A 57671-nucleotide genomic window follows, 5' to 3' on the forward strand; every position below is an offset into this window, starting at 1 on the left:
CGCTAAGCTCCTAACCGTCACCAGCTAAGCCACCGCGTTGCAACGACCCCTCGAATCCGCCCAGTTCGCGTTAACAGGGGGCCCCTGCTTCCGCGCGGAAGGGCGGTCACCAGCCGCGCAGGAAGCGCAGGCCGAGCAGGATGGCGACCACGGCGGGACCGACCAGCAGTGTGATCGCCTGGAGTCGGTACGGCATCCGGTGCCGGGTCAGCTCGACCGCGTTGCCCAGCACGATCGCGCCGGCCAGCATCAGGAACGCACCCCACCAGCCGGCGGGCGGCTCGACCAGGTCCACCCGGACCAGTTGCAGGGTCAACCCGACCAGCGCGCCGGTCAGCGCCAGCAGGGCCACCGCCCGGTGCAGGCCCCGGGCGAGCGGGTGGGCCGCCCGCCACTGGTAGGTGCCGGCCACCGCCAGGCACGGCAGCACGACCAGCGCCGGCCAGCCGCGACCCATCACGCCGAACATCAGCAGCGCGCCCACGGCGAAGACCAGCGTGCCGACGCAGGCGATCACGTAGCCGACGAACGCCCGGCCGCCGCCGCGGGCCAGCAGCGGCCCGCCGCTGGCCGCGATCAGCGCGCCCGGGATCAGGATGAAACCGGCCCACCAGTGGAACCGACCGCTGCCCTGGGCGGCGGTGGCGACCGTGGCACAGGCCAGCCCGGCCACGGCCAGGCTGGTCAGCCAGGGCCGGCTGCTGCGCGAGTACCGCTCAGCCAAGGATGCCTGCTCCGCTTCGACGCTCACACCCACCAGCCTGGCCAACGCCGCCCCGTCCGGTCCATCCGGCCAGCCCTACCGCCGACCGGCGGCTGGCCGGAACGACCGGCCACGCTCCGGCCCGGTTCGGCACCGCGCGCACGGTGTCAGCTCGTCTCGCCGGCCACGCTGAACGAGCGCAGGCGGTCGACGGCCAGCACGGTGAAACCGACGCTGACCAGCGCGGTCATCACCGCCGCCACGGGCACCGAGACGGTGGTCTCGAGCAGCCCGGTGGGGGCGATCCGATCGGCGAGGGCGATCACGTACTGCTGGATGGAGAGCACCTTGGTGCCGCTGACGAAGTTGCCCAGCAGCCCCTCCCAGATCAGCACGTAGACCAGGCCGAGCAGCACCGGCCGCCGGGTGAGCAGGCTGAGCGCCAGGAACAGCGCCGAGTACGCCAGCGCGCCGAGTGCCGCGGCGGCGGCCAGCGCCAGGCCGAGGCGTACCGAATCGGCCAGTACGCCCGCGACGTAGATCGGCACCGCGACGGTGCCCGCGCTGACCCCGGCGGCCACGGCGAGTTTCGGCAGGACGATCTGCCAGCGCGGCAGCGGCTTGGTCAGGATGTGCACCACCGTGCCGTCGTCGATCTCGGCGCCGAGCACCCCGGTGCCGACGATCAGCGCGACCACCGGCAGCACCACGGCCAGCCCGAGGCCGACCAGCACCGGCGGGCCCCACTGACCCGGGTCGACCCCGAGCGAGCGGCAGAGCACGGCCAGCCCGAGCAGCACCATCGGCAGCGGCAGCAGCAGCAGGAACCGGCGCCGGCCGAACAGCCCACGCGCGGTGATCCAGGTAATGGTCGACATGTCAGGCCTCCACCAGGTAGGAGAAGACGCTCTCCAGGGACTCGTCGGACGGCACCAGCTGCCGCACCCGGATACCCCGGGACAGCGCGATGCGGGGCAGCGCCCGGGTGAAGGCGCCGTAGTCGCCGGCGCGCACGGTCAGCCCGGTGCGGTCCAGCTCGACACCGCTCACCGACGGCTCGGCGATCAGCGCCACCGCCAGCCCACGGTCGTCGGTGGAACGCACCGCGAAGACGTGCGGGCGGTTGGTCATCAGCCGGCGAATGGTCCGGAAGTCGCCGGAGGCGGCCAGCCGGCCGGCCACCATCACCTGCACCGTGCCGGAGACCTGCTCGACCTCCTCCAGGATGTGCGAGCTGAACAGGATGGTGCGGCCGTCGTCGCCGAGGGAGTGCAGCAGCTGCATCATGTGCAGCCGCTGGCGCGGGTCCATTCCGTTGAACGGCTCGTCGAGCAGCAGCACCTGCGGGTCGTGCACCAGTGCGGCGGCCACCCGGGCGCGCTGTCGCATGCCCTTGGAGTACGTGCCGATGCGGCGGTCCTGCGCGTCGGCCAGCTCCACCAGGTCGATGGCCCGCCGGGTCGCCGCCGCCGGGTCGGCCAGCCGGTGCAGCTTGGCACTGGCCAGCACGAACTCGTACGCGGTGAGGAAGCCCTGCACCGCCTCGCGTTCGCTGACCAGTCCCAGTCGCCGGTAGACGTCCGGGTTGCGCCAGGTCGGCGCGTCGTCGAGGATCACCGTGCCGCGCGACGGGGCGAGGAACCCGGCCATCATGTGCAGCAGCGTGGTCTTGCCGGCGCCGTTCGGGCCGAGCAGCCCCGTCACGCCCGGCCCCAGGGCCATGCTGATGTCGTTGACAGCGACCACGTTGCCGTACCACCGGGACACTCCGGTCAGGTTCAGCGTGCTCATCAGGAGGCGACCTTCCGGTAGCGGGCCAGCAGGAGGGTGGTCGCGCCGGCGACCAACAGCACCGCGGCCAGGGCGTAGACCGGGCCGAAGCCGCCGATCATCATCTCGCCCGGATCGCCCTCGACCAGCAGGTCGCCGAGCGTCCAGATGCCGACCCCCTGCACCAGCGTGGACGGCGAGGCCAGCCCGGCCAGCTCGTTCGCGGTCTGCGACGGCAGGATGCTCAGCACCCCGACGATCGGGGTGGTCATCAGGAAGACCGCCACCACCCCACCGGCGGCGAAGGCGCGCTTGCCGGTCAGCGAGGCGACCAGCAACCCGATGGAGGCGAAGACCACCGCCCAGAGCCCCGCGTAGAGCAGCCCGGGCAGCAGGTCGAGCAGCTCGTTCCACACCCCGCGCATGCCCTGCTTGGTGGTGAAGGCGGCACCCAGGAACATCAGCAACTGCGGTCCGCCGAGCAGCAGCCAGAGCGCGGTGACCAGCGCCAGCAGCTTGGCCAGCGCGTAGTCAGCGCGCGGCAGCGGCCGGGAGAAGTACAGCGGCAGCACCCCGCTGCGCAGGTCGCGCGAGACCAGCTCGGGTGCGGCCACCGCCACGAAGAAGATGACCAGCCAGCTCATCGAGTCGGCGAACTGGGCGTACGTGGCGACCGGCTCGCCGATCTGGCTGCGTATCGCCGCGAGGGCGACGGCGACAAGGGTGACGATGCCGACCACCAGCCAGGGGAAGATCTTCGCCTTGGCGCTGCGGCCGAAGCCGAACACGGTGCGCAGCGCGTGCAGGTACAGCGCCCCGAAGACGTGCCGGCGGCCCAGCCGGGGGCCGGTGTAGCGCTGGTAGCCGATGTCGTGGATGACACCGGCCGGGGCGGGGCGCGCCGCGGTGGCGGACGACTCAGGCATGGGAGAGCTCCCTCGTGGCGAAGAGTTCGGCCACCCGGTGCCGGCGCTGGTCGAGCCGGTGCAGCGGCAGATCCAGCTCGGCGACGGCGCCGAGGATCAGGTCGTAGGTGCCGTCGTCGGCGAGCGGGACCAGCAGCAACCGGCCGTCCCGGGCCACCGGCAGGTTGAGCGCGGCCAGCCGGGCGGCCAGTTCCTCGGTGCCCTCGCTGACCTCGACGGCGAGCACGTCGGTGGCCGAGGTCATGGCGTCGATGCGGTCGGCGCGCAGCAGCCGACCGCCGTCGATGGCGACCAGCGTGTCGCAGATCCGCTCCACCTCGCCGAGCAGGTGCGAGCAGACCAGCACGGAGATGCCGAACTCGGTGCCGATCCGGTGCACCAGCGCGAGCATTGCGTCCCGGCCCGCCGGGTCGAGGCCGTTTGTTGGTTCGTCCAGCAGGAGCAGGTCGGGGTCGTGCACCAGGGCCTGGGCCAGCTTGACCCGCTGCTTCATGCCGGTGGAGTAGCCGCCGACCGGGCGGTAGCGCTCCTCGTAGAGGCCGACGTGCCGCAGCGCCTCGGAGGCCCGCTCCCGGGCCGCCGTGCGGGGCAGGCCGCTGATCCGGCCGAGGTGGGTGACCAGCTCGGCGGCGGACAGGTCCGGCGGGAGGCAGTCGTGTTCGGGCATGTAGCCGACGCGGGCGCGGACCGCGGCCGGGTCGGTGGTCGGGTCGAGGCCGAGCACGGAGACCTGCCCGCTGGTCGGCGTGAGCAGGCCGAGCAGGATCTTGATCAGCGTGGACTTGCCGGCGCCGTTCGCGCCCACCAGGCCGATGATCCCGGGCTCGACGGCGACGGTCAGGTCAGCCAGCGCGGTGACCCGACCTCCGTACGTCTTGGTGAGCGACTGGGTCGCGATCAGTGTCACGCGCTCAGCGTAGGGAGTCGGCGCCCCGTGTGGACACCGGCGCGCCCCCGGCGCTCCCCTGATCCTTGCCGCGCCGACCCCCTAGGGTCCGCTCCGGGTCGGTCCGCTGAACCGGGGCCGTCGGTCGTGGAGTGGCGCCCTCGACCGATTGGCGGTCGACTGCGAAACTGTGTGCCGATCAGCGAGTGGGGGGTGTGGATGAGCAACGGCTGGGTGCTGCCCGACGAGGCGCTCCGGGACGCACCGGCGTATACGCCGCGTCCAGGCGAGCTCGCCGATCTGGAGCTGTTGCTGACCGGCGCGTACGCCCCGCTGACCGGCTTCATGACACGCGCCGACCTGGTCTCGGTGAGCCGGCGCGGCCAACTGGCCGACGGCACCTCGTGGCAGGTCCCGGTGACCCTTCAGCTGCCGGCCGCGCTGGCCCAGGGCTTCGACCCGCGCGACCCGGCGCGGCGCGCCCTGGTGCTCACCGACGGCGAGGGCGCTCCGGCGGCAGCCCTGGACGTGGCCGACACGTGGCCGGTCCGGGACGGGGTGGCCGGGGTGGGCGGCCGGGTCCGGCGGCTCGGCGACGGCGGGCACGGGCCGTTCCAACGGCTGCGTCGCAGCCCGGAGGAGGTGCGCGCGCTGCTGCCGCCCGGCCGGGTGCTCGGGGTGATCGCCGACCGGCCGCTGCACCGGCCGCAGCTCGCTCAGATCGCCCACGCCGCCCGCACCCTGGCGGCGCACCTGCTGGTCATGATCCCGGTGGGCGAGGGCGGCGTCGGCGGGCTGCCGCCGGAGGCGCTGGTGCGCAGCATCTTCGCCGCCCGGGACCGGATGCCGCCGGCCACCCTGGTCGCGGTGCCGCTGTCGCACCGGCGGGACGAGATCAACGACGCCCTCCTGCGGGCGCGGGTCTCCGCGGCGTACGGGGTCACCCACCTGCTCTCCACCGGGGAGATGCTCTCCGGCGCGGGGCTGCGGGTGCTGGTGCCGCGCGAGCTGGCGTACGACAACCGCGACGGGCAGTGGCGCTGGCGGGAGGACATCCCGCCGCGTAACCGCCGCCTGGCGCTGAGCCAGGCCGAGATCGACGACCTGCTGGACCGGGGCTTCCCGCTGCCGGAGTGGCACACCCCGCCGGCGGTGGCCCGGGAGCTGGCCCGGGTCCGGCCGCCGCGCCGGCACCGTGGCCTGGTGGTCTTCCTGACCGGCCTCTCCGGTTCCGGCAAGTCGACCATCGCCCGGGGGCTGGCGGACGCGCTACGGGAGCAGGGCGACCGGACGATCACCCTGCTCGACGGAGACGTGGTGCGTCGGGAACTCTCCGCCGGGCTGGGCTTCAGCAAGGCCGACCGTGACCTCAACGTCCGGCGGATCGGCTGGGTGGCCGCCGAGATCGCCCGGCACCACGGGGTGGGGATCTGCTGCCCGATCGCTCCGTACGCGACGGCCCGCGCGACCGCCCGGGAGATGGCCCTCGCGGCCGGGGCGGGCTTCCTGCTGGTGCACGTGGCCACCCCGCTGGAGGTCTGTGAGCGGCGGGACCGCAAGGGCCTGTACGCGCGGGCCCGGGCCGGGCTGCTGACCGGCATGACCGGCATCGACGACCCGTACGAGGAGCCGACCGACGCCGATCTGGTGGTGGACACCAGCGACCTGACGGTGGAGGAGGCGGTGCAGTCCGTCCTGCACCACCTGACCGAGACCGGCTGGGTGGAGCCGAAGCTCCAGTCCTGAGTCGTCGCCGTACCCCGTTCCTTCCGCCGCTGCCGGCTACGCGCTAGTGTTCATCTTTGTTGGAACACGTTTGACCGCGTGAGAGTTCGTGGACGCCCGGGGAGGTACGGCGATGCTGGCCCAGCAGCGGCAGGCGGCCATCCTGGAACGCGTCCGGGTGCACGGCGGGGTCCGGGTCACCGAGCTGGCCGCAGAGTTCGGCGTCTCCGACATGACCATCCGGCGCGACCTCGACGCCCTGAACGAGCGCGGCCTGCTGGCCAAGGTGCACGGGGGCGCGACGCCGGCCGGGACGGGCTCCACCGACGAACCCGGCTTCCGCGCCAAGTCGGTGCGCCAACTGGCCGAGAAGGCCGCCATCGCGGACCGGGCGGCGCAGCTGGTCCGGCCGGGCGCGGCGGTCGCGCTCTCCGCCGGCACCACCACCGCCGAGCTGGCCCGTCGGCTGGTGGACGTACCCGGTCTGACCGTGGTGACCAACTCGCTGCCGGTGGCCGAGATCCTGCACGCCGGGGGCCGGCCGGACCAGACGGTGGTGCTCACCGGCGGGGTCCGGACGCCGTCGGACGCGCTGGTCGGCCCGCTGGCCGTCGGCGCCGTCCGCGCGCTGCACCTGGACCTGCTCTTCCTCGGCGTCCACGGGATCAGCGAACGGGCCGGTTTCACCACCCCCAACCTGATGGAGGCGGAGACCGACCGGGCGCTGGTGGCGGCGGCGGACCGGCTGGTGGTGCTGGCCGACCACAGCAAGTGGGACACGGTGGGCATCTCCTCGATCGTCGAGCTGGCCGCGGCGCACGTACTGGTCACCGACGACCGGTTGCCACCTGCCGCGCGCCGGGTACTCGGCGAACACGTGGGCGAATTGATCATGGTGAAGGCGACGGGGGCGGGCCGCACGACGGGCACGCCGACGAGTGAGGGGACGGCGCAGTGAAGCGCACCGCGATCGAACTGGCCGACGGCCGGGAGCTGATCTACTTCGACGAGCGGGACGACGCCGTCCGCGACCAGCCGGACCGGCGGGACCTGCCGCCGCCGCCACCGGCGTCCCAGCTGCGCTACGACCCGCTGACCGACGAGTGGGTGGCGGTCGCCGTGCACCGGCAGACCCGCACCTTCCTGCCGCCGGCGAACGAGTGCCCGCTCGACCCGTCGGAGGGCGACCGGCTGACCGAGATCCCCGCTCCCGACTACGACGTGGTGGTGTTCGAGAACCGGTTCCCGTCGCTCAGCGGGCGGGTGGCCGACGAGCCCGGGGAGATCACCCCGTTCACCCCGGTCCGGCCCGGTCTCGGCCGCTGTGAAGTGGTCTGCTTCACCTCCGACCACAACGCCTCCTTCGCGAGCCTTCCCCCGCGCCGGGTCCGCACGGTGCTGGACGCGCTCGCCGACCGGACCGAGGTGCTCGGTGAGCTGCCCGGCGTGGAGCAGGTGTTCTGCTTCGAGAACCGGGGCGTGGAGATCGGCGTCACGCTGCACCACCCGCACGGCCAGATCTACGCGTACCCCTTCGTGACGCCGCGGACCCGGGCCCTGCTCGCCGCGGCCCGCCGGCACGCCGAGCGGACCGGCGGGGGCAACCTGTACGCGGACGTGCTGGCCGCCGAGCGCGCCACCGGCGACCGGGTGGTGACCGCGAACGAGCACTGGACGGCATTCGTGCCGGCGGCGGCCCGCTGGCCGTTCGAGGTGCACGTGGCGCCGCACCGGGTGGTTCCCGACATCCCGGCGCTCACTGACGCCGAGCGGGACGCCTTCGGGCCGCTCTACCTGGACGTCCTGCGTCGCTTCGACGGGCTGTTCGACATGCCCATGCCCTACATCGCCGCCTGGCACCAGGCGCCGGTGCGGATCGACCGCGAGCTGGGCCACCTGCACCTGCAGGTGTTCAGCATCCGGCGGGCCAAGGACAAGCTGAAGTACCTGGCCGGCTCGGAATCCGGGATGGGCGTCTTCATCAACGACATCTCCCCGGAGCGGGCCGCCGAACTGCTGCGCGCCGCCTGAGCGGGCCTGCCGTCTCCCGGGCCGACGTCGAGCCCGGAACAGGGCGCGGGGGGCCCGGGACAGGGCCCCCCGCAGGGAAGGGACGGCTGGCGGTGCACGACACAGCCGGGAAGGCTGGCTGAGCGGCACGCACGCCGCGAGGCGACCACGGTCACCTCGGTGGACGCGACTGGCATCTCGTCCACCCTGGTCAACGAGGCGCGCCGGGCCGGGTGACGCCGGCGGCGTGTCGACGCCGGACACGCCGGAGCCCGCCGGGATCGCCGGCGGGCTCCAGTGTTACGCGGTCGGGATCAGGCGGCGAGCCTGCGCGCCAGGTTCTCGTCGAGCGCGTTCATGAACTCGTCGGTGGTCAGCCACGGGGCGTCCCGCGAGATGAGCAGCGAGAGGTCCTTGGTCATCTGGCCGCCCTCGACGGTGTCGACGATGACCTGCTCCAGGGTGTTGGCGAACTCGGTGACCGCCGGGGTGCCGTCCAGCTTGCCCCGGTGGGCCAGGCCCCGGGTCCAGGCGTAGATCGACGCGATCGGGTTGGTCGAGGTCTTCTCACCCTTCTGCCACTGCCGGTAGTGCCGGGTGACAGTGCCGTGCGCGGCCTCCGCCTCGACGGTGCGGCCGTCCGGGGAGAGCAGCACCGAGGTCATCAGGCCGAGCGAGCCGAAGCCCTGCGCGACGGTGTCGGACTGCACGTCACCGTCGTAGTTCTTGCAGGCCCAGACGTAGCCGCCCTCCCACTTGAGCGCGGCGGCGACCATGTCGTCGATCAGCCGGTGCTCGTAGGTGATGCCGGCGGCGTCGAACTCGGCCTTGAACTCGTTCTCGAACACCTCGGCGAAGATGTCCTTGAACCGGCCGTCGTACGCCTTGAGGATGGTGTTCTTGGTGGACAGGTAGACCGGGTAGTTGCGGTCCAGCCCGTACCGGAACGAGGCCCGGGCGAAGTCCCGGATCGACTCGTCGTAGTTGTACATGCCCATGGCGATGCCGCCGCCGGGGAAGTTGGCGACCTCCATCTCCATCGGGGCACCGCCGTCGGCCGGGGTGTAGGTGATGGTCACCGTGCCCGGGCCGGGGACGACGAAGTCGGTGGCCTTGTACTGGTCACCGTGGGCGTGCCGGCCGATGATGATCGGCTTGGTCCAGCCGGGGACCAGCCGCGGCACGTTGGACATGATGATCGGCTCGCGGAAGACGACGCCGCCGAGGATGTTGCGGATGGTGCCGTTCGGCGACCGCCACATCTTCTTCAGGCCGAACTCCTCGACCCGGGCCTCGTCCGGGGTGATGGTCGCGCACTTGACGCCGACGCCGTGCTCCTTGATGGCGTTGGCGGCGTCGACGGTGACCTGGTCGTCGGTCTCGTCGCGGTGCTGGATCGACAGGTCGTAGTAGTGCAGGTCGACGTCGAGGTAGGGCAGGATCAGCTGCTCCCGGATCTGCTTCCAGATGATCCGGGTCATCTCGTCGCCGTCGAGCTCCACGACCGGGTTGTTTACCTTGATCTTCGCCATCGGCCGGCGCTCCTCTCGGGGGACACGTGCTCAAGCAGTACGAGCGTACTGGAAACTGGCCGGCAGCCCTCAGCCGGCCTCGGTCGACCGGCGGAACAGGGCTGCACGGCACAGCAGTTCCCTGGCATCATCGCCCGATGCCACTGAGCCGCACCTTCGGGTCTATCACGGTGACCGCTCTGACCGACGGCGAGGGGCCCTTCTTCCAGCCCAGGGCGGAGGCGTTCCCGGAGGCCAGCGCCGCGCACTGGCGGGAAGCCGACCGGCGGGACCCGGCGAGCGTCACCGCCGACGGGCGGTGGTGGCTGCCGTTTCGCAGCTTCGCCCTGCGGTCCGGTGACGGGCCGGTCACCCTGGTCGACGCCAGCATCGGCCCGGCCGACTCCCCGGCCGCGAGCTGGGCGCCGGTGCCCGGCCGGCTGCCGACCGAGCTGGCCGCCGCCGGCATCGACCCGGCCGACGTGCACACCGTCGTGCTCACCCACCTGCACAGCGACCACATCGGCTGGGCGGTCACCGGCACCCCGGGCCGGCCCTACTTCCCCAACGCGAGCTACCTCGTGCAGCGGGCCGAGCTGGACGCGATGGAGACGATCAACCCGGGGCTGCCGGCGGGCCTGGTCGCGCCGTTGCGCGCCGCCGGCCAGCTCCGGGTGGTCGACGGCGAGACGACCCTCTACCCCGGGGTACGACTGCTGCCCACCCCCGGGCACACCGCCGGCCACCAGTCGGTGCTGCTGGAGGCGGCCGACGAGCGCCTGCTGCTCACCGGCGACCTGCTGGTGCACGCCGTCCAACTGGTCGACCCCGAGCTGGCGTACGCCCACGAGGAGGACCCGGAAACGGCCCGCAAGTCCCGGACGGCCCTGCTCCGCACCCTGGCGGCCACCGGCCCCACCCTGCTGGCCACTCCCCACCTGGGCACCCCCTTCACCCCCCTCTGAACCCCCATCCCACGCCCGTGATCACCGGATGCCGGGGTGCCGGGGTGGGGGTGGGTGGGACAGCGGAGGGGCGGGCCGGCGGTTGCCGGCCCGCCCCTCCGGCGGTGGTTCTCAGCTCACATGCTGGCGATGTCGGCCTGCTTGGCGCGGACGGCCTCGGCGGCCTCCTTGAGGCTGGCCAGCTCATCGGCGTCGAGGTCGGTCTCGACGACCCGCTTCACGCCCTCGGCGCCGATCTGGGCCTCGACGCCCAGGTAGACGCCCGCGATGCCGTACTCGCCGTCGACCCAGGCGCAGACGGGCATGACATCGCCGGAGTCCTCGGCGACGGCCTTGGCCATCCGGGCGGCGGCGGCGGACGGGGCGTAGTACGCCGAACCGGTCTTGAGCAGGGCGACCACCTCGGCGCCACCGTTGCGGGTCTTGACGACCAGCTCCTCGATCTGCTCAGCCGGCATCGCCTCGCGCAGCGGCTTGCCGTTGACCGTGCTCTTCGACGGCACCGGCACCATGGTGTCGCCGTGCGAGCCCAGGGTCAGCGTCTTCACCGACGCGACCGGCACCTGCAGCGCCTCGGCGACGAAGTTGGTGAACCGGGCGGTGTCCAGCATGCCGGCCTGGCCGAGTACCCGGTTCTTGGGGAACTGGGTGGCGATCTGGGCCAGCGCGGTCATCTCGTCCAGCGGGTTGGAGACCACGATGACGACGGCGTTGGGGGCGTACTTGGCGACGTTCTCGGCGACCTGCCGCACGATCTTGGCGTTGGTCTCCAGCAGGTCCATCCGGCTCATGCCCGGCTTGCGCGGCAGGCCTGCGGTGATCACCACGACGTCCGAGCCCTCGATGGCCTCGTAGCCCTCGCCGTTCGGGCCGGTGGTCACACCGACGACCTTGGTCTCGAAGCCCTCGATGGGCCGCGACTGGTTGAGGTCCAGGGCGAGACCAGCGGGCTTGCCCTCCACGATGTCGGTGATCACGACGGTGTCGAAGACGTCGTACTCGGCCAGGCGCTGTGCGGTGGTGGAGCCGTAGAAGCCGGCCCCGACGACAGTGACCTTCTTACCCATGGTCGTCCCACTCCCTGATACCAGTCGGTTTTCCGGACCGTATCAGTCATCCTGGCACCGATCAGGCCAGGGGCGGACGGTTACGGCCTCGTCGCGTCAGGAAGGGCCCCTTCACATGCACCAGGCGTTAACAAGGTGCCCTTGCTTACACCTCAGCCGCGCTCGGCGCGCTCGACCACGTTGGTGAGCAGCATCGCCCGCGTCATCGGGCCCACGCCGCCGGGCATCGGGACCAGCCCACCGGCCGTCTCGATCACGCCGGGGTCGACGTCGCCGGTGTAGCGGCCCTTGCCGTCCGGGCCGATCACCCGGGTGATGCCCACGTCGACGACGACCGCACCGGGCCTGATCATGTCGGCGGTGAGCAGGCCGGGCACGCCGGCCGCGACGATCACGATGTCCGCGGCGCGGGTGTGCGACGCCAGGTCGAGCGTGCCGGTGTGGCAGAGGGTCACGGTGGCGTTCTCGCTGCGCCGGGTGAGCAGCAGGCCGAGGGGACGACCGACGGTGTTGCCCCGGCCGACGACGGCGACGGTGGCTCCCCGCAGCGCCACGTCGTGGCGGCGCAGCAGCTCCACGATGCCGCGCGGGGTGCAGGGCAGCGGACCCTCGTAGCCGAGGACGAGGCGACCCAGGTTGACCGGGTGCAGGCCGTCGGCGTCCTTGTCCGGGTCGATCAGCTCCAGCACCCGCTGGGTGTCCAGGTGGGCCGGCAGCGGCAGCTGGACGATGTAGCCGTGGCACGCCGGGTCGGCGTTCAGCTCGGCCAGCACGTCGTCGACCTGCTGCTGGGTGGCGTCGGCCGGCAGCTCCCGGCGGATCGAGGCGATGCCCACCTCGGCGCAGTCCCGGTGCTTGCCGTTGACGTACGCCTGCGAACCCGGGTCCGCCCCGACCAGGACCGTGCCCAGCCCGGGGGTGATGCCGCGTTCCGCCAGTGCCTTGACCCGGATCCGCAGCTCGTCCTTGATCTCCGCCGCGGTTGCCTTGCCGTCCAGAAGCGTCGCCGTCACACCTCAGATCGTCTCACGGCCGCCGCCCGCCGTTCGGACGACCTCACTCCGACCTCGCGGCGGCACCCGGCTCATACCTCCGCCGGTAACGATGTGTGACGTGTCGTTAGTCACTCTCCGTGACAATCTGTGGAATCGGTCACCGGCCAGCCGGGCAGCGGGTCGACATCGGGCACGAAGGCGGCAGGCCGGCACGGGAGGCGCCAGGTGGGATCAAACGGCGCCGGCACCGCCCAAACATCCGGGACAAAACCCCACGTCAAACAGGTTTGAACCGGCTCGCCCTAGCAGAGCGCGGGAGGCCGGGCAAGGGTGGGCTCCCCGGACCGTTACGCACCCGCAACCGGCTCGTTGCCGAAGGACGCTCGACCGACCTACCGTTACCGATCGTTGCGCAGCGTCACCCAACGTCGGGCCTGACTGCGCAGCGTGAGGAGATGAGGAGGCTCAATGCGAGTTCGTAGGCTCGCCGCCTGGACCGCCCTCCCGCTCGCGGTGACCCTGGGCCTCGCGGCCTGCGGCAGCGGCGGCGGTAGCGGCTCCGGCAGCAGCGACCCCAACGCGGCGGTCAGCATCCAGATCGCGGAGCCGCAGCACCTGGTTCCGACCAACACCACCGAGACGTCGGGTGCGCAGGTGCTCGCCGGCCTGTTCAGCCCGCTCGTCGACTACGACGCGCAGAACAAGCCGTACGAGGTGGCAGCCCAGTCGGTGACGTCGTCGGACAACAAGGTCTGGACGATCAAGCTGAAGGACGGCTTCACCTTCCACAACGGTGAGAAGGTCACGTCCGAGGACTACATCAACGCGTGGAACTACGGCGCGTACGCCCCCAACGGCCAGGGCGGCAGCTTCTTCTTCGAGAAGATCGCCGGCTACCAGGACCTGCAGGGCGAGAAGCCGAAGGCCAAGACGATGTCCGGGCTGAAGAAGGTCGACGACTCCACCTTCACCGTGACGCTGTCCGAGCCGTACATCGACTTCAAGACGATGCTCGGCTACAACGCGTTCTACCCGCTGCCGGACGCCGCCTTCTCCGCCCCGGGCGTGCTGAAGGACTCGTACGAGCAGGCGCCGATCGGTCAGGGCCCCTTCAAGATGAAGGGCAACTGGCAGCACGACGCCAAGATCGAGGTCGAGCGGTACGACGCGTACCCGGGCGACAAGCCCAAGGTGAAGGGCGTCGAGTTCCGGGTCTACCAGCAGCTCACCGCGGCCTACGCGGACGTGCTGGCGGACAACCTGGACGTGCTGCCGACCCTCCCCACCGAGAACCTGAGCACCGCGCCGACCGACCTCGGTGACCGGTACCAGACCAGCCCGATGTCGTCGTTCCAGTTCCTGGCCTTCCCGACCTTCCAGAAGGAGTTCAGCAACCCGGACGTGCGCAAGGCCATCTCGATGGCGATCGACCGGGACGAGATCACCAAGTCGATCTTCAAGGGTTCGCAGCAGCCGGCCCGCTCGTTCGTCTCGCCGGTGCTGCCGGGCTACCGGGAGAACACCGCGGGCGCGGCCGGGGAGTTCAACCCGACCGAGGCCAAGAAGCTCTACCAGGCCGCCGGCGGCCCGTCGAAGATCATCATCTCCTACAACGGCGACGGTGGTCACAAGGACTGGGTCGACGCGACCGCCAACCAGCTGAAGGCCAACCTGGGTGTCGAGGTGGTGGGCTCGGCCGAGCCGAAGTTCGCCGACCTGCTGACCAAGGTCGAGAAGAAGCAGCCGGTCGGCATGTTCCGGCTGGGCTGGGTCATGGACTACCCGTCCATGGAGGACTACCTCGGCCCGGTGTACAGCACCAACGGCTCGTCGAACTACTACGGCTACAGCAACCCGCAGTTCGACAAGCTGGTCAAGGAGGGTTCCGCCGCCAAGACGCAGGACGAGGCGATCGCCAAGTACCAGCAGGCGGAGGACATCCTGGCCAAGGACATGCCGGTGATCCCGCTCCGCTTCGGCGAGAACGTGTACGGCCACTCGTCCAAGGTCAAGAACGTCGAGATGGACCTGTTCCAGCGGGTCAACCTCGTCAAGATCGAAGCGGCCAGCTGAGCTGACCATGGTGCGGGCCATCCGGGCGGCGACGCCCGGATGGCCCGGACCGCGCTAGCTGAGGCCGGGCGCACGCCCGGCGTCAGTGGTGCCGGCCTCCCCCGGGCCGGACGGACATTTCCGGTACGACCAGAGATGCCGTCCTGCGACCCTTTCGCATATTTCCGGAGAGACTGCTAAGCATGTTCCGCTACATCTTGCGGCGCCTACTGCAGATGGTCCTCGCATTCTTCGGGACCACCCTGATCGTCTACGCGCTGATGTTCGCCGGCCAGGGCGACCCCATCCAGGCCCTCGCGGGCGAGCGACCGGTGACGGCTGCCCAGCGGGCATACCTGACCGAGAAGTACCACCTGGACGCCACCGGCGTCGGTGGTTTCTTCTACCGCTACTTCGACTACGCCAAGAGCCTGCTCCAGGGCGACCTGGGCCAGTCGCTGACCGGTCGCCAGATCGGCGACATCCTCCAGGCGGCCTGGCCGGTGACCCTGAAGCTCGCGCTCATCGCGCTCGCCGTGGCGATCCTCGTCGGGGTCACCGCCGGGGTGATCGCCGGCATCCGGCGGGCCAGCATCTTCGACAACTCGACCCTGGTGCTGACCCTGCTGGTGCTGGGCATCCCGACCATCGTGCTGGCGCCGCTCGCGCAGTACTTCCTGGGCGTCAAGTGGCAGCTCTTCCCGCCCACCGCCGGCTCCGAGCCGACGTTCTACGCGCTGCTGCTGCCGGGGATCGTGCTCGGCTCGCTGTCGCTGGCCACCGCGCTGCGGCTGACCCGTACCTCGGTGGCGGAGAACCTGCGCTCGGACTACGTCCGGACCGCCCGTTCCAAGGGCCTGGTCAAGCGTCGGATCGTCAGCGTCCACGTGCTGCGTAACTCGCTTATCCCGGTGGTCACCTTCCTCGGTGTCGAGCTGGGCAACCTGATGAGCGGCGCGATCATCACCGAAGGCGTCTTCAACATCCCCGGTGTGGGCTTCAACCTCTTCCGCGGCATCCGCACCGAGGACGGCCCGCTGGTGGTGGGCATCGTCAGCGTGCTCGTCGTGGTCTACCTGGTCTCGAACCTGGTGGTGGACGTCCTGTACGCCGTACTCGACCCGAGGATCCGTTATGAGTGATTTTGAGACGGTGGCGGCGACCGAGAACCAGGCCGCCCGCCGGGGCCCCTCCGGCGAGCCCGGCGCACCCAACCAGATCGGCGTGGCGCACAAGCCGCGCAGCCTGGCCGGGGACGCCTGGCGCGACCTGCGCCGCAACCCGATCTTCTGGATCTCGCTGGCGCTGGTGGTCGTCTTCACCCTGATGGCGGCCCTGCCCGGCGTCTTCACCGCCAACGACCCGCGCGACTGCCTGCTCTCCCGGCAGCACGCCGGGCCGTCCGGTGGGGCCATTTTCGGGTACGACTTCCAGGGCTGCGACACGTACTCCCGAGCGGTCTACGGCACCCGCGCCTCGCTGTTGGTCGGCGCGCTCTCCGCGCTGGGCACCGGGCTCATCGCGCTGGTGGTGGGCATGCTGGCCGGCTACTTCGGCCGCTGGGTCGACGCCGTGCTCTCCCGCGTGATCGACGTGGTGCTCGGCATCCCGCTGCTGCTGGCCGCGATCGTGCTGCTCAAGCGCGTCAGCAGCGACAGCCCGACCGCCCGGATCTTCGCGGTGATCTTCGTGCTGGCCATCCTCGGCTGGACCACGGCCGCCCGCGTGGTGCGTTCCTCCGTGATCACCGCGAAGGAGCAGGACTACGTAGCCGCGGCCCGGATGCTCGGCGCCAACCACGGCCGGATCATGTGGCGGCACATCCTGCCCAACTCGCTGGCCCCGGCCATCGTGGTGCTGACCATCGCGCTCGGCTCGTTCATCGCCGCCGAGGCGACGCTCTCCTTCCTGGGCATCGGCCTCAAGGCGCCGACGATCTCGTGGGGTCAGGACATCGACACCGGCCGCATCCACATGCGGGAGTCGGCGACGCCGCTGATCGTCCCGTCGACCTTCCTCGCGCTCACCGTGCTGGCGTTCATCATGCTCGGCGACGCGATCCGTGACGCCTTCGACCCGAAGCTCCGGTGAGGACCTCATGACGCACTCCATCGTCCAACCCACACCGGCCTCCCCGACGCCCGAGGGCGGTCACCTGCTCGAGGTACGCGACCTGCACGTCGAGTTCCGCACCCACGAGGGCGTGGCCCGGGTGATCAACGGCGTCTCGTACCACCTGGACGCCGGCGAGACGCTGGCCGTGCTCGGCGAGTCCGGCTCGGGCAAGTCCGTCACCGCGCAGGCGATCATGGGCATCCTGGACACCCCGCCCGCGGTCATCCGCTCCGGCCAGATCCTCTACCAGGGTCAGGACCTGCTCACCCGCTCCGAGGAGCAGCGCCGGCAGGTCCGCGGCCAGGAGATCGCGATGATCTTCCAGGACGCGCTCTCCGCGCTGAACCCGGTCTTCCCGGTGGGCTGGCAGATCGGCGAGACGCTGCGCATGCGCGCCGGGATGTCGCGGGGCGACGCCCGCCGCCGAGCCATCGAGCTGATGGACCTGGTCAAGATCCCGGGCGCCGCGAAGCGCATCGGCGACTACCCGCACCAGTTCTCCGGCGGTATGCGGCAGCGCGTCATGATCGCCATGGCGCTCGCCCTGAACCCGAAGGTGCTGATCGCCGACGAGCCCACCACGGCGCTGGACGTCACCGTGCAGGCCCAGATCATGGACCTGCTGGCCGACCTGCGCCGGGACCTGAACATGGCGATGATCCTGATCACCCACGACCTCGGCGTGGTCGCCGGCGTCGCGGACCGGATCGCGGTCATGTACGCCGGCCGGATCGTCGAGCACGCCGACGTGCGCTCGCTGTACAAGGCGCCGGCGCACCCGTACACCAAGGGGTTGCTCGAGTCGATCCCGCGCATGGACGTCCGCGGCCAGCAACTGTCGACGATCAAGGGGTTGCCGCCGAACCTGATGCGGATCCCGTCCGGCTGTCCGTTCCACCCCCGGTGCCCGTACGTGCAGCAGGTCTGCGTGGACGTGGTGCCGCACGACCTGGTCCTCGGCGACGGCCGGACCAGCGCATGCCACTTCGCGCAGGAGGTTCGTGATGACAGCGCCCGCTAGCTCCACCAAGGTCCGCGGCGAGACCATCCTCTCCGTCGACAACGTGGTCAAGCACTTCCCGATCAGCCAGGGCGTGCTGTTCCAGCGGCAGGTCGGCGCGGTCAAGGCCGTCGACGGGGTCAGCTTCGAGCTGCGCCGGGGCGAGACCCTCGGCATCGTCGGCGAGTCCGGCTGCGGCAAGTCGACCCTCGCCCGGCTGCTCATGCGGCTGGAGACGCCCACCTCCGGGCGGGCGACCCTGGAGGGCAAGGACCTGTTCAAGTCCTCCGGTTCCGAGCTGCGCCGGCTGCGACGCAACATGCAGATGGTGATGCAGGACCCGTACACCTCGCTCAACCCGCGGATGACGGTCGGCGACATCATCGGCGAGCCGTTCGAGATCCACCCCGACGCGGCGCCGAAGGGCAGCAAGCAGAAGCGGGTGCGGGAGCTGCTGGACCTGGTGGGGCTCAACCCCGAGCACATCAACCGCTACCCGCACCAGTTCTCCGGCGGTCAGCGGCAGCGCATCGGCATCGCCCGGGCGCTGGCCCTGAATCCCGAGATCATCGTCTGCGACGAGCCCGTCTCCGCGCTGGACGTCTCCATCCAGGCTCAGGTGATCAACCTGCTGGAGCAGCTCCAGGACGAGCTCGGGCTGTCGTACATCTTCATCGCCCACGACCTGTCGGTGGTTCGGCACATCGCGGACCGGGTCGCGGTCATGTACCTCGGCCGGATCGTCGAGATCGGCACCGAGGACGAGATCTACGAGCGGGCCACCCACCCGTACACCCAGGCACTGCTCTCCGCCGTGCCGGTGCCGGACCCGGAGGCCCGCGACCAGCGCAACATGATCCGGCTGGTCGGGGACGTCCCGAGCCCGGCAGACCCGCCGTCGGGCTGCCACTTCCGGACCCGGTGCTGGAAGGCGCAGGACATCTGCGCCACCCAGGACCCGCCGGCCGTGCCGCGCGCCGCCGACCCGCACCCGTCGGCCTGCCACTTCGCCGAGCTGCGCCCCGCCGCCCCCACCCTCTGACCCACCCCGGGCCCCATCGGGCCCGCGCCGTCGATCATGAAGTTGTTGTCCCGACACGCCGAGGCGGCGGGCAACAACTTCATGATCGATGCAACGGGTGGCGCCGGAATCAGTGGAAGAAGTGGCGGGTGCCGGTGAGGTACATGGTCACGCCGGCCTCCTTGCAGGCGGCGATGACCTCCTCGTCACGGATCGAGCCGCCGGGCTGCACGATCGCGCGGACGCCGGCGTCGATGAGGATCTTCGGGCCGTCGGCGAACGGGAAGAACGCGTCCGAGGCGCAGACCGCCCCGCGGGCCCGCTCGGCGCCGGCCCGGTCGACCGCCAGGCGCGCCGAGTCCACCCGGTTGACCTGGCCCATGCCCACGCCGACGGTGGCACCGTCCCGGGCCAGCAGGATCGCGTTGCTCTTCACCGAGCGGACCGCGCGCCAGGCGAACGCCAGATCGCGCAGCAGTTCCTCGTCCGCCGCCTCGCCGGTCGCCAGCCGCCAGCTCGCCGGGTCGTCGCCGGGTGCGTCCACCCGGTCCGCGACCTGGGTCAGCACGCCACCGGTCACCGGCCGCAACTCCACCAACGCCGGCGTCCAGGCCGGCGCCCGCAGCAGCCGGATGTTCTTCTTGCCCCGCAGCACCTCCGCCGCGCCCTCGTCGAAACCGGGCGCGACCACCACCTCGGTGAAGATGTCGGCCACCTGCCGGGCCAGCTCGACCGAGACCGGCCGGTTGACCGCGATCACCCCGCCGTACGCCGACACCGGGTCGCAGGCGTGCGCCTTGCGGTGCGCCTCGGCCACGTCGGCGCCGACCGCGATGCCGCATGGGTTGGCGTGCTTGATGATCGCCACCGCCGGCTGGTCGGCGAAGTCGTTGGCGGCCTGCCAGGCGGCGTCCGCGTCGACGTAGTTGTTGTAGGACATCTCCTTGCCGTGCAGCTGCTCGGCCTGGGCCAGCCCGGCCGGGGCGTCCGGGTCGGTGTAGAGCGCGGCCGGCTGGTGCGGGTTCTCGCCGTAGCGCAGCACGGTCGACTTGCGCAGCGCCAACCCGGCGAACTGCGGCCACCAGTCGTCGGCCGGCGCCAGCTCCTGAGCGCACCACCGGGCGACGGCCACGTCGTACTCGGCGATGTCGGCGAACGCCCGGGCGGCCAGCGCGCGACGCTGGGCGAGGGTGAACCCGCCCTCGTCGAGGGCGGCCAGCAGCGCCGGGTAGCCGGCCGGGTCGGTGAGCACGGCGACCGAGGCGTGGTTCTTGGCCGCGGCCCGGACCATCGCCGGACCGCCGATGTCGATCTGCTCCACGCACTCCTCGACGCCGGCGCCGGAGGCGACGGTGGCCTGGAACGGGTAGAGGTTGGAGACCAGCAGGTCGAACGCGGCCACGCCCAGCTCGTCGAGCTGCGCGACGTGGGTGTCCTTGCGCAGGTCGGCGAGGAGGCCGGCGTGCACCTTCGGGTGCAGCGTCTTCACGCGGCCGTCGAGCACCTCGGGGAAGCCGGTCACCGTCTCCACCGGCGTCACCGGCACGCCCGCGCCGGCGATGGTGGCCGCCGTGCTGCCGGTGGACACGATCTCCACGCCGGCCGCGTGCAGGGCCTGGGCCAGCTCGACCAGCCCGGTCTTGTCGTAGACGCTGACCAGCGCCCGCCTGATCGGGCGGCGCTCGTCCTGAGTGGAACTCACGGAACCGTGACCTTCCTTCCGGTGATGGTCCAGCCTTCGCGGACCAGGCGGCCGACCTGCTCGACGAGCTGGCGCCGCTCGGCTTCCTTGATGCGCTCGGTGAGCGTCTCGACGTCGTCGTCGTCCAGCACCGGCACCGCGACCTGGGCCACGATCGGGCCGGTGTCCATGCCGGCGTCGACGAAGAAGAGGGTGGCCCCGGTGAGCTTCACGCCGTAGGCGAGCGCGTCACGCGGACCGTGGATGCCGGGAAACGCCGGCAGCAGCGTGTTGTGGGTGTTCAGGTAGCGGTCGCCGAAGGCGGCCAGGAAGTGCGGGCCGACCAGCTTCAGGAACCCGGCGGAGATGACCAGGTCGGGCTGGTGCTTCGCGACGTGCGCGGTGAGCGCCCGGTCCCACTCCTCCCGGGTCTCGTGGTCTCCGACCCGCTCGACGAAGGTCGGTACCCCGGCCGCCGCGGCCCGGTCCAGGCCCGCGATGCCGTCGCGGTCCGCGCCCACCGCGACCACCCGGGCGCCGTACGCGGGGTCGGCGGCCGCGTCGAGCAGGGCCTGAAGGTTGCTCCCGGAGCCGGAGACGAGGACGACGATGCGGGCGACGGACGCGGGCTCGGTCACCGGGCCACCCTATCGGGCAGGTCAGGACGTCCATCGTCTGGGCGGCGCGCCGTTTCTCGACAGCCGGACGGGCATCGACCCGGTACGCTGCCGGTCGCTCGGGCTCGGCACCGTCCGGCCCGCACCCCGGTCAATGAACCGGCACGCCAGTCGTGTCGTTGGAATGAGGAGCACCCCCATGCAGCCCGGTTACCACCCCCAGCAGCCGCCGCAGATCAACAACAACATGACGATGTCCATCGTGGCCATCTTCCTCTTCTGGCCGTTGGCCATTCCGGCCATCATCAACGCCTCGAAGGTCAACCCGCTGCTGCAGCAGGGCGACTACGCGGGCGCCCAGGCGGCCGCCACCGAGTCGCGGAAGTGGTCGAAGTGGGCACTGATCATCGGTATCGCGTGGTATGTCATCGTGCTGCTGTGCTGCGCGTTGGGCGGTCTGGGCGCGATCATGAGTGACAGCAGCAGCAGCTAACTGACGGAACCAGTCCAAGGAGCCTTCTCGCATGCAGCCCGGTAACCCCGGTCAGGACCCGTACGGCCAGCAGCCCAATCAGGACCCGACCGCCCCGCAGCCGCCGCACGACCCGTACGCCCCGCCGCCGGCCGCCCCGTACGGCCAGCAGCCCACCTCCGGCCAGCCGTACGGCCAGCCGCAGGACCCGTACGCGGCCCCGCAGAACCCGTACGGCCAGCAGCCCACCTCGGGTCAGCCGTACGGCCAGCAGCAGCCGTACCAGGATCCGTACGGCCAGCAGCAGCAGCCGTACGGCGGTGCGCCGACGTACCCGAACGCCGGCTACCCGCAGCAGCAGGGGCAGAACAACACGCTCGGCCTGGTGTCGATGATCCTCGGCATCGCGTCGATCCCGCTGGTCTGCTGCTTCTTCCTGGGCATCCCGGTCGGCATCGCCGCGGTGGTCACCGGTTGGCTGGGCCGGCAGAAGGCCGCCCAGGGGCAGGCCAGCAACGCCGGTCAGGCCAAGGCCGGCCTGATCTGCGGCGCAGTCGCCGTCGTGCTGGGCATCCTGCTGATCATCCTCAACATCGCCGCGAACGTCAGCCTGCCGACCGAGCCCTGACGCCAAGCGATCGACGGGGCGTTCCGGATCCTTCCGGGGCGCCCCGCGTCGTGTCCGGTCCGCACGGCGTCGTGTCCGCCGCTCCGGCGCGGATCGGTCCCGAGGGCCGGCGGGCTACGCGGGGGCCCGGGTGAGTACCCGGGTCGCGGCGGCGCCCAGCAGCGCCCCGGCCGCGACGACGGCGGTCGTCACCAGCCCCACCTGCCAGGCCACCGGCCCGACCTCGGCCAGCCGGCCACCGCCGAGCGGCCCGCCGGAGATCGCGGCCGCCGCGCCGAGCAGCACCCCGGCCACCGGGCCGGCCGCCGCCGCCGAGGCGAGCAGCAGACCCCAGCGCGGCACCGCGCGCTCCTGGGCGGCGAGCCGGACCAGCCGACGGGTGAGCAGCCAGCCGGCGACCATCCCGACCAGCACCGGGATGGCGAGCAGCCCGGCGCCGAGGCCGTCCATCGGGCCGCGCGGCAGGCCGGCGAGCAACGGTACGGCCGGCAGCGCGCCGACCGAGACCTCGCTGGTGCGTACCGCGGTGTCGGTGCCGACGGCGAACCCGGGCCCGAGCAGGTAGCTGGTCGACCAGATCGCGGCGTTCGGCGCGTAGGCGAGGCTGACCAGGGTGATCCCGGCCTGCCCGGCCACCCCGGTGCGGTACGCCCCGATCATGTCGGCCGCGTCCCCACCCCCGGTCGCGACCGCGAGGCCCGCCGCGCCGGCGCCCGCGCCGAGCAGCAGCAGCCCGGCCACCAGGCCGGTGTGCACGCCGTCGCGCAGGGCCGGCGGGATCCGGGTGGCGAGCAGCTCCGTGACGGCGGTGATCCGGGCGGCGCCGACCAGCGCGCCGAGCGCACCGACCACGGCGCACGTCGCCGCCGCCCGCAGCGGGGACACGTCCGCGCCACCGGTGCCGACCAGCAGCGCGGCGAACGCGCCGAGCAGCGCGTACCCGACACCGACCGCGCCGGCGGCGGTCAGCGCCCGGCGCGGTGACCGGGTGCCGCGGGCGCCGATCGCGCGGCTGACGTGCACGCCGGCGCGGGTCAGTCGCCAGAGCGCGAGCACGGTGAGCGCCAGCGGGACGAGCCCGAACGGGCCGGCCTCGGTGCGCAGCGGGACTCCGTGCCCGAGCAGCCAGCCGGCCAGCGCGGTGCGCAGGGTGCCGGTCAGCGTGGCAGGGCCTTCGCCGAGCTGGACCAGGCCGAGCACCACGGCGACCGGCAGGTACGAGGTGAGCGCCGCCCAGCCGGCGGCCACCCCGGCGGCGACGGCCAGCGGTGCCCGCCCGCGCGGCGACCCACCGTCGCGGGGGGCGGGCACCCGCCGTCGCGGCGCGGCGCGGTCGACCGGCCGTTCGTCGGCGCTGAGACCGCCGGAACGGCTGGGATGGTCAGGGGTGACGGGGGACATCCGCTCTACTCTGGCATGCCGCGCGGGCAGCGGCAGTCCGATAACCCCGGGGAACTGCGGCGAGTTCGCCGATCCCCGGTCCGGGCGGCCCGGTCCGGTCTAGCCTCGGCCCAGGAGACGACCGTCGCCACCGCCGGCGTCGGGACCGGGGTCGCGGCCCGGGCCGGCCCGCCGCCGCCCACCATCGCCCGGAGGAAGCCGTGAGCACTCCGTACCCGCCGCCGTATCCGGCGCCCCCGCCACCACCACGGGTGGGCGCGGACCGCACCACGCTCTGGGGTGTGCTGGGCATCGTGCTCGGTCTGATCTGCTGCGGCGTGCTGGGCATCATCTTCGGATACCTGTCCATCCGCGACGCCCGGCGCAACGGCAGGTCGCCGGTGCTCGGCTACCTGGCCGTCGCCTTCGGGGTGATCAACATCATCGGTGGCGCCATCCTCAACGCCACCGGCAACTACCCGTTCTGGAACAACGACTGATCCGGACGGAGCGTCAGCCACCGCCGGTACCGCAGGCCGGGCGCCCACCGACCATCCCGTCGCTGACGAGGGTGGAACGCCCGCGGCCGGGCGCACCAGGCGCGCGCTTCTCCCGCTCGAAGGCCGGCAGGGCGGGCGTGGTCGGCGTGGAGCCGTTCCAGCCTCAGCACGGCCGACAGCCCACGGAGTGGGCCGCGTACGCACGAGGGGGTCGACCAGTTCGGTCGACCCCCTCGGGTGAGCTTCGCTCAGCGCGCGGACATGATCTCCCGCATCAGCTTGGCGGTCTCGGTCGGCGTCTTGCCGACCTTGACCCCGACCGCCTCCAGCGCCGCCTGCTTCGCCTCGGCCGTGCCGGCCGAGCCGGAGATGATCGCACCGGCGTGACCCATGGTCTTGCCGGGCGGCGCGGTGAAGCCGGCGATGTAGCCGACCACCGGCTTGGTGACGTTGGCCTTGATGAACTCGGCGGCCCGCTCCTCGGCGTCGCCGCCGATCTCGCCGATCATCACGATGGCGTCGGTCTCCGGGTCGGCCTCGAACGCCTTGAGGGCGTCGATGTGGGTGGTGCCGATGATCGGGTCACCACCGATGCCGACGCAGGTCGAGAAGCCGATGTCGCGCAGCTCGTACATCATCTGGTAGGTCAGCGTGCCGCTCTTGCTGACCAGGCCGATCCGGCCGGAGCCGGTGATGTCGGCCGGGATGATGCCGGCGTTGGAGGCGCCCGGCGAGGCGATGCCCGGGCAGTTGGGCCCGATGATCCGGGTGCGCTCGCCCTGCGCCAGGTTGTACGCCCAGAACGCGGCGGTGTCGTGCACCGGCACGCCCTCGGTGATCACCACGGCCAGCGGGATCGCGGCGTCGATCGCCTCGACCACGGCGCCCTTGGTGAACTGCGGCGGCACGAAGATGACCGTGACGTCGGCCCCGGTCTCCTTCATGGCGTCCGCGACGGAGGCGAAGACCGGCAGCTCGGTGCCGTCGAAGTCGACCTTCTGACCCGCCTTGCGCGGGTTGACGCCGCCCACCACGTTGGTGCCGGCGGCCAGCATCCGCCGGGTGTGCTTGGAACCCTCGGAGCCGGTCATCCCCTGAACGATGACCTTCGAGTCCTTGGTCAGCCAGATAGCCATGATCAGACCCCCGCAGCCGCCAGCTCGGCGGCCCGCTCGGCCGCACCGTCCATCGTGTCCACCCGCTGCACGAGCGGGTTGTTCGCGCCGTCCAGGATCGCCCGGCCGGCCTCGGCGTTGTTGCCGTCGAGCCGGACGACGAGCGGCTTGGTGACCCGCTCGCCGCGCTGCTCCAGCAGGGCCAGCGCCTGGATGATGCCGTTGGCGACCTCGTCGCAGGCGGTGATGCCGCCGAAGACGTTGACGAACACGCTCTTCACCGCCGGGTCGGAGAGCACGATCTCCAGCCCGTTGGCCATCACCGCGGCGCTCGCGCCGCCGCCGATGTCGAGGAAGTTGGCCGGCTTGACGTTGCCGTGCCGCTCACCGGCGTACGCGACCACGTCGAGGGTCGACATGACCAGACCCGCGCCGTTGCCGATGATGCCGACCTCGCCGTCGAGCTTGACGTAGTTGAGGTCCTTGGCCTTGGCGGCCTGCTCCAGCGGGTCCACCGCGGCCTGGTCGACCAGCGCCTCGTGGTCCGGGTGCCGGAACGCGGCGTTCTCGTCCAGAGTGATCTTGGCGTCGAGCAGCAGCAGCCGCCCGTCCCCGTTCTTGGCGAGGGGGTTCACCTCGACCAGGGTGGCGTCCTCGGCGACGAACGCCCGCCACAGGCCGACGGCCACCTCGACCACCTGGTCGGCAACCTCGGCCGGGAAGCCGGCGGCGGTGACGATCTCCCGCGCCTTGGCCTCGTCGACACCGGTGTTCGCGTCGATCGGGGCTTTGACCACCCGCTCCGGGGTCTCGGCGGCGACCTGCTCGATGTCCATACCGCCGGCGACGCTGGCGATGCAGAGGAAGGTGCGGTTCGCCCGGTCGAGCAGGTACGAGAAGTAGTACTCCTCGGCCACGTCCGCGGTCACCGTGATCATGACCTTGTGGACGGTGTGACCCTTGATGTCCATGCCGAGGATGTCGGTGGCCCGGGCCACCGTCTCCTCCGCGCCCTCGGCCAGCTTGACGCCGCCGGCCTTACCGCGGCCACCGACCTTCACCTGCGCCTTGACGACCACCCGACCGCCGAGGCGTTCGGCGATCGCGCGGGCCTCCTCCGGGGTAGTGGCGACGCCGCCGGCCAGCACGGGCAAGCCGTGCCGCTCGAACAGGTCCCGCCCCTGGTACTCGTACAGGTCCACGATTGCGCGTCCCGTCCCGTCTCCGCGGCGCGCCGTCGCGCCGCCACCAGCGTTCGAAAACAGTTTGACGCCTGTCATCACTCGAAACAGGCCATTGGCGGCAGCCTAGCGAGGTGGGCACCGCCGGCAACCGAGCGGGTGCGCGGTGTGCGGTAATGCACAACCGGGCGCCGGAGGGGGCCGGTTGCCACCGCGACACGTGGGTGTCAGCCGTCCGGGCGATGTTGTCGGGGCTGCGTAACCCGCCCGCCGGGGCGTCGTTGAGTCAGGTGTCGGAGCGCTGATGCAGCGCGAAGACGGGAGACGGCCGATGCCCTGTCGGTCGAGGGGTGGCGGCGGGGCATCGTGCATAGAGGGGCCGGACGTGTGAGGGGTGCGTCCGGCCCCTCCCCCGTGCCCGCAGACCCGTCCGACGACCCGTCCGGCCGTGCCTCAGCCGACCGGCTGCGCGACGTTCTGCCGGACCCACTCGACGATCGACTGCGTGGTGGCGCCCGGCGTGAAGATCTTGGCGACGCCCAGCTTCTGCAGCTCGGGGATGTCCGCCTCGGGGATGATGCCGCCGCCGAAGACGACGATGTCCCGCGCGTCCCGCTCGCCGAGCAGTTCCAGCACCCGCCGGAAGAGCGTCATGTGCGCGCCGGAGAGCACGGAGAGGCCGACCGCGTCGGCGTCCTCCTGGATGGCGGTCTCCACGATCTGCTCCGGCGTCTGGTGCAGGCCGGTGTAGACGACCTCCATGCCGGCGTCACGCAGGGCGCGCGCGACCACCTTGGCGCCCCGGTCGTGGCCGTCCAGGCCTGGCTTGGCGACGACGACCCGAATACGAGAGCTCATCAACGCACACCTTTCACCGGCTTTACGGCCTTCACCTGAACGAACGGTAACCCGGCGGGCCGGGGCCGGGAAATCCGGGCCGGGAACCCGGGACGGGTGGACCGCCGCGGAGGTGACCGCCGAAGGACGTGGAGCGGGCGGGGGTGGGCCGCGCCGTCAAGCCGGACGACTCCGCCACTTCGGTCACGCTCGGCGACGAACGGACAGTAACGAGGGCACCGAACGACGCCACGATGCGTGACAATCTTGGACGCAAAAGGACAGATCGACACGCCAATTCGGCGGTCTGGCTTGTGACTCGCCTGGTGGTTGGCTAACGTGTCCACGGTTGTCATCAGGTCCATGGACGGGTGACGACGCGGCCAGCGGACGTTCACCGGAGCTTCACGAACGTGCACCGGCCGCTTCGGAACCCCGACAACGGAGGGTGTGCGTGCGCCAGCGCCTGTCGTCTGAGCCCGATAGATATCGCGGTCGCCGCCGCGTACCCACCCCGCCGCGTAGCCGTTACGCCGCCGTCGTCACCACCGCGTTCGTCGGAGCCGGTGTCGTCGCGCTCGGCGCGGGCGCCCTGCCGGACGCCAAGAGTGTCAGCCCGACGGTGCTCGACGAGCTCAAGCAGGCCTCGATCACCAGCCAGGACGTGGCGGCCCGCGCCGACACCGCCGATCGCGCCTCCCGCGACAGCCGGGGCAAGGACGCGGCCGAGCCCGAGGTCTGGCTGCTGCCGCTGCAGGGCTACGACTTCAACTCCCCGTACGGGATGCGCTGGGGCAAGCTGCACACCGGCGTCGACCTGGTCTCCGCCGAGGGCACGCCGTACGTGGCGATCCACGACGGTCTGGTCACCAAGGCCGGCTGGTTCGGCGGCTACGGCTACGCGGTGATCGTCCAGCACGCCGACGGCAGCGAGGCCATCTACGGGCACTCCTCCGCCGTGAGCGTCAAGGAAGGCCAGCAGGTCAAGGCGGGCGACCAGCTCGGCCTGGTGGGCAACACCGGCCACTCCTACGGTGCGCACCTGCACCTGGAGATCCATGTCAAGGGCCAGCCGATCGACCCGGTGCCGTTCCTCCAGGACCGCGGAGTGGACATCAAGCTGCAAGTCGAGGCAATCTACAGCGAGGTAGCCGCGTCCTGACGCTGCGCATCGCCCGTTGACCGCCCGGATCGGCCGATCCGGGCGGTTTTTCGTGGCCGGGATCGGGCGAATGTAACCCGGGCCACAGCGAAGACTGTGACCGGCGACACGGCGAGCCAGGATCGCTTTCGGGACGGAACGTCACAGGAACGGTCATATCCGGGCAGGGAGCGGCCGGCGCCGGGGCGGCGCGCTCGGTCCCCCTACCCGGCTCGGCTCGGGCCGACACCAGTATTTCGAGGTCAAGTGCCCCTCGACTGTGAAGGTCCGCCGTGCAGGAAGACAGCCCCATCCAGAACGAGAACACCCCCGACACCACCGTCCTCCCGCGACCGAACACCCGCCGGCGTACCCGTGGGGTGGTGATCGGCGCGGCCGCCCTGGTCGCCCTCGGGCTGACCGGCGTCGCCGTGGCCACCACCGGTTCGGACCAGCCGGCACCGGCCGCCGTCTCCCTCGACGCGCAGACCCGCGCCCAGGCCGCCAGCCGCGCGGACCGCTCCGCCCGCGAGACCACCGCGCCGGCCACCCCCGCGGCGAGCGCCTCCCCGAGCCCGTCGAAGGCCAGCCCGACCCCCGCCCCGACGAAGACGGCCACCGCGAAGCCGAAGCCCAGGAAGACCACCAGGCCCACCCCGGCCTGGGTCGACCCGATGCCGGGCGCCGCCGTCACCTCCTGCTACGGGCAGCGCTGGGGCACCCTGCACGCCGGCATCGACCTCGCGCTGCCGTCCGGCACCCCGATCCACGCCGCGGCGGCGGGCACCGTCGTCCAGGCCGGTGACGCCGCCGACGGGTACGGCAACTCGGTCTTCGTCGACCACGGCAACGGCTACCTGACGCACTACGCCCACCAGAGCCGCATCGCGGTCACGGTGGGGCAGAAGGTCAAGGCCGGCCAGGTGATCGGCTACGAGGGCGCCACCGGCGACGCCACCGGCCCGCACCTGCACTTCGAGGTGCACCAGGGCATGTGGAACCAGATCGACCCGGCGCCGTTCATGCGGGCCCACGGCGTCGACCTGGGCTGCTGAACCGACCGCGTACCAGGAAAGAGTGGCCTCGGCAGCACCGGAGGCCACTCTTTCCGTCGGTCCCGTTCCTCGCCCGGCGCGAGGGCGTCAGAGCTTGTCGATCGGGGCGTGTCGCAGCACCAGCCACATCGTCTGGTCACCGAAGTCGATCTGCGCGCGAGCGCCCGGGCCGTGCCCCTCGACGGCGACCACCCGGCCCAACCCGTAGCGCTGGTGGTTGACCCGGTCCCCGGCCGCCACCTTCGGCCCCTGCGGCAGCTCGCTGGCCGTGGTGAGCCGGCTGCCGTCCACCCCCAGCCGCTGGGCGAGCTGCGCCGCCTTCGGCGTGCCCCCGGTGAAGCCGCCGCGCCCGCCGGGCACGCGGTCCGCGCGCCCACCGACGCCGCCGCCCCCGCCGGCCCACGAGGTGTACGAGCCTTCGGTGCGCTCCCAGTGCACCAGCTCCGTCGGCAGCTCCTCCAGGAACCGCGACGGCGGGTTGTAGGCCGGCTGCCCCCAGGCCGAGCGGGTGACCGCCCGGGAGAGGTAGAGCCGCTGCCGGGCCCGGGTGATGCCGACGTACGCCAGCCGGCGCTCCTCCTCCAGCTCCCGGGTGTCACCCAGGGAGCGCAGGTGCGGGAAGACGCCGTCCTCCAGCCCGGTCAGGAAGACCACCGGGAACTCCAGCCCCTTGGCGGTGTGCAGGGTCATCAGGGTGACCACGCCCTGGTGCTCGGGGTCGTCGCTGGGGATCTGGTCGGCGTCGGCGACCAGCGCCACCTGCTCCAGGAACCCGGCCAGGGTGGCCCGCTCCCCGTCGGCGCCCAGCGCCTCGATCCGCTCGGTGTACTCCCGGGCGACGCTGACCAGCTCCTGGAGGTTGTCCACCCGGCCGGCGTCCTGCGGGTCGAGGCTCTCCTCCAGCTCGGTCAGGTAGCCCGAACGGGTCAGCAGCGCCTCCAGCACCTCCTCCGGGGTGCTCGTCTCGGCCAGTTCCCGGGCGCCGTCGAGCAGCGCGACGAAGTCGGCGATGCCGTTGGCGGCCCGCGTCGAGATGCCCGGGGCCTCCCTGGCCCGGCGCAGCGCCGCGCCGAAGGAGATCCGATCCCGACTGGAGAGCGCCTCGACGCACGCCTCGGCCCGGTCACCGATGCCGCGGCGCGGGGTGTTCAGCACCCGGCGCAGGCTCACCGTGTCGTCGTCGTTGACCACCGACCGCAGGTACGCGAGCGCGTCGCGGACCTCCTTGCGTTCGTAGAAGCGCACCCCGCCGACGACCTTGTAGGGCAGCCCGACCCGGATGAAGACCTCTTCGAAGACACGGGACTGGGCGTTGGTGCGGTAGAAGACGGCGACGTCACCGGGACGGGTCTCGTCGGCGTCGACCAGCCGGTCGATCTCCCGGGCCACCCAGTCCGCCTCGGCGTGCTCGGTGTCGGCCACGTAGCCGACGATCTGCTCACCGGCGCCGGCGTCGCTCCACAGCCGCTTGGGCTTGCGGGAGGTGTTGCGGTCGATCACCGCGTTCGCCGCGTTGAGGATCGTCTGGGTGGAGCGGTAGTTCTGCTCCAGCAGGATCGTCCGGGCGTCGGTGTAGTCGCGCTCGAACTCCAGGATGTTGCGGATCGTCGCGCCCCGGAACGCGTAGATCGACTGGTCGGCGTCGCCGACCACGCACAGCTCCGCCGGCTCCACCCCCTCGGTGCCCGAGACCAGCTCCTTGATCAGGATGTACTGGGCGTGGTTGGTGTCCTGGTATTCGTCGACCAGCACGTGCCGGAACCGCCGGCGGTAGCTCTCCGCGACGTGCGGGTGGGACTGGAGCAGGTGCACCGTCGTCATGATCAGGTCGTCGAAGTCCAGCGCGTGCGCCTCGCGCAGCCGGCGCTGGTAGAGCGTGTACGCCTCGGCCAGCGCCCGCTCGTTGGGGCCCTTGGCCCGCTCGGCGAACTGCTCCGGGTCGACCAGCTCGTTCTTCAGGTTGGAGACCTGCGCGGCCAGCCCGCGCGCCGGGTAGCGCTTGGGGTCGAGATCCAGCTCGCGGGCGACCAGCTGCATCAGCCGGCGTGAGTCGTCCGCGTCGTAGATCGAGAACGTCGACTTCAGGCCGGCGTGCTCGTGCTCGGCGCGCAGGATCCGGACGCAGGCGGAGTGGAACGTCGACACCCACATCAAACGGGCCCGCGGGCCGACCAGCGCGGCCACCCGCTCCTTCATCTCGCCGGCGGCCTTGTTGGTGAAGGTGATCGCGATGATCTCGCCGGGGTGCACCTCCCGCGCGGCCAGCAGGTAGGCGATCCGGTGGGTGAGCACCCGGGTCTTGCCGGAGCCGGCCCCGGCCACGATGAGCAGCGGTGAGCCGGCGTGGGTGACGGCGTCGCGCTGCGGCCCGTTCAGCCCTTCGAGGAGCTGCTGCGGATCGAGGCGCACGGCGGCCGACCCGGGCCGGTGCGGACGGGCCGGCGCGGACTCCGGCGCGGACTCCGGCGCGGGCGGGGAGGCGGGGATGTCGAAGAGAGGATGCATCGCACGGCGAGTCTATGCCGCCCGCCGGACACTTCCCGACGGCGCACGCCCAGCGACCGCGCGCCCCGGAGGGCCGGGTGATCGCCGGGCCCGGCGCCTCCGGCGGGTGCCGTCGCGGCGAACCGCTTGCGCGCCCGGTGTCGGCGTGGGCATACTCAACGGCGTGTTCGGTCAGCGCTACTACTTTTACTACGGCACCGGGAGTCCGGCAGCCGTAGGTCGCGCCTGATCGATCAGACCTGCGAAAAGCCCCGGGCTCCTGGAGTCCGGGGCTTTTTTCGTCCCGGGATCCGGGCACCGGGCACCACAGTGCGAGGGGTACCCGATGATGACAGACGTGGCGGAGCAGAGCGGCAGCCTGGCCCGGTCGGGCGCGGAGCGGCCGACGACGAACGGCACCGGACCGGACGATGGGTCGCCGGGTGCGACGCCACCGGTCGGCAGCGGCGGTCCGCAGCAGGCGCCGCAGGCCGGTTCGGGCGGTTCGGCGGTCGAGGCCGGTGGGCCGGTCGAGGCCAGGACCGGCACCGCGGAGCCGACCGCGGCGGCCCGGATCGTGCACATCAGGGAACGGATCGACGAGATCGACCACGCGCTGATCACGCTCTGGCAGGAACGGGCCGCGCTCTCCCAGGAGGTGGGGGCGACCCGGATGGCCTCCGGCGGCACCCGGCTGGTGCTCTCCCGGGAGCGGGAGATCCTGGAGCGCTTCCGGGCGGCGCTCGGCGCCGACGGCACCCAGCTGGCGCTGCTACTGCTACGGGCCGGCCGCGGCCCGCTGTGACGGCCGCACGTCCGCTGGTCGTCGCAGCCGGATCATCCGGGCGTGGCACGCGGCCGATGGCGCGGCGTCGCCACGCCCCGGGACATACGGAAAACCGCCTGCCGGCGTCCGAAGACGTCGGCAGGCGGTTCCGGTGGATCACACCTCGTGGGTGGCGACGATCTCGCGCTTCTCCGCGAAGTGGCAGGCGCTCGGGTGGTCCGAGTCGCGCCGGATCTCCAGCAGCGGCACCTGCTCGGCGCAGACGTCCTGCGCCTTCCAGCAGCGGGTCCGGAACCGGCAGCCCGAGGGCGGGCTGACCGGCGACGGCACGTCACCCGTGAGCCGGATGATCGTCTTGTTGTGCCGCTGCGTCGGGTCCGGCACCGGCACCGCCGACAGCAGCGCCTGGGTGTACGGGTGCGTCGGCCGCTCGTAGATCTCGTCCTCGGTGCCGATCTCGACGATCTTGCCGAGGTACATGACGGCGACCCGGTCCGACAGGTGGCGGACCACCGACAGGTCGTGCGCGATGAACACGTACGACAGGCCGAACTCGCCCTGCAGCTGCTCCAGCAGGTTCATCACCTGGGCCTGGATGGAGACGTCCAGGGCCGACACCGGCTCGTCACAGACGATGACCTCGGGCCGCAGGGCGAGCGCCCGGGCGATGCCGATGCGCTGGCGCTGGCCGCCGGAGAACTGGTGGGGGTACCGGTTGATGTGCTCCGGGTTCAACCCGACCAGGTCGAGCAGCTCCTTGACCTTGCCCCGGCGGCTGCCCTTCGGCGCCACCTCCGGGTGGATCTCGAACGGCTCACCGATGAGGTCACCGACCGTCATCCGCGGGTTCAGCGAGGTGTACGGGTCCTGCATGACCAGCTGGATCTGCCGGCGGAGCCGACGCAGCGCGCCCCCGGAGAGCTTGGAGATGTCCTGGCCCTTGTAGAGCACGCTGCCGGCGGTCGGCTTCTCCAGGTTCATCAGCACCCGGGCGAGCGTCGACTTGCCGCAGCCGGACTCGCCGACCACGCCGAGCGTCTCACCGGCGCGCAGGCCGAACGAGACCCCGTCGACCGCCTTGACCTGACCGACGGTCTTCTTGAACACCACACCCTGGGTGACGGGGTAGTGCTTGACCAGGTCATTGACCTCGATGATGTTCTCAGACACGGTTCACCAGCTCCTCGGCGAAGTGGCAGGCGCTGGCCCGGGCGTTGCCGACCTGCAGCAGCGGCGGAACCTTCTCCCGGCAGACCGGCTGAGCCATGGGGCAGCGCGGGTTGAACGGGCAGCCCGGCGGGATGTTCATCAGGTTCGGCGGGAGGCCCTTGATCGTCCGGAGCTGCTGCCCCTTCTCGTCCATCCGCGGGATCGAGTCGATCAGACCCATCGTGTACGGGTGCGCCGGCTTGGCGTACAGGTCGTACACGTCGGCTTCCTCGACGATCCGGCCCGCGTACATGACCGCGATCCGGTCCGCGACGTCGGCGACCACGCCGAGGTCGTGGGTGATCAGGATCATGCCCATCTGCCGCTCACGCTGCAGCTCGCCGAGCAGGTCCATGATCTGGGCCTGCACCGTCACGTCGAGCGCGGTGGTCGGCTCGTCGGCGATCAGCACCTCCGGGTCGAGCGCCAGCGACATCGCGATCATCGCGCGCTGCCGCATACCGCCGGAGAACTGGTGCGGGTAGTTGCTGAACCGGCCCTTGGCGTTCGGAATCTTGACCTGGTCGAGCATCTCGATCGCACGCTTCTTGGCGTCCGATCGGCTCATGCCGCGACGGATCCGGAACTGCTCGGCGATCTGGAACCCGACGGTGAAGACCGGGTTCAGGGCGGAGAGCGCGTCCTGGAAGATCATCGCGATGCCCTCGCCGCGGATGCGGCGACGGTCCTCGTTGGACATGCGCAGCATGTCCCTGCCGTGGAAGCGGACCTGCCCGCCGGTCACGTGACCGGGCGGGGTGTCGAGGATGCCCATGATGGTCTGCGCCGTGACGCTCTTGCCGGAGCCGGACTCGCCGAGCACGGCGAGGGTCTCCCCCGCGTCGACGTGGTACGTGACCCCGTTGATGACCTTTGCGACGCCGTCCCGGGTGCGGAACTCCACCCGCAGGTCGTCGACCTCGAGCAGCCGGCCGGAGGGACGTCCGGACCCGCCGGGTCCCGGCGCGGACTGCTCGGACACGAGAATGTCGGACAACTGGATCTCCCCTAGCGGAGTTTCGGATCGAGGGCCTCGCGGACCGCCTCACCGAGCATCACGAAGCTCAGCACGGCAGTGACGAGGAACGCGGCGGGGAAGAACACCAGACCCGGGGCGACCCGGATGAACTGCTGCCCGTCGCTGATCATGATGCCCCAGGAGACCACGGGCGACCGCAGGCCGACGCCCAGGAACGACAGCGTCGCCTCGGCACCGATGAACGAACCGACCATGATCGTGCCGTAGACCAGCAGCGGGGCCAGGCAGTTCGGCAGCAGGTGCTTGAGGATGATCCGGCCGTTGCCGGCACCCAGCGCACGGGCCGCCACGATGTAGTCGGCCTCCTTGGTGGCCAGCACCGAGGAGCGCATCAGCCGCATCACGACCGGCCAGCTCAGCACGATCAGGGAGACGGTCACCAGGCCCATGATCTGCGCCTTGCTGTTGCTGCTGCCCGAGCCGTTGAACGTGGTCAGGATGACGATCGCGCCGAGCACGAAGGGCAGCCCGAAGAACACGTCGGCGATCCGGCTGAGCAGACCGTCCACCCAGCCACCGCGGTAGCCGGCGATGATGCCCATGGCACCACCGACCAGCAGGGTGCCGAGCACGGAGAGCACGGCGACCACGATGGAGGCACGGGCACCGTAGATGACCCGGGCGTAGACGTCACGGCCCTGCTGGTCGAAGCCGAACCAGCCGTTGCCGGACGGCTTCTCCAGGCTGCGCGACAGCGCGCCGTTGACCGCGTCACCCGGGGCGAACAGCGACGGGAAGGCGGCCATCAGCAGGAAGATGACGATCAGCGTGGCCGAGATCCAGAACAGCGGCTTGCGGCGCAGGTCGCGCCAGGCGTCGCCGAGCAGACCGCGGGGCTTCTCCTTGCGGGCGTTCTCGGGCAGCCCCGCGTTGGTGGGGGCACCGATCTCGTTCGGCGCCTCGGCGCGGGGAGTGCTGACGATCGATGCGGCACTTGGGTCACTCATAGCGGATCCTCGGGTCCAGGGCGGCGTAGAGCAGGTCAACCAGCAGGTTCATCACGAGATAGACCAGCACCAGGACGACCACGATGCCTACCACGGTAGCGCTCTCTTTGGTGACGATCGCGCGGAAGACCTGGCGGCCGATTCCGTTGATGCCGAAGATGCCCTCGGTGACGATCGCGCCGCCCATCAGGGCACCGAGGTCGGTGCCGAGCAGGGTGACCACGGGGATCAGCGAGTTGCGCAGCAGGTGCACACCCACCACCCGCCGCATGGGCAGGCCCTTGGCGATGGCGGTCCGTACGTAGTCCGCGCGGCGGTTCTCCGCGATGCTCGTGCGGGCAACCCGGGCGATGTACGCCACCGACGCGCTACCGAGCACGAAGCCCGGCACGATCAGCTCGGAGAACCGCATCTCGGAGGAGACGGTCGGCTTGATGATGCCCCACTGCACGCCCAGCAGCCACTGGAGCACGAAGCCGATGACGAAGACCGGCAGCGCGATCAGGAAGAGCGAGGAGACCAGGACCAGGTTGTCCAGGAAGCCGTTGCGCCGCAGACCGCTCAGGACACCGGCGGTCAGACCGATCACGGCCTCGATGGCCAGCGCCACGACGGCAAGCTTCAGGGTGTTCGGGTACGCCGTGGCGATGATGTCGCTGATCTCGCGCTGCGAGAACGTCTGGCCGAAGTCGCCCTGGAGCAGGTTCTTCATGTAGTTGGCGTACTGCACGAAGATGTTCTGGTCGAGGTGGTACTTCTCGGTCATGAACGCGATGTACTGGTCCGGGCAGCGCCGCTCACCGCACTTGCCGGCGAACGGATCGCCCGGGACGGCCCAGACGAGCGTGTAGATCATGAAGGTCGTACCGATGAACACCGGCACGAGTTGGAGCAGCCGTCTCAACAGATAACGGCCCATGGGGTGGTCCTCCAGACAGGGGGCGCGTCGGACGGCCGACACGGTGGTGACAACGTGGCGAGGTGATGTTGTAACACCCACTCGCGGAACGGCCCCGGGCCGGGCTCACCTTGTGTGGCGAGCCCGACCCGGGGTCAGACCGTTCGGATCAGAGCTCGACCGAGGTGATGTCGAGCTCGCCGACGTTGTTCAGTTCGAGCTTCTTGATCTTCTCCGAGTGGCCGGACTGCTGACCGTAGAAGTAGACCGGGATGGTCGGGACGTCCTGGTCGACGATCTCAACCACCTTGGCGAACTGCTCGTGCGAGGCCTCCAGGCTCGGGGCGGCGCTGGCAGCCTTGGCGGCAGCGTCGACCTGAGGGTTGCTGTAGAGGCCGTCGTTGGAGGAGCCACCCTTGACGTAGAGCGGGTTGACCCAGTTCTCCACGTCCGGGTAGTCCTGCTGCCAGGCAGCGCGGTACGGGCCGTTCATCTTGTGGGCGTTGATGTTCTGGCGGAAGACCGCGAAGGTCGGGACGCCCTCGGCCCGGGCGTTGATGCCCAGGTTGGTCTTGACCTGCTGCGCAACGGCGTCCATCCAGTCCTTGTGGCTGGAGTCGGCGTTGTAGTAGAAGACCATCTCGCCCTGGAAGCCACCGGCCTCGGCCAGGAGCTTCTTGGCCTCCTGCGCGTTGAACGCGCACGCGGTGCAGTTGCCCGGCTTGGCGCCCGGGGTCAGCGGGTTCGCCCAGCTGTCGGCCGGCTTGCGGGTACCGAAGAAGATTTTGTCCGAGATCTCCTGCCGGTTGATCGACATCGACACGGCGCGGCGCAGCTTGGCGTTCTGGAAGCGCTTGTCGTAGATCGGGAACCCGATGAACGCGGTCGACGGGGTGGTCGTGTTCATGCCCCGGTCGCCGAGGTCGGTCTTCCACTTGTCACCGGCGAGCGCCGAGGTGGGGACCGTCTCCATGAAGTCCAGGTTGTTCGCGATCAGGTCGCTGTACGCGGCGTTCTCGTCCTGGTACAGCTTGACGTCGACGTCCTTGATCTTCATCTTGTCGCGAAGGTTGTAGTCGTCGAAGCGCGTCAGCTTGATGAGGACGTTGTCCTCCCACGACACGAACTTCACCGGGCCGTTGCCGATCGGCTTCTTGCCGAACTCCTCGGGCTTCTGGGTGAAGAACGCGTCCGGCAGCGGCATGAAGGCGCTGTAGCCGAGCTTGGTCGGGAAGACCGCGGTCGGCGCCGAGAGGGTGACCTCGAAGGTCTGCTCGTCGATGACCTTCAGGCCGGACATCTTGTCCTTGGCCGGCTTCTGGGCCTTCTGCGGGCCCTCGCCGTCCGGGTCCTCGGTGTAGGTCTCCGAGAAGCCCTGGATGTCGGCGAAGAAGGAGCCGTTCTGCGCGCCGTTCGGCGAGTAGGCAGCCCAGTTCCAGGCGTCGACGAAGTTCTTCGACTTCACCTCGGTACCGTCGTGGAACTTGGTACCCTTCTTGATCTTGATGGTGAAGACCTTGGAGTCCTTGGTTTCGATGGACTCGGCCAGCGCGTTGCGCGGCGCCCCACCGTCGTTCGGGTACTCGACCAGGCCGGTGAACAGCCAGTCGATGACCTTGCCGCCACCGGTCTCCGTGGTGTTCGACGGGACCAGCGGGTTCTCCGGCTGAACGCCGTGGATGACGATAGAACCGTCCTTGCTGGCGGCGGCGTCGCCGTCGCCACTGTCGCCGCTCGAGCAACCGCTCGCGACCAGCGCGGCGGCCGCGCTGAGCGCGATGGCGCTCGTCGCCCGCTTCGAGACTCTCATTCCGAGGGGCCTCCTCTTTCTAAAACTGGTTCCGTCGTGGGTTTCACGCACGTCTGGGGTGACACCGCCCGACCACCCCGTGGAGCGGGTGGTCAGCACCGCGGGGAAGTCGGGACACCCCTGATGTACCGATCCGCCGGGCTCCTCACCCCGGAGCCCGGCACGGCGCAGGCGTCACGGCCACGAACCGCCGCCCGAGAGCGGAGGCCGTGGTCGCAGGCCGTACGGAGTGCCACACACCGAGGGTGAGGTGCTGCCACTGTGACACTCACTGGCCGCTTCCGTGAAGGTGCCGTTATCAAGCCGTTAGTTGCCTGCCACGTTGCCGATACTTGAAAAATGATCATAAAGGGGTTGGCTCGTGCCGCTCTGAGCAGGAAAGACACGGTCCAGCCGTACCTCGCGGCTTCACCTGCCGTCGGGGCCTGTGACCTTGTCCGCGTCCGCTCCGGCGCCCTCCGATGTCGGCCGCACGCTGGCCGTATTTGCCCATCCGGATGATGTCGACGTCGGCTGCGCGGACGCCATCGTCGGCTGGGTGGACGAGGGCGCGGAGATCGTTCGTCTGCTCTCCACCCGGGCGACGCCGACGGCACCGTGCAGCCCCGGAACGGCGGCCGGCCCCGACTTCCGCACTCGCGGTTGCCGGGGCCGGCGCTGCAACGGGGTGGATCAGGCGGTGAAGCGGACCTTCCGGCGGCGGACCAGCAGGACGGCCACCGCACCCGCGGCGAGCAGCAGGACGCCCACGGTCGCGGCCGTGGCGATCGGCGAACCGGTCAGCGGCAGGCCGCCGCCGTTGCTCGCCGGCGACGTCGACGGGGCCGGGCTGGCCGGCGTCGAGGGCGAAGCCGAGGCCGACGGGGCGGCCGGCGACGCCGAGGCGCTCGGGGTCGCGGTCGGCGTGGGGGTGGAGGCCGACGGCGACGGGGCGGCGGCGAACGCCGCGCTGGCCTTCGCGGTGACCGTGGCGCCGGTGCTGCCACCGAGGATCAGCTTCTGCGCCGCCGTGCCACCGGTGAACAGGAACACCCGGCCGAAGGAGACCGAATCCTGCGCCGTCACCGTCACGGTGACCGAGCCGGCACCCTCCGCGGCCAGCCAGAACTGCCCGCCGTTGGTGGTCGTGGTGACCGGCTTGCCCTCGGCGTCGACGGCCGCGCCGCCGGTGGTGGCGACGGTGATGGCACCGGCCGGGCCCTTGACCGTGAACGGGCCGGCCTTCCCGCCGACGGTGGCGCTGGCCGTGGCCGGGTCGACGGTCAGCTCGGCCCGCGGCTCCGGCTGGTCGGTGGCGTTCGCGACCAGGTAGTTGCGGACGCGCTGGATCACGTCGTACTGCTGCTGGTCGAGCAGGTTCTGCTCCCAGTCGCCCAGCTCGATGCCGTCGCTGAAGTGCCAGACCGCGGTCTGCGTGCCGAAGTACAGCAGCGTGTCCCGCCGCTTCTCGTCGAGCTGCGCCGGCAGGGTGGCGCCGGCGGCGGCGAGCAGCGCGTCGGCCTTAACGTTCGGGTAGCCGTGGGTGAGCACCCACTGCACCTTGCCGAGGTTCTTCACCTGGGACTCGCCCCAGGTGCCCTCCTCGTACTTCCCGTCCAGCTTGACGTTGGTGCGGTAGTCGATGCAGAACGCCGGCACCTGCTTGCCGTCGATCTCCAGCGCGAGCGCCGACGTGGTGCGGTGCTTGCTGTCCAGCTTCAGCGTCACGCTGGTGCCGGCGACCGCCTTGGCCACGCCGGTGGCCGAGGCGTCGGCGGACGCCGGGCCGGCGACGCCGACCGTCAGCACGCCACCGGCCACGGTCGCCAGGGCGATCCGCGCCCAGCGCCGTCCTCGTTCTCCGAACATCACGATTGGTGCACCTCTCCCCAGGGGTGTAACGCACACGCGAACCTGCGTGCGTCGCCCGTCTCCGCGGGATGCACGGCACCCACGCGCGGAAACGCGACGGGGCATTATGTGACGACGATTGATCGTTTGTCAGCCCCGAACGGCGGCATCCGTCGCATGTGTCCCAAATGACGGAGGAGAGGAGTGGATCACACCAGCCGGCGGTCCGCCGCCCAGCGGGAGAGCTCGTAGCGGTTGGACATCTGGAGCTTGCGCAGCACGTTGGACACGTGCGTCTCCACCGTCTTGATGGAGATGAACAGCTCCTTGGCGATCTCCTTGTACGCGTACCCCCGGGCCAGCAGCCGCAGCACCTCGCGCTCGCGGTTGGTGAGCTGGTCCAGCTCCGGGTCGGCCACCGGCGCGTCCGGCCGGGCCGCGAAGGCGTCCAGCACGAACCCGGCCAGCCGGGGGCTGAACACCGCGTCGCCGTCGGCGACCCGGCGGATCGCCGCCGCCAGCTCGTCCGGGGAGATGGTCTTGGTGACGTAGCCCCGCGCGCCGGCCCGGATCAGCCCGATGACGTCCTCCGCCGCGTCCGAGACGCTCAGCGCCAGGAACTTGACCTGCGGGTGGGTCCGCCGCATCGCCTCCAGCACCGCCCGCCCACCGCCGTCGGGCATGTGCACGTCGAGCAGCACCACGTCCGGGCCGACGGCCGCGATCCGGCTGACCGCCTCGGCCACCGTGCTCGCCTCGCCCACCACCTCGACGTGGGCACCCAGCTCCGCGCGGACGCCGGCGCGGAACATCGCGTGGTCGTCCACGAGGAACACCCGCAGCCGCTCGGGGCGGGCGTCCACCGGCTCCACCGGGTCCATCGACTGCTCGGCCATGGTCATCTGTTCCTCTCCGCTGCGGACGAGTCCCGGGAGATCGGCAGGATCAACCGGACCTCGGTCCCCTCCCCCGGCCCGGACCGGATCTCGGCCCGCCCGCCGTGTCGCTTCATGCGCCCGATGATCGAGCCGCGTACGCCGTGCCGGTGGTCCTCCACGGTATCCGGGTCGAAGCCCGCTCCCCGGTCCCGGACGAAGACGCTGACCTGATCGGGCTCCACCTCGGCGTAGAGCGAAACGGTCTGCACCCCGGCGTGCCGGGCCGCGTTCACCAGCGCCTCGCGCGCGGCGGCGACCAGCGCCCCGACCCGCTCGTCGGTCTCCCGGTCGCCGACCACCACCGCCTCGACGGTGATCGCGAAGGTGTCCTCGACCTCGGCGGCGGCCTGCTCCAGGGCGGCGGCGAAGCGCTCGCTCGGCGACGCGGTCGGCTTGTAGAGCCAGTTGCGCAGCGAACGCTCCTGCCCCCGGGCCAGCCGCTGCACGGTCTTGACGTCGCTGGCGTTGCGCTGGATCAGGGCCAGCGTGTGCAGCACCTGGTCGTGCACCATGGCGGCCAACTCGGCCCGCTCCTGCTCGCGGATGCGCCCCTCACGCTCGGAGCGGAGCTGGTTGTACGTCCGCCACAGCACCGGCGCGGCTACCACGCCGACGCCGGCCAGGCCGACCAGCGCGAAGATCACGCCGTTGATCACGGCATCGAAGTTCTGCGCCGGCGAGTAGACCGCCGCGACGCCGATGATGCCGACCGCGACCAGCACGCCGCCGCCGATGAAGCGGAGGACGAAGGCCCGCCGGTCGCTCTCCTCGACGACCGCGCCGAGCCAGGGCACCGGCATCGTCTCGCCCCACTGCCGTCGCCGCTCGGGCGCCGACTGGTGCCAGATCACCCCGGCGCCGACCGCGATGATGGCGACCAGCCAGCCCGCGGTGCCCGCCGCGCCCACCGAGTCGAAGACCAGCACCTGCACCAGCAGGACACCGAGGCCGATCGCCACGAACGGCAGCAGCTGGGCGACGTCCCGCCGGGCCGGCGTCGCGGTGTTGCCGGGCCGCAGCGGCACCACCGCCCAGAAGGCGGCGTAGAGCAGCAGACCCAGCCCGCTCAGCCCGAGCAGGACCATGAACGCCACGCGTACCCGCAGCACCGAGATGCCGAGGTGGTCGGCGATGCCGGCGGCGACACCGGCGGCCATCCGGTGCTCGGGGGCGCGGTAGAGGCGCGGTGGCGGGGTCACGGTGGTGATCGCAGGCTCCCTGGTCATGGGCGGCGCGGCGCCGGACGGCGGCCGGCGCGGTCGGGCTGTGGGTACCGGCCGCGTGCCGGGTTCGATCGTCACACGCAGCGGCGTCGCCCGACCACGGGGACGCCCCCGACATTCCCGCCGCCCGGATCTCAGGGTGGCGTCAGGGTCGCATCCTGAGGTCGCTCGGGCGGACCGGGCAGCAGGATCGAGGCATGACCGAGGAAGCTGCCCCGCCACCCCGTCCCGGGTCGGCACAACCGGGCGGGCCACCCCCGCCCCCGCCGGCCGCCACGCCAGCCGGCTGGACCGAGCCCACCACGTTCGGCCCGCCCACCGGCGACTCCGGCACCGGCCCGGCCGGCGCCGGCTCCTTCGCGCCCGGCGCCGGGTACGGCGCGGACACCGCCGGCCGTCCGGCGGGCGGGGCCGGAGGCACGCCGCCTCCGCCGCCCGGTGGTCCGGGTCCGTCGGCGCCGCTGGGCGGTACCGGCTTCACCTCCCGGTACGGGCTGGTGCGGCCCCGCGAGGGGCGGTACCTGGCCGGGGTCTGCGCGGCGATCGGCCGGGCGACCAACACCGACCCGGTGCTCTGGCGGGTGCTGCTCGCGGTGCTCGGCTTCTTCGGCGGCATCGGCATCCTGGTGTACGTCGCCGCCTGGCTGATCATCCCGGGCGAGGGCGACACCGCCTCCCCGGTCGAGTCGATGCTCGGTCGCGGCCGCTCCAGCATGTCGCCGGTCACCGTGATCGTGCTGGGCATCCTGGTCGCGGTGAGCTTCGGCTACATCGTCACGGACGCCTTCCGCGCGGTGCTGCTCGGCGCGGCGATCCTGATCGGCGGCGCGCTGCTGCTCAACCGGGACAGCCGGGGCCCGCAGCTGGCCGCGCCGGGTGGCCCGGTGCCACCCGGTGCCCCACCCGCCGGGCCGGTGCCGCCGGTGGCGTGGCCGGCGCCCGAGCGCGCTGCCGCGCCGCCCACCGGCGGGCTGGCCGACGCGCCCCTGGCCGGCGGCAACCCGGCGTACGCCGTGCCGCCGACCCTTCCCACACCGGTCGTCGCGGAGACGGTCTCCGGCGCGACCCCGGTGTACGGCACCGAGCCTGTCTCCGCGACGAGCGGCGCGGGCCCGCTGTCCGCCCCGGCGCCGGTCTCCGGGCAGCCGGCCGCGGCGCCGGGCTGGCCACCCGCCGCTCCCGCGCCCACCGCGCCGGGCTGGCCCACCACCGCGACGGCCACCGGCGGGTGGCCCTCGGCGCCCACGACGGGCACCCCGCCGGTCGGTACGCCGTACCCGGGCGGCTACCCGGCCACCGCGCCGCTGCCGTCCGGCTACCGGCCTCCGTTCGCCCCGCACGGTCCGTACGCCTCTCCGCCCCCGCTGCCTCCCCAGCTCAAGCGGCCTCCGAAGCCGCCGAAGCGCCCCCGGGAGCGCTCGCCGCTCGGCGGGGTGACCTTCTCGCTGATCTTCCTGGCCCTCGGCGTGGTCGGGCTGCTCGACCTGCTGGACGTCTTCGAGGTGGGCGCGTCGGGGTACTTCGCCGCCGCGCTGGCCACGATCGGGCTCGGGCTGCTGGTCGGCACCTGGTTCGGCCGGGCGCGCTGGCTGATCGCGCTCGGGCTGGTGACCGCCGCCGCGCTGGGGGTGGCCACGGTGGCCGAGTCGTACGACCGGATCCGGGGCGTCGACGGGGCGGTCACCTGGGCGCCCACCGACCACCGCGACCTGGCCGACCGGTACGAGAACAGCTTCGGTGACGCGGTGCTCGACCTGCGGGCGATCGACTTCAACAAGCGGGAGAGCCAGGTGACCGTCGCCGTCAACTTCGGTAAGGCGACCGTGGTCGTGCCACCGAACGTGGACGTGACCACGGTGGCCGACGTCAACGCGGGCGACGCCACGATCTTCGGCAACCGCTCCGGCGGACTGGACGGCCGGCAGCGGGAGATCACCGACTTCGGCGCGGACGGTGCCGGCGGCGGCACGCTGCGCCTGTACATCCACGTCAATGCCGGAAACCTGGAGGTGACCCGGTGAAGGCTCACCGTACGGACCTGGTGTCGTTCGCGTTCGGGCTGGTCTTCCTGGCCCTCTCCGCGTGGTGGCTGCTCGCCCAGCTGCTCGGGCTGGCCCTGCCGCCGGTCGGCTGGTTCCTGGCCGGGGCGCTGATCGTGATCGGGGTCCTGGGGCTGGTCGGTGCGCTGCGCTCCGGCCGGCCCGCCAGCCCGACCGCGAACCCGCCGGCCGAGGCGCCCGCCGACCCCGCCTCCGCCGCCGACTTCCCCACCTCCGGCGCCGACCTGCCCACCTCGGGGGCCGGCCCGTCCACCTCGGCGACCGGCCGATCGGCGTCGGACGCGGAGGGCACGGCCTGGGACGCGCCGCCGACCTGGACGGATCCGGCCACGGCGCCGGCCGACGCGATCCATCCGGCCTGGCTCGCGCACAGCACCACGGCGCGGACCGAAGCCGCCTCCGGCGGGGCGACGGGTGAGGGGGCCACGGCCGAGTTGCCCCTCGGCGACTCCGATCCGACGACGGAGGTCTCCGCCGACCGGCCCACCGAGAAGCTTCCCCCGGTGTCGGGCGGAGACCGACCGGGGGACGAGGTGGACGGTCCACGGCGGGATCACTGACCGCCCGAGAGCCACGGCGGTGCCACCGCCGCGGGCGGGCGCTTATGCTGGCCGGTGGAGATCTCGCACTCCGCCGGCCGGCCCGTCCCGCCGTGGCGGCCCCGCCGCGATTGAAGTGTCTACCCCCGTCAGGAGCCCGTCCGACATGACCCAGTCCCCCGCCGTGCGTACCCCCGGTCGGTCCGGTCCGGTCCGCATCGGCGAGCGAGCAGCCCGCACGCTCGTCACCGAGCTGGCCCGGATCAACGATCCGAAGGCCGCCCTGCTGGTCGGCGCGAGCCCGGAGTCCGCGGTGCTGGCCGCGGCGATCGAGGCACTGCTCCCCGGTGACCGGCTCACCGTGGTCGCCGCCGAGACGTCCAGCGCCGCCGTGCTCCGCGAACACGTCACCGCCCAGGGCCGGTGGGTCGCCGACCGGGTCCGCGTGGTCGACTCCCTGGCCGAGGCCGAGCCCGCCGAGGTGGTGATCGTCGGCGAGCCGTTCACCGGCACGGCCGACGAGACCCGTGGCGGGATCGAGGGCCTGTCCAAGTACCTCGCCGACGGCGCGGTACTCAGCGTGGCGACCACCGCCACGCCGGGCCGTACCGCCGGTGCCGCGGCCGAGCTGGCCCGGCAGGACGCCCTCTACGGCGTCGGCGCCGACCTGGTGCTGCGCAACAGCCCGCCGGTGCGGGTGTACCGGCTGCGGTTCACCCCGGCGGGCCCGGCCGCAGCGAACCGGCTGGCCCCGGCCCACCGGCCGTCCAGCGTGCCGCTGACCCGCGGCATGCACATCGACTCCAACGGTGTGGCCGCGGCGGGCATCACGATCGGCCTGGCCGCGCTGGCCCGTGTGGTCCGCCCCTCCTCCAAGCTCTGGCTGCTGCCGGCGCTCGCCGCCGGTCCGGTCGCCGCGTTCTTCCGGGACCCGGAACGGGACGTGCCGGAGGACCCGACGGCCGTGGTCGCCGCCGCGGACGGGCAGGTGCTGTCGGTGCAGCGGCTGCACGACGAGCGCTTCGGCGACGGTGAGTGGCTGCGGGTCGCGGTCTTCCTGTCGGTGCTCGACGTACACGTCAACCGGGCGCCGGTGGCCGGCAAGGTGGTCGACTACTTCGTGGCCGACGGTGGCTTCGTCAACGCCATGAAGCCGGACGCCGAGCACAACGTGGCGGCGTACACGGTGCTGGACACCACGCACGGCACGGTGGTGGTCGCGCAGCGCACCGGGCTGATCGCCCGCCGGATCGTGCAGCGCGCGCCGATCGGCGCGCTGCTGGCGAAGGGTGAGCGGTTCGGTCTGATCCGGTTCGGCTCGCGGACGGACGTCTACCTGCCCGCCGAGGCCGCGGACCCGCTGGTCGGGCCGGGCGACAAGGTGGTCGGCGGCTCCACGGTCATCGCCCGCTGGCGCTGAGCAGGACGACGAAAAGGGGCGCCGCGGATCGCGGCGCCCCTTTTCGTTGCGTCGATCAGGCGGTACGCCGCTGCCGCAGCCAGAGCACCGGCCCGCTGACCAGGTAACCCATCACGATCAGGGCGAAGGTGAGCCGGATGTCGACAAGCGCGCCGACCACCGGAGCCAGCCAGAGCCACGGCGGCAGCTTCACCAGCCGGGCGAGCTTGGCGTACGGGAAGCTGGAGACCATCGCGAAGGCGAGCAGCGCGACCCCGGCGACCTGCACGGTGCCGGGCACCGGCAGGCCGATCGCGACGGTCACCGCGAGCACGGCGGCGGCCATGGTGGTGGGCACGCCACAGAAGAACCGGCCGTCCTTCGGCGAGACGTTGAACCGGGCCAGCCGGATCGCCGCGCAGGCAGCCACCAGGGCACAGGCGACCGCCGCGGCGGCCGTCGAGACGGAACCGGCCAGCGACGCGTAGACCACGACCGGCGCGGCGAGGCCGAAGGAGCACATGTCGGCCAGCGAGTCCATCTGCGCGCCGAACGGGCTGGCCACCCCGAGGCGCCGGGCCAGCGCGCCGTCGAGGCCGTCGAAGCCGACGCAGGCGATCAGGCAGAGCGCGGCGGTGCGTACGTCGTTCTGCATGGCCAGGAAGATGGCGAGCATGCCGAGCATCAGGCTGGCCAGGGTGCAGGCGTTGACCAGGGCGAACTTCATCCGGCGGGCGGCGGTGCGCTCACCGGGGAGCAGCGGGATCGACCCCGAAGCGGCCTCGTCGGCGTCCAGCACCGGCGGCAGCGCGGGGCTGACCGGCATGATCGCCTCGATCTCCGCCCGGCCCACCTCGATCGGCGACCGGCCGGTGTCGAGCCGGGACCGGCCGAACCGGTCGAGGCCGTAGCGTCGACGCTGCCGATCGGCGTAGCGGTGCTCGGGCAGCGCCACGTCGGTGGAGCGCAGATCGTCGTCACGACGACCCACCCGGACCAGTAGCACCTGGCGGGCGAACGTGCTGCTGCGGCGCAACCGGCCCGCCCAGCGACGCCCTGCGGGGCGCGGACTGTCAGTCGTACGACGCCGGCGCCATGGGGCTCTCGGCACGTTTCCTCCATCACCGGATCGGCTGGCCGCCCTGGGGCGGATGTCCGGCTGTCTCGTGCCGGACCTTGCGGGACCCGGCAGCCGTTTTGCGGAGTACACCATCGCATAGGGGAACGGGCCTTGGCGATAGCTGCCGGCGGTACTTATAACTGGCTAAACCGCGCGAACCGCTTTCTTATTCCCATCCCGGGCCTCATCGCCCGTTTCCTCCACCATTCCCTCCATCGACTGTACCGGAGGTGGCCCAGCCCGGCTCACCGAGCGGGGGCTATCGGCCCAGCCGTCCGATTGCGATGGCAGCGATCCCGGTCAACGGCAGGTCGGCAACCTGGGCCGGGGTGAACCAGCCGGCCCGGGACGTCGAGCCCCCGGCCAGTTCGGTGACCACGGCATCGGTGGGTACGTCCACCAGCACCCGGTAGATCACCCGAACCCCGTGCCAGTCCAGGGGTCGCCCCTCCGGGCCGAGCGCGGCCGGGTTGTGCAGGTTGTCCACGCCCAGCAGCTCCACCACCCGACCGAGCTGGCCGGCCTCCTCGACCAGTTCGCGGAGCAGCCCGGTCGTCGGCTGCTCGCCGTGGTCGGTGCCGCCACCGGGCAGGTGCCACCTGCCGGCTCCCGGGTAGCCGTCCGCGATCAGGGTGAGCAGGATCCGGCCGGCCGGATCGGTGACCAGCCCGTACGCCCCGAAGCGCAGCCGACGGTCCGGGTGTGGGAGTGGAAACGGCTCGGTCCGGCGCAGCACGCCCTCGGGCAGCGGGGTGACCGGCAGGCCGAGCAGCTCCGCGGTGAACGGCAGCAGCGCCAACCGCGCCGCCTCGTCCAGGGTGACCCAGCGGACTCCCGACTCGGTCGGGCCGGTGTCGAGCGGGATCCCGCCGAGGGCCGTCAGGTCGAAGAGCAGCCGATCGGTGTGCAGCGACACGTCGTACTCGGGGAACGGCACCACGTCGGCGACGGCCGCCCGCAGCCCGGCCACCGCCACGGTCAGCCCGGTCCGCGCGGCGACCTGCCGCACCACCGCGTGCTCCGGATGCTCGGCGTGCGCCACCTCACCCCCGGGCAACCCCCACAGCTCAGGCAGCCCGGCGACCCCGCCCGCCTCCCGCACGAGCAGAACCCGCCCAGCGTCCCCCCGCAGGACCCCGTGCACCGCCACGCGCCGCCGCAACTCCATGCCCACTCCCCGCCCGCACCCGTCGATCATGAAGTCATCGCCGTCCATGCCGGCATGTCCCGACAATAACTTCATGATCGACGCGATCAGCGGGGAGCGTGTGATCGGACCTCGCTCCGCCTCGGCGCGACGAGCGGGGTCAGGCCAGTTGGGCCGCCTGGACCGCTTCGGCGGTCACCTCGGTGAGGCGGTGGGCGGGGAGGGCGTCGAGTTCCTCGCGGGAGAACCAGCGGGCCTCGCAGGTGGAGCCGCCGACGTCGGCCACGATGGGCGGAGCGGGCTGGTCGACCACCACGCGGTAGAAGGCGCGTACCCCGTGCCAGTCGATCGGGTAGCCCTCGGGGCCGAGCGAGGCGGCGTCGCGGTGGCTCGCCACCCCGAGCAGCTCGACGAGGCGGCCGGTCTGCCCGGTCTCCTCGACCAGCTCCCGGATGAGCGCGGCGCCGGGCTGCTCGCCGTAGTCGGTGCCGCCGCCGGGCAGGTGCCAGCACCCCGCGCCCGGATAGCCGTCGGAGATCCGGGTGAGCAGCACCCGGCCGTTCGGGTCGGTGACCACCGCGTACGCGGCGAAACGCTGGGCCCGGTGCAACCCGTCCGGGCCGGGCACCGCGTAGAAGGAGGGGAAGTCGGGGGCCTCGTCGGGCACCACGTCGGCCGAGGAGGCGGGCAGCCCGAGGGCACGGGCGGTGAACGAGCGCAGCGGCAGCCTGCGCGCCTCGTCGAGGGTGTACCAGCGGGCCAGGTCGGTGGGGCGCTCGCCGACCCGGTCGGTCAGCGTGCCGCCGCGCACCGCCACCCGGTAGATCAGCCGGTCGGTGTGGATCGTGATGCCACGCTCCGGCAGCGCCCGCATGTCCGCGAGCACGTCTGCCAGGCCCGACACGGCGACCGAGAGGCCGGTCTCGGCGGCGGTCTCCCGCACGACCGTGTGGTTGGGGTCCTCGCCGTGGTCGACCGCCCCGCCGGGCAGCGACCAGGTGCCGGGGGTGCCGGAGCGCTCGGATGCGCGGACCAGCAACACTCGGCCGACTGAATCAGCACAGACTGCGTATGCCGCGATCTTGCGGAGCGGCTCCAGCAACGTGGTCACGGGAGGAAATTCTCCCCGGGCCGGGTTACCGGAACGGAAAAGAGTCGGATTCCTGACTCTCCAACCCCGGTCAGGGATCGGTCAGGGTAAGGATCCGGGCGGTCACCGAGGTCGGGCCGGTCACCGGCGCGGACCGTGGAGGCATGACAACCACCACCGCTCCCCGCGCCCCGTACAAGCAGCTCCGGCGACCGACCACCGACCGCATGGTGGCCGGGGTCGCCAGCGGCGTCGGCCGCTACTTCGACGTTGACCCCACCCTGGTCCGGGTGATCTTCGCGGTCACCGGCCTGCTCACCGGCGGGCTCGCGCTGTTCGCGTACCCGATCATGTGGTTCCTGATGCCCGAGGAGCCCACCGGCGCGCCCGCCTGGCCGCACCCGGCGGGGGTCGCGCCGCAGGGGCCGCCGCCCAGCGCCGGGCCCGTGCCCGGCGTCGGGCAGCCGGGGTACGCCCCGACGGCGACCTGTCCGCCGGCCGGCCCGGCGGCGCCCGGTACGGTGCCGCCGGCCAGCTGAGCCGGACTCACTCCCACTCGATGGTGCCCGGCGGCTTGCTGGTCACGTCCAGCACCACCCGGTTCACCTCGGCCACCTCGTTGGTGATCCGGGTGGAGATCCGGGCCACCACCTCGTAGGGCAGCCGCGACCAGTCGGCGGTCATCGCGTCCTCGCTGGAGACCGGGCGCAGCACGACGGGATGCCCGTAGCTGCGCCCGTCACCCTGCACGCCGACGCTGCGCACGTCGGCCAGGAGCACCACCGGGAACTGCCAGACGCCACGGTCCAGGCCGGCGGCGGTCAACTCCTCCCGGGCGATCAGGTCGGCCCGGCGCAGCACGTCCAGCCGCTCCTCGTCGACGGCGCCGATGATCCGGATGGCCAGGCCGGGGCCGGGGAAGGGGTGCCGCCAGACCATCGCCTCGGGCAGACCGAGCTGGAGACCGAGCGCGCGGACCTCGTCCTTGAACAGCGTGCGCAGCGGCTCGACCAGGGCGAACTTCAGGTCCTCCGGCAGGCCGCCGACGTTGTGGTGGCTCTTGATGTTGGCCGTGCCGGTGCCGCCGCCGGACTCGACCACGTCCGGGTAGAGGGTGCCCTGGACCAGGAACTCGACGTCGCCATGCGCGGCGATCTCCCGGGCGGCGGCCTCGAAGACCCGGATGAACTCCCGACCAATGATCTTGCGCTTCTGCTCCGGGTCGGTCACCCCGGCCAGCGCGCCGAGGAACCGGTCCGCCGCGTCGACCACCTTGAGCTTGATGCCGGTGGCCGCCACGTAGTCCTTCTCCACCTGCTCGGCCTCGCCGGCACGCAACAGGCCGTGGTCGACGAAGACGCAGGTGAGCTGGTCACCGACCGCCCTGTGCACCAGCGCCGCGGCGACTGCGGAGTCCACGCCGCCGCTGAGGCCGCAGATGACCTCCTTGTCGCCGACCTGCGCGCGGATCCGGGCCACCTGCTCGTCGATGATGTTCTCCGACGTCCAGGTGGGCTCGATGCCGGCGATGTCGTACAGGAAGCGGGTCAGCATCTCCTGCCCGTGCGCGGTGTGCCCCACCTCGGGGTGGAACTGCACCCCGGCGCGGCGGCCGGCCACGTCCTCGAAGGCGGCCACCGGCGCGCCCGCGGACTCGGCGGTCACCGTGAAGCCCTCCGGCGCCTCGGTCACGCAGTCGCCGTGGCTCATCCAGACCGGCAGGTCGGCCGGCAGGTCGCGGAGCAGCACGCCGGGCTCGGTGAGACGGGGGCGCAGCGGGGTGCCGCCGTACTCGCGGTTGCCGGTGCGGGCCACCGTGCCGCCGAGCGCCTGGGCCATCGCCTGGAAGCCGTAGCAGATGCCGAAGACCGGCACGCCGGCCGTGAACATGCCCGCGTCGATCTGCGGCGCGCCGGGCGCGTAGACGCTCGACGGGCCGCCGGAGAGGATGATCGCGGCCGGGTTCTTCGCCAGCATCTCGGCGACCGGCATCGAGTGCGGCACGATCTCCGAGTAGACGTTCGCCTCCCGCACCCGGCGGGCGATGAGCTGGGCGTACTGGGCTCCGAAGTCGACCACGAGGACGGGGCGAGGCAGGCTCATGTGGGCAAAGCCTACCGACAGTCACGGCCGCCCCGGCCGTCAGGGGCGCAGGGCGGCGGGGGCGGTCGGGGGCACGGCGGGGTTGCGGGGCGGGACCGGCTCCACCCGCCGGTACGGCTCCCCGAGGGGCGGCCGTGGGTCCTCCTCGCCCCGGTTGGGCCACAGGGACATGGCGCGTTCGGCCTGGGCGGTGATGGTCAGCGACGGGTTCACCCCGAGGTTCGCCGAGACGGCTGCCCCGTCCACCACGTGCAGCCCGGGATGCCCGTACACCCGGTGATAGGGATCGATCACCCCGTCGGCCGGGGAGGCGCCGATCACCGCCCCGCCCAGGATGTGCGCCGTCATCGGGATGTTGAACGGCTCGGTGAGCGAGCCGCCCGGCGTACCGCCGATCTCCTCGGCGAGCATCCGTGCCGCGGTGTTGCCGGCCGGGATCCAGGTCGGGTTCGGTGCGCCGTGCCCCGGGCCGCTGACCAGCCGGCGGCCGAGCGGGCCGCGCCGCCAGCGGGTGGTCAGCGAGTTGTCCGCCGACTGCATGACCAGGGCGATCACCGTCCGCTCCGACCAGCCGCGCACCGAGAGCATCCGGGCGGCCAGGCCGGGCTGCCGGACGATGCTGCCCAGCCAGCGCCGGAGCCGATGCGGGCCGCCGTCGACCAGCAGCGACTGGAGCAGGCCCATCAGGTTCGAGCCACGCCCGTAGCGGACCGGCTCGACGTGGGTCTGCGGATCGGGGTGGAAGGAGCTGGTGATGGCCACGCCCTCGGTGAAGTCCAGCCGCTCGGACCGGGCCCGCTGGCGGGGCACCGAGGCGCCGAGAATGGCCTCCGAATTGGTCCTCGTCAGCTCGCCCAGGCGCGGCGAGAGCCCGGGCAGGGCGCCGCTGGCCCGCATCTCGTGCATCAGCCGCTGGGTGCCCAGCGCACCGGCCGCAAAGACCACCTGGTCGGCGTGGATCACCGCGCGCCGCTTGCGCAGCCAGGCGCCGGTGCGCTCGGTGTGCACCTCGTACCCGCCACCGGCGGCCGGCCGGACGCCGGTGACCGTGGTCAGCGGGTGCACCGTGGCGCCCAGCCGCTCGGCCAGCCACAGGTAGTTCTTGACCAGCGTGTTCTTCGCACCGTGCCGGCAGCCGGTCATGCACGAGCCGCAGTGCAGGCAGCCGGTGCGCTCCGGGCCGGCACCGCCGAAGTACGGATCGGCGACCCGCTGGCCGGGGCGGCCGATGTGCACACCGACGGGCGTGGCATGGAAGGTGTGCCCGACCCCCATCCGCTCGGCCACCGCCCGCATCGCCCGGTCCGCGCCGGTGTCCACCGGGTACGTGGTGACGCCGAGCATCCGCTTCGCCTGGTCGTAGTGGCGGGCCAGCTCGTCGCGCCAGTCGGTGATGTCGCGCCACTGCGGGTCGACGTAGAACGCCGGCAGCGGCTCGTAGAGCGTGTTCGCGTAGACCAGCGACCCGCCGCCCACCCCGGCGCCGGAGAGCACCAGCACGCCGCCGCCGCCGGCCCGCCGGTCGGCCGGACGGAGCAGGGTGAGCCGCTGGAGGCCGTAGCAGCCGAGCTTCGGCGCCCACAGGAACCGCCGCGCCCGCCAGGACGTCTGCGGGAACTCGTCGTCGGCGAACCGGCGGCCGGCCTCCAGCACCCCGACGGTGTAGCCCTTCTCGGCCAGCCGCAGCGCGGTGACGCTGCCGCCGAAGCCGGACCCGATGACGACCACGTCGTACCGCATGGACGCATCATTACCGGTCGGTAGCGCTCGCGCCAGGGCCCGTTTTCGCGCGATCATGCAGCGGCCGACCGACCCGGCGCGTCGCGGCCGCAACCCGGAGCACCTGTCGGAGCGTTGATTCGGTTACGGGGGAGAGAGGTTCGACATGGTTCTCGGGTCGACGGCGCCGCGTCGCCGGTGGCTGCTGCTGGGGCTGGTCGCCCTCGCCGTCGTCGCGCTGGTCGCGGCGGGCGCGGTGGTGGTCACCCGGCTGGTCGCCGACCGCCAGCCCGAGCGCGGCGGGTCACCGGCCGCCAGCGCGACCAGCGCGGCCCCGGGCACGACGCCCAGCCCGAGTCCGACCGGGCCGCCACCGGGCGCGGACATCACCGGCCCGCTGAACCTGCTGCTGGTCGGGGTGGACACCCGGGTCAGCGTGCCCGGCTGGGAGCCGCACGGCGACGCCGTACTGGTCCTGCACGTGCCGCAGGGTCTGGGGCGGGCGTACCTCTTCTCACTCCCCCGCGACCTGCTGGTGGACATCCCGGCCTTCCCCAAGGCCGGCTACCGCGGCGGTCGGACCAAGCTCACCCACGCGATGAGCTACGGCAGCCGGGTCCCGGGCAAACCCAAGCAGCCGAGCACGGCCCAGGGGTACGAGCTGCTACGCAGCACGGTCAGCGGCTACACCGGGCTGCGCATCGACGCCGGCGCGGTGCTCACCTTCACCGGGTTCGACCGGCTGGTGAACGCCCTCGGCGGGGTGGACATCTACGTCGACCAGCGGGTGGCGTCCCTGCACCGCCGGCCCGACGGGAAGTACCGGCAGAGCGTGCCGGGCGGGTACACCGGGCCGCAGCAGGTGTACGAGAAGGGCGACCGGCACCTCAACGGCTGGCAGGCACTGGACTACGCGCGGCAGCGCTACATCGCCGGCGGCGACTACGCCCGGCAGCGCCACCAGCAGCAGCTCGTCCGTGCGCTCACCCGCAAGATCCTCGACGAGGGGCTGGCCCGGCAGCCCGAACGCGTCGACCAGGTGGTCGCCGCGCTGGGCGACACCCTGCTCTACGTGGGCGGACGGAAGATCGTCGACCTGGCGTACGCCCTGGGCGGGCTGCCGGAGGACCGGTTCGTGCTGGTGGGGCTGCCCGGCTCGGGTGTCGGCAAGGGCAGCGCCTACCGCGGCGAACAGCTCACCGACGTCGGCCGGGACTTCATCACCGAGCTGCGTGCCGGCCGCGCCGAGGCCTACCTGAACGCGCACCCCACCCTGCGCATCAAGACCTGAGACCTCTCACCTCACGACCGGCACCGCCGCGCGGGGGTGCCGGTCGCGCGGGTGACAGGTCAGAGGCGCTTGGGCGTCGGGGGCTTCTTCGTGCCGTAGAGCCAGGCGTCGAAGAGGGCGTCGAGCTTCTTGCCGGAGATCCGCTCGGCGAGGGCCACGAACTCGGCGGTGGTGGCGGTGGCGTTGCGCTTCTCCGCCGCCCAGGTCCTGACGATCTCGAAGAACGCCTTGTCGCCGACGGCGACCCGCAGCGCGTGCAGCGTCATCCCGCCACGTTGGTAGACCGACTCGCTGAACAGGTTCTTCACCCCCGGCTTGCCCGGCGGCGTCTTCCACACCTGCGCGGGCACCCGGGCGTAGCGGACGTCGAACGCCTGCTCGGCGGTGTACTTCCTGGTGCGCTCGGCCCAGAGCCACTCCGCGTACGTGGCGAAGCCCTCGTTGAGCCAGATGTCCTCCCACTTGGCCAGCGTCACGCTGTCGCCGAACCACTGGTGGGCCAGTTCGTGCGCCACCACCTCGGTGTTCTCGCCCTGTCGGAAGAAGCTGTCCGAGTAGACCGGGCGGCTCTGGGTCTCCAGCGCGTACCGGATCCGGTCGTCGGAGACCACCACGCCGCCGTACGCGTCGAACGGGTACGGCCCGAACACGGTCTCCAGATAGTCGGCGACCTTGGTGGTCTCGGCGATCGACGAGTCCGCGGCACCCTTGGCCGCGATGGCGACCGCACTGTAGACCGGCTTTCCCCTGTGCACGGCGGTGGTGATGCGGAACTTGCCGATCACCAGGGTGCTCAGGTAGCTGGCCATCGGGGACTTCTCCGACCAGGTCCAGGTGGTCCAGCCGTCCTTGCTGGCCTTGCCGCCCGGCACGCCGTTGCTGACCGCCGTGAGCCCGTCCGGGACGGTGATCTCGAAGTCGTACGCGGCCTTGTCCGACGGGTGGTCGTTGACCGGGAACCAGGTGCTCGCCGACTCCGGCTGGCCGAGCGCGATGGCGCCGTCGGCGGTGTGCAGGAACCCACCGTCGCCGAGCACCTCGTTCTTCAGCGGCTTCGGCTTGCCCTCGTAGGCGATCTCGGCGACGAACCCGTTTCCCGAGATCAGGCCGGCCGCCGGCTTGACCACCAGCTCGTTGGCGTCCCGGGTGTGGGTGGCCGGGGCACCGTCCACGGTGACCGACGTGACGGTCAGCCCGGCCAGGTCCAGGTTGAACGTCGACAGGTCGGCCGTCGCGGTGGCCCGTACGGTGGTCGTGCCGCTGAGCGTGTCCTTCGCCGGGTCGTAGCGCACCTTGACGGTGTACCGGCCGACGTCGTAACCACCGTTGCCGTAGCTGGGGAAGTAGGCGTCGCCGACACCCTTCGCGCCGGCGGTGAAGTTCCGCGACGGAGTCGGGGACGCACTCGGCGACGGCGCCGCCGCCTCCGGCGCGGCCGAGTCGCACCCGGTCAGTCCGAGCGCTGCGGTCACCAGCAGACCGACGCCCACCCGCATCCTGCGCCGCGTCACCCGCATCACGTGCCCTCCCCCGTACGGTGCCGGGGTGGCCCGCGCCGCCCCGCGCGACCGGCACGGCCCGGCCGATCGCAGGCGGCAGCCTAGCGACCGATGATCACGGGCTCGTCACGGCAGGGCGGGCGCCGCGCCACCGACCAGCCAGGCGTCGAAGAGCGGGCGCAACTGCCGGCCGGCGACCCGCTCGGCCAGCGCCACGAGGTCGCCGGTGGTGGCGTTACCCCCGGCCCGCTCGGCGGTCCAGGTCCGCACGATGCGGAAGAACGTGTCGTCACCGACGGTCCGGCGCAGCGCGTGCACGGCCAGCGCGCCGCGCTTGTAGACGGCGGTGCCGAACATCCGCTCCCGACCCGGGTCGACCGACGGCTGCGACCAGTCGGTGGCCGCGTACTGGACTTCGAAGATGCGCTGCGCGGTCCGGCCGCCGTCGTGCTCCTCCCACAGCCACTCCGCGTAGGTGGCGAAGCCCTCGTTGAGCCAGATGTCGCTCCACCGGCCGACCGACACGCTGTCGCCGAACCACTGGTGCGCCAGCTCGTGGGCGACGACCTCGACGTTCGGCCGGCCACCGGCGAAGAACCCCGGCCCGTACACCGGGCGGGACTGGGTCTCCAGCGCGTAGCCGATCCGGTCGTCGGCGACCGCGATCCCGCCGTAGGAGTCGAACGGGTACGGGCCGAAGCGGCTGGCCAGGAAGTCGACGACCGCACCGGTGCGGGCCAGCGAGGCCGCCGCCGGCCCGTTCTCCGGCAGGCTGGCCGCCACCGCGGTGACGATCGGCCGGCCGGCGTGGCTGCCGGTGCGTACCCGGTAGTCGCCGATCACCAGCGTGGTCAGGTAGCTGGCCATCGGCGCCCGCTCCGACCAGCGCCAGGTGGTCCAGCCGTCGGCGCTGCTCTTCGGCCCGGGCACCCCGTTGCTCAACGCGGCCAGCCCGTCCGGCACCGTCACCGCGACGTCGTAGCTGGCCTTGTCGGACGGGTGGTCGTTGACCGGGAACCAGGTGGCCGCCGAGTCGGGCTGGCCGAGCGCCACCGCGCCGTCGGCGGTGTGCAGGAAGCCGCCGCTGCCCAACGAGGAGTCGGTGGCCGCAGTCGGCACCCCGGCGTACTCCACCTCCACCGCGAACGCCCGCCCGCGCGGCAGCCCGTCGCGCGGGGTGACCACC

The 57671-nt window shown here is 72.0% G+C and carries 47 protein-coding genes and 3 pseudogenes (1 of these 50 running past the window's edge); 20 read left to right on the plus strand and 30 right to left on the minus strand.

The features are described 5' to 3' along the window. Nucleotides 1-106: 106 nt before the first annotated feature. From ACFOW4_RS09215 to ACFOW4_RS09235, 5 genes are all read right to left on the minus strand, one after another. On the minus strand, nt 107-724 hold the full coding sequence (locus ACFOW4_RS09215) for a hypothetical protein (RefSeq protein WP_377526274.1): 618 nt from the start codon (nt 722-724) through the stop codon (nt 107-109). Between the two features lie 146 nt (nt 725-870). After that, complete coding sequence (locus tag ACFOW4_RS09220) at nt 871-1581, minus strand: ABC transporter permease (RefSeq protein ID WP_377526275.1); 711 nt, start codon at nt 1579-1581, stop codon at nt 871-873. A 1-nt stretch (nt 1582) separates the two neighbouring features. After that, nucleotides 1583-2494, minus strand: a complete 912-nt coding sequence (locus ACFOW4_RS09225; protein ID WP_377526277.1) for an ABC transporter ATP-binding protein — start codon at nt 2492-2494, stop codon at nt 1583-1585. Beyond that, nucleotides 2494-3399, minus strand: a complete 906-nt coding sequence (locus ACFOW4_RS09230; RefSeq protein ID WP_377526278.1) for an ABC transporter permease — start codon at nt 3397-3399, stop codon at nt 2494-2496. The genes ACFOW4_RS09225 and ACFOW4_RS09230 overlap by 1 nt, the downstream gene beginning before the upstream one ends. Continuing rightward, nucleotides 3392-4306 carry an ABC transporter ATP-binding protein gene (locus tag ACFOW4_RS09235; protein ID WP_377526280.1) on the minus strand — a complete coding sequence of 305 codons (915 nt, stop codon included), beginning with the start codon at nt 4304-4306 and terminating at the stop codon, nt 3392-3394. Before ACFOW4_RS09235 ends, ACFOW4_RS09230 begins: the two co-directional genes overlap by 8 nt. 198 nt (nt 4307-4504) lie before the next feature. Between ACFOW4_RS09235 and cysC the strand changes: the two genes are divergently transcribed. The 3 genes from cysC to galT all read left to right on the plus strand — a co-directional run bounded on the left by cysC (nt 4505) and on the right by galT (nt 8041). Continuing rightward, entirely contained in the window at nt 4505-6031 is a 1527-nt protein-coding gene (gene cysC / locus ACFOW4_RS09240) for an adenylyl-sulfate kinase (protein ID WP_377526281.1), read from the plus strand. A gap of 112 nt (nt 6032-6143) precedes the next feature. Further along, nucleotides 6144-6968: a DeoR/GlpR family DNA-binding transcription regulator gene (locus ACFOW4_RS09245; RefSeq protein WP_377526283.1), complete on the plus strand. Its 825-nt coding sequence runs from the start codon at nt 6144-6146 to the stop codon at nt 6966-6968. Beyond that, nucleotides 6965-8041 (plus strand): galactose-1-phosphate uridylyltransferase, encoded by a 1077-nt coding sequence (gene galT, locus ACFOW4_RS09250; RefSeq protein WP_377526284.1) that lies wholly within the window; start codon nt 6965-6967, stop codon nt 8039-8041. Before ACFOW4_RS09245 ends, galT begins: the two co-directional genes overlap by 4 nt. Nucleotides 8042-8334: 293 nt before the next feature. Here galT and ACFOW4_RS09255 read toward each other — a convergent pair whose 3' ends face one another. Further along, complete coding sequence (locus tag ACFOW4_RS09255) at nt 8335-9552, minus strand: NADP-dependent isocitrate dehydrogenase (protein ID WP_377526286.1); 1218 nt, start codon at nt 9550-9552, stop codon at nt 8335-8337. A gap of 137 nt (nt 9553-9689) precedes the next feature. Between ACFOW4_RS09255 and ACFOW4_RS09260 the strand changes: the two genes are divergently transcribed. Next, a complete protein-coding gene (locus tag ACFOW4_RS09260) occupies nt 9690-10496 on the plus strand; it encodes an MBL fold metallo-hydrolase (protein ID WP_377526287.1) in 807 nt (268 codons plus the stop codon). Between the two features lie 116 nt (nt 10497-10612). Here the strand turns inward: ACFOW4_RS09260 and mdh are convergent, their stop codons facing one another. Next, complete coding sequence (gene mdh / locus ACFOW4_RS09265; RefSeq protein ID WP_377526289.1) at nt 10613-11563, minus strand: malate dehydrogenase; 951 nt, start codon at nt 11561-11563, stop codon at nt 10613-10615. A 152-nt stretch (nt 11564-11715) separates the two neighbouring features. Further along, nucleotides 11716-12576, minus strand: coding sequence for a bifunctional methylenetetrahydrofolate dehydrogenase/methenyltetrahydrofolate cyclohydrolase (locus ACFOW4_RS09270; protein WP_377526290.1), 861 nt, complete (start codon nt 12574-12576; stop codon nt 11716-11718). 450 nt (nt 12577-13026) lie between these two features. Here ACFOW4_RS09270 and ACFOW4_RS09275 point away from each other — a divergent pair, with 450 nt between their 5' ends. The 5 genes from ACFOW4_RS09275 to ACFOW4_RS09295 all read left to right on the plus strand — a co-directional run bounded on the left by ACFOW4_RS09275 (nt 13027) and on the right by ACFOW4_RS09295 (nt 18767). After that, nucleotides 13027-14631, plus strand: a complete 1605-nt coding sequence (locus tag ACFOW4_RS09275) for an ABC transporter substrate-binding protein (RefSeq protein WP_377526292.1) — start codon at nt 13027-13029, stop codon at nt 14629-14631. 182 nt (nt 14632-14813) lie between these two features. Beyond that, a complete protein-coding gene (locus ACFOW4_RS09280; protein WP_377526293.1) occupies nt 14814-15752 on the plus strand; it encodes an ABC transporter permease in 939 nt (312 codons plus the stop codon). Continuing rightward, nucleotides 15745-16701 carry an ABC transporter permease gene (locus ACFOW4_RS09285; RefSeq protein WP_377526296.1) on the plus strand — a complete coding sequence of 319 codons (957 nt, stop codon included), beginning with the start codon at nt 15745-15747 and terminating at the stop codon, nt 16699-16701. The genes ACFOW4_RS09280 and ACFOW4_RS09285 overlap by 8 nt, the downstream gene beginning before the upstream one ends. 7 nt (nt 16702-16708) lie before the next feature. Continuing rightward, complete coding sequence (locus ACFOW4_RS09290; RefSeq protein ID WP_377526298.1) at nt 16709-17746, plus strand: ABC transporter ATP-binding protein; 1038 nt, start codon at nt 16709-16711, stop codon at nt 17744-17746. Further along, on the plus strand, nt 17730-18767 hold the full coding sequence (locus tag ACFOW4_RS09295) for an ABC transporter ATP-binding protein (protein WP_377526301.1): 1038 nt from the start codon (nt 17730-17732) through the stop codon (nt 18765-18767). The genes ACFOW4_RS09290 and ACFOW4_RS09295 overlap by 17 nt, the downstream gene beginning before the upstream one ends. Nucleotides 18768-18876: 109 nt before the next feature. Here the strand turns inward: ACFOW4_RS09295 and purH are convergent, their stop codons facing one another. Further along, nucleotides 18877-20448: a bifunctional phosphoribosylaminoimidazolecarboxamide formyltransferase/IMP cyclohydrolase gene (gene purH / locus ACFOW4_RS09300; RefSeq protein ID WP_377526303.1), complete on the minus strand. Its 1572-nt coding sequence runs from the start codon at nt 20446-20448 to the stop codon at nt 18877-18879. After that, nucleotides 20445-21065: a phosphoribosylglycinamide formyltransferase gene (gene purN, locus ACFOW4_RS09305; protein WP_377526306.1), complete on the minus strand. Its 621-nt coding sequence runs from the start codon at nt 21063-21065 to the stop codon at nt 20445-20447. The genes purH and purN overlap by 4 nt, the downstream gene beginning before the upstream one ends. A 178-nt stretch (nt 21066-21243) precedes the next feature. On the opposite strand from purN, the gene ACFOW4_RS09310 reads away from it, so the two are divergent. Both ACFOW4_RS09310 and ACFOW4_RS09315 read left to right on the plus strand, forming a co-directional pair. Beyond that, nucleotides 21244-21537 (plus strand): CD225/dispanin family protein, encoded by a 294-nt coding sequence (locus ACFOW4_RS09310; RefSeq protein WP_377526307.1) that lies wholly within the window; start codon nt 21244-21246, stop codon nt 21535-21537. Nucleotides 21538-21568: 31 nt separating this feature from the next. Beyond that, nucleotides 21569-22144, plus strand: a complete 576-nt coding sequence (locus ACFOW4_RS09315; RefSeq protein WP_377526309.1) for a DUF4190 domain-containing protein — start codon at nt 21569-21571, stop codon at nt 22142-22144. Nucleotides 22145-22258: 114 nt separating this feature from the next. On the opposite strand, the gene ACFOW4_RS09320 is transcribed toward ACFOW4_RS09315, so the two are convergent. Further along, the gene (locus tag ACFOW4_RS09320) at nt 22259-23545 is read right to left on the minus strand and encodes a DUF6350 family protein (protein ID WP_377526310.1); all 1287 of its coding nucleotides are present in this window, start codon (nt 23543-23545) and stop codon (nt 22259-22261) included. A gap of 200 nt (nt 23546-23745) precedes the next feature. Between ACFOW4_RS09320 and ACFOW4_RS09325 the strand changes: the two genes are divergently transcribed. Next, on the plus strand, nt 23746-24024 hold the full coding sequence (locus ACFOW4_RS09325; RefSeq protein WP_377526311.1) for a DUF4190 domain-containing protein: 279 nt from the start codon (nt 23746-23748) through the stop codon (nt 24022-24024). 248 nt (nt 24025-24272) lie between these two features. Here the strand turns inward: ACFOW4_RS09325 and sucD are convergent, their stop codons facing one another. From sucD to ACFOW4_RS09340, 3 genes are all read right to left on the minus strand, one after another. Then, nucleotides 24273-25160: a succinate--CoA ligase subunit alpha gene (gene sucD, locus ACFOW4_RS09330; RefSeq protein ID WP_377526313.1), complete on the minus strand. Its 888-nt coding sequence runs from the start codon at nt 25158-25160 to the stop codon at nt 24273-24275. 2 nt (nt 25161-25162) lie between these two features. Continuing rightward, nucleotides 25163-26341, minus strand: a complete 1179-nt coding sequence (gene sucC, locus ACFOW4_RS09335) for an ADP-forming succinate--CoA ligase subunit beta (RefSeq protein ID WP_377526314.1) — start codon at nt 26339-26341, stop codon at nt 25163-25165. A 432-nt stretch (nt 26342-26773) separates the two neighbouring features. Next, nucleotides 26774-27178: a cobalamin B12-binding domain-containing protein gene (locus ACFOW4_RS09340; RefSeq protein ID WP_377526316.1), complete on the minus strand. Its 405-nt coding sequence runs from the start codon at nt 27176-27178 to the stop codon at nt 26774-26776. A 433-nt stretch (nt 27179-27611) separates the two neighbouring features. Between ACFOW4_RS09340 and ACFOW4_RS09345 the strand changes: the two genes are divergently transcribed. After that, complete coding sequence (locus ACFOW4_RS09345; protein ID WP_377526317.1) at nt 27612-28319, plus strand: M23 family metallopeptidase; 708 nt, start codon at nt 27612-27614, stop codon at nt 28317-28319. A gap of 272 nt (nt 28320-28591) precedes the next feature. Beyond that, a complete protein-coding gene (locus ACFOW4_RS09350; protein WP_377526319.1) occupies nt 28592-29353 on the plus strand; it encodes a M23 family metallopeptidase in 762 nt (253 codons plus the stop codon). Between the two features lie 87 nt (nt 29354-29440). Here ACFOW4_RS09350 and pcrA read toward each other — a convergent pair whose 3' ends face one another. After that, nucleotides 29441-31858, minus strand: a complete 2418-nt coding sequence (gene pcrA, locus ACFOW4_RS09355) for a DNA helicase PcrA (protein ID WP_377526320.1) — start codon at nt 31856-31858, stop codon at nt 29441-29443. A 520-nt stretch (nt 31859-32378) separates the two neighbouring features. Here pcrA and ACFOW4_RS09360 point away from each other — a divergent pair. Continuing rightward, nucleotides 32379-32642: pseudogene (locus tag ACFOW4_RS09360) on the plus strand (chorismate mutase); the annotation flags it as partial. Nucleotides 32643-32780: 138 nt separating this feature from the next. Here ACFOW4_RS09360 and ACFOW4_RS09365 read toward each other — a convergent pair. The 8 genes from ACFOW4_RS09365 to ACFOW4_RS09400 form a co-directional block, all read right to left on the minus strand. Beyond that, nucleotides 32781-33794 carry an ABC transporter ATP-binding protein gene (locus tag ACFOW4_RS09365; RefSeq protein ID WP_377526322.1) on the minus strand — a complete coding sequence of 338 codons (1014 nt, stop codon included), beginning with the start codon at nt 33792-33794 and terminating at the stop codon, nt 32781-32783. Then, on the minus strand, nt 33787-34815 hold the full coding sequence (locus ACFOW4_RS09370; RefSeq protein ID WP_377526558.1) for an ABC transporter ATP-binding protein: 1029 nt from the start codon (nt 34813-34815) through the stop codon (nt 33787-33789). The genes ACFOW4_RS09365 and ACFOW4_RS09370 overlap by 8 nt, the downstream gene beginning before the upstream one ends. Before the next feature lie 26 nt (nt 34816-34841). Beyond that, nucleotides 34842-35819, minus strand: a complete 978-nt coding sequence (locus ACFOW4_RS09375) for an ABC transporter permease (protein ID WP_377526323.1) — start codon at nt 35817-35819, stop codon at nt 34842-34844. Next, a complete protein-coding gene (locus tag ACFOW4_RS09380) occupies nt 35812-36738 on the minus strand; it encodes an ABC transporter permease (RefSeq protein WP_377526325.1) in 927 nt (308 codons plus the stop codon). The genes ACFOW4_RS09375 and ACFOW4_RS09380 overlap by 8 nt, the downstream gene beginning before the upstream one ends. 148 nt (nt 36739-36886) lie before the next feature. Beyond that, complete coding sequence (locus tag ACFOW4_RS09385; RefSeq protein WP_377526326.1) at nt 36887-38527, minus strand: ABC transporter substrate-binding protein; 1641 nt, start codon at nt 38525-38527, stop codon at nt 36887-36889. Between the two features lie 672 nt (nt 38528-39199). Further along, nucleotides 39200-40375 (minus strand): thioester domain-containing protein, encoded by a 1176-nt coding sequence (locus ACFOW4_RS09390; RefSeq protein ID WP_377526328.1) that lies wholly within the window; start codon nt 40373-40375, stop codon nt 39200-39202. A gap of 191 nt (nt 40376-40566) precedes the next feature. Next, nucleotides 40567-41253, minus strand: coding sequence for a response regulator (locus ACFOW4_RS09395; protein ID WP_377526560.1), 687 nt, complete (start codon nt 41251-41253; stop codon nt 40567-40569). 2 nt (nt 41254-41255) lie between these two features. Then, a complete protein-coding gene (locus ACFOW4_RS09400) occupies nt 41256-42521 on the minus strand; it encodes a PspC domain-containing protein (protein ID WP_377526329.1) in 1266 nt (421 codons plus the stop codon). Between the two features lie 194 nt (nt 42522-42715). Between ACFOW4_RS09400 and ACFOW4_RS09405 the strand changes: the two genes are divergently transcribed. From ACFOW4_RS09405 to ACFOW4_RS09415, 3 genes and pseudogenes are all read left to right on the plus strand, one after another. Then, nucleotides 42716-44539, plus strand: coding sequence for a PspC domain-containing protein (locus ACFOW4_RS09405; RefSeq protein WP_377526331.1), 1824 nt, complete (start codon nt 42716-42718; stop codon nt 44537-44539). Further along, nucleotides 44536-44796: pseudogene (locus tag ACFOW4_RS09410) on the plus strand (hypothetical protein); the annotation flags it as partial. The gene ACFOW4_RS09405 and the pseudogene ACFOW4_RS09410, both read left to right, overlap by 4 nt. A 487-nt stretch (nt 44797-45283) precedes the next feature. Further along, nucleotides 45284-46537, plus strand: a complete 1254-nt coding sequence (locus tag ACFOW4_RS09415; RefSeq protein WP_377526332.1) for a phosphatidylserine decarboxylase — start codon at nt 45284-45286, stop codon at nt 46535-46537. A 55-nt stretch (nt 46538-46592) separates the two neighbouring features. Here the strand turns inward: ACFOW4_RS09415 and ACFOW4_RS09420 are convergent, their stop codons facing one another. The 3 genes from ACFOW4_RS09420 to ACFOW4_RS09430 form a co-directional block, all read right to left on the minus strand. Then, a complete protein-coding gene (locus ACFOW4_RS09420) occupies nt 46593-47552 on the minus strand; it encodes a CDP-alcohol phosphatidyltransferase family protein (RefSeq protein WP_377526334.1) in 960 nt (319 codons plus the stop codon). A gap of 343 nt (nt 47553-47895) precedes the next feature. Then, the gene (locus tag ACFOW4_RS09425; RefSeq protein ID WP_377526561.1) at nt 47896-48804 is read right to left on the minus strand and encodes an NUDIX hydrolase; all 909 of its coding nucleotides are present in this window, start codon (nt 48802-48804) and stop codon (nt 47896-47898) included. Between the two features lie 139 nt (nt 48805-48943). After that, the gene (locus ACFOW4_RS09430) at nt 48944-49894 is read right to left on the minus strand and encodes an NUDIX hydrolase (RefSeq protein WP_377526335.1); all 951 of its coding nucleotides are present in this window, start codon (nt 49892-49894) and stop codon (nt 48944-48946) included. Nucleotides 49895-50037: 143 nt separating this feature from the next. Between ACFOW4_RS09430 and ACFOW4_RS09435 the strand changes: the two are divergent. Beyond that, nucleotides 50038-50316: pseudogene (locus ACFOW4_RS09435) on the plus strand (PspC domain-containing protein); the annotation flags it as partial. 103 nt (nt 50317-50419) lie between these two features. Here the strand turns inward: ACFOW4_RS09435 and guaA are convergent. Both guaA and ACFOW4_RS09445 read right to left on the minus strand, forming a co-directional pair. After that, nucleotides 50420-51976, minus strand: a complete 1557-nt coding sequence (gene guaA, locus ACFOW4_RS09440) for a glutamine-hydrolyzing GMP synthase (protein WP_377526337.1) — start codon at nt 51974-51976, stop codon at nt 50420-50422. Between the two features lie 39 nt (nt 51977-52015). Beyond that, complete coding sequence (locus tag ACFOW4_RS09445) at nt 52016-53716, minus strand: FAD-dependent oxidoreductase (protein ID WP_377526338.1); 1701 nt, start codon at nt 53714-53716, stop codon at nt 52016-52018. A gap of 145 nt (nt 53717-53861) precedes the next feature. Between ACFOW4_RS09445 and ACFOW4_RS09450 the strand changes: the two genes are divergently transcribed. Next, nucleotides 53862-54986 (plus strand): LCP family protein, encoded by a 1125-nt coding sequence (locus tag ACFOW4_RS09450; protein WP_377526340.1) that lies wholly within the window; start codon nt 53862-53864, stop codon nt 54984-54986. Between the two features lie 59 nt (nt 54987-55045). On the opposite strand, the gene ACFOW4_RS09455 is transcribed toward ACFOW4_RS09450, so the two are convergent. Then, nucleotides 55046-56503, minus strand: a complete 1458-nt coding sequence (locus ACFOW4_RS09455) for a M1 family metallopeptidase (protein WP_377526563.1) — start codon at nt 56501-56503, stop codon at nt 55046-55048. Between the two features lie 108 nt (nt 56504-56611). Continuing rightward, nucleotides 56612-57671 carry the 3' portion of a M1 family metallopeptidase gene (locus ACFOW4_RS09460; RefSeq protein ID WP_377526341.1) on the minus strand. It continues 368 nt past the right edge of the window, so the window shows 1060 of its 1428 coding nt (coding positions 369-1428); its start codon lies beyond the right edge, outside the window; it ends in the stop codon at nt 56612-56614.

Source organism: Micromonospora sp. GCM10011542 (assembly GCF_042650685.1).
Classification (GTDB): Bacteria; Actinomycetota; Actinomycetes; order Mycobacteriales; family Micromonosporaceae; genus Micromonospora.

Bases quoted from the DNA above. Each gene is read 5' to 3' on its own strand.
- ACFOW4_RS09220 (WP_377526275.1), bottom strand. From the start codon at position 1,581: ATGTCGACCATTACCTGGATCACCGCGCGTGGGCTGTTCGGCCGGCGC.
- ACFOW4_RS09225 (WP_377526277.1), bottom strand. From the start codon at position 2,494: ATGAGCACGCTGAACCTGACCGGAGTGTCCCGGTGGTACGGCAACGTG.
- ACFOW4_RS09230 (WP_377526278.1), bottom strand. From the start codon at position 3,399: ATGCCTGAGTCGTCCGCCACCGCGGCGCGCCCCGCCCCGGCCGGTGTC.
- cysC (WP_377526281.1), top strand. From the start codon at position 4,505: ATGAGCAACGGCTGGGTGCTGCCCGACGAGGCGCTCCGGGACGCACCG.
- ACFOW4_RS09245 (WP_377526283.1), top strand. From the start codon at position 6,144: ATGCTGGCCCAGCAGCGGCAGGCGGCCATCCTGGAACGCGTCCGGGTG.
- ACFOW4_RS09255 (WP_377526286.1), bottom strand. From the start codon at position 9,552: ATGGCGAAGATCAAGGTAAACAACCCGGTCGTGGAGCTCGACGGCGAC.
- ACFOW4_RS09260 (WP_377526287.1), top strand. From the start codon at position 9,690: ATGCCACTGAGCCGCACCTTCGGGTCTATCACGGTGACCGCTCTGACC.
- mdh (WP_377526289.1), bottom strand. From the start codon at position 11,563: ATGGGTAAGAAGGTCACTGTCGTCGGGGCCGGCTTCTACGGCTCCACC.
- ACFOW4_RS09275 (WP_377526292.1), top strand. From the start codon at position 13,027: ATGCGAGTTCGTAGGCTCGCCGCCTGGACCGCCCTCCCGCTCGCGGTG.
- ACFOW4_RS09280 (WP_377526293.1), top strand. From the start codon at position 14,814: ATGTTCCGCTACATCTTGCGGCGCCTACTGCAGATGGTCCTCGCATTC.
- ACFOW4_RS09285 (WP_377526296.1), top strand. From the start codon at position 15,745: ATGAGTGATTTTGAGACGGTGGCGGCGACCGAGAACCAGGCCGCCCGC.
- ACFOW4_RS09290 (WP_377526298.1), top strand. From the start codon at position 16,709: ATGACGCACTCCATCGTCCAACCCACACCGGCCTCCCCGACGCCCGAG.
- ACFOW4_RS09295 (WP_377526301.1), top strand. From the start codon at position 17,730: ATGACAGCGCCCGCTAGCTCCACCAAGGTCCGCGGCGAGACCATCCTC.
- ACFOW4_RS09310 (WP_377526307.1), top strand. From the start codon at position 21,244: ATGCAGCCCGGTTACCACCCCCAGCAGCCGCCGCAGATCAACAACAAC.
- ACFOW4_RS09315 (WP_377526309.1), top strand. From the start codon at position 21,569: ATGCAGCCCGGTAACCCCGGTCAGGACCCGTACGGCCAGCAGCCCAAT.
- ACFOW4_RS09320 (WP_377526310.1), bottom strand. From the start codon at position 23,545: ATGTCCCCCGTCACCCCTGACCATCCCAGCCGTTCCGGCGGTCTCAGC.
- sucD (WP_377526313.1), bottom strand. From the start codon at position 25,160: ATGGCTATCTGGCTGACCAAGGACTCGAAGGTCATCGTTCAGGGGATG.
- ACFOW4_RS09340 (WP_377526316.1), bottom strand. From the start codon at position 27,178: ATGAGCTCTCGTATTCGGGTCGTCGTCGCCAAGCCAGGCCTGGACGGC.
- pcrA (WP_377526320.1), bottom strand. From the start codon at position 31,858: ATGCATCCTCTCTTCGACATCCCCGCCTCCCCGCCCGCGCCGGAGTCC.
- ACFOW4_RS09375 (WP_377526323.1), bottom strand. From the start codon at position 35,819: ATGAGTGACCCAAGTGCCGCATCGATCGTCAGCACTCCCCGCGCCGAG.
- ACFOW4_RS09380 (WP_377526325.1), bottom strand. From the start codon at position 36,738: ATGGGCCGTTATCTGTTGAGACGGCTGCTCCAACTCGTGCCGGTGTTC.
- ACFOW4_RS09385 (WP_377526326.1), bottom strand. From the start codon at position 38,527: ATGAGAGTCTCGAAGCGGGCGACGAGCGCCATCGCGCTCAGCGCGGCC.
- ACFOW4_RS09390 (WP_377526328.1), bottom strand. From the start codon at position 40,375: ATGTTCGGAGAACGAGGACGGCGCTGGGCGCGGATCGCCCTGGCGACC.
- ACFOW4_RS09395 (WP_377526560.1), bottom strand. From the start codon at position 41,253: ATGGCCGAGCAGTCGATGGACCCGGTGGAGCCGGTGGACGCCCGCCCC.
- ACFOW4_RS09400 (WP_377526329.1), bottom strand. From the start codon at position 42,521: ATGACCAGGGAGCCTGCGATCACCACCGTGACCCCGCCACCGCGCCTC.
- ACFOW4_RS09405 (WP_377526331.1), top strand. From the start codon at position 42,716: ATGACCGAGGAAGCTGCCCCGCCACCCCGTCCCGGGTCGGCACAACCG.
- ACFOW4_RS09415 (WP_377526332.1), top strand. From the start codon at position 45,284: ATGACCCAGTCCCCCGCCGTGCGTACCCCCGGTCGGTCCGGTCCGGTC.
- ACFOW4_RS09425 (WP_377526561.1), bottom strand. From the start codon at position 48,804: ATGGAGTTGCGGCGGCGCGTGGCGGTGCACGGGGTCCTGCGGGGGGAC.
- guaA (WP_377526337.1), bottom strand. From the start codon at position 51,976: ATGAGCCTGCCTCGCCCCGTCCTCGTGGTCGACTTCGGAGCCCAGTAC.
- ACFOW4_RS09445 (WP_377526338.1), bottom strand. From the start codon at position 53,716: ATGCGGTACGACGTGGTCGTCATCGGGTCCGGCTTCGGCGGCAGCGTC.
- ACFOW4_RS09450 (WP_377526340.1), top strand. From the start codon at position 53,862: ATGGTTCTCGGGTCGACGGCGCCGCGTCGCCGGTGGCTGCTGCTGGGG.
- ACFOW4_RS09455 (WP_377526563.1), bottom strand. From the start codon at position 56,503: ATGCGGGTGACGCGGCGCAGGATGCGGGTGGGCGTCGGTCTGCTGGTG.